The following is a 55978-nucleotide window of genomic DNA, read 5'->3' on the forward strand; positions in this document are numbered from 1 at the left end:
TTTCATGTAGAACCTCCTGCGTTCAAGATACGAGAAAATTCTACTTATGAGCACCTCAGTTTTTCGGGGGGATTACCAATCCAGTTGGTTCATTGATGATAATGTTGTTGTTGACTTGCTTGATCGGCACCGCTCTAACAGGGATCTTGACTAACTATGAAGATCTGTTTGGTGATGATGTGATGGAAGAGATTCATGGTGGTTTTGCCACGGCTTTACAAGCTGCAATCTTCATTCATGTGTTGGCTGTGATTGTGATGGATCATCTAACTAAGGGCGACCTGATTCGAGCAATGATTACGGGCAAGAAGCGTGTACCCTCAGATGTAGAAATTTCAGATCGTTAAAAAACTCAGTATCCTTTGTATATTCCAGGCACCAGTTTCTAACTGGTGTCTTCTTTACACTAAGACGGTGTACAAACACTATATTACCTCATCACATAGAGCTGTTAGCAAACGATATCGAGAGCAACAGCCAAGTGATAATCAGACCTCTTTTTGTCATGGGATTTTAATGAAAGAACCGAACTTCCTTCTTAAATCATCAATGGCTTTAATTGCTCTCCTTTCTTTTTCCTCCAGCTTTTTTATTTCATTCGTTTTTTCTTTTATCCACTGAGAGAGCATTACTTGAGCCAGTTCTCTTGATTTAAGATCAACTATGCTTGCCAAGTTTTTTGCTCTTTCTGTTAGAGCATTTTCTCGTTCTTGTAGTGATATGAGGCTATCATTTAAATTCTTCTGTATTAGATCTAAGGAAGCTGAACGCCTGCGTATTTCAACTTCACCAGCATCAAGTTGAGCCTCTTTGGCTTTAATAGTTCTATTTACATCATCAACTTGTGAATGAAATTCAGCTTTAAGTTCATCTAAATTAAGAAGGTCGTTTAGTAAGTCTTGCTTTTTATCAATTTCATCTTGCACATGATAAAGACGTTCTTTCAATTCCATTTCAAAACTTCTATATTTATCTTCTAGTAGGATTATTTCATCCTCTATCTTTGAAATGGATGACTCTTTATCAATCCTTATTCTATCCCACTGTTCAAGAATTGAATTTGCATTCCTTTCCGCATTCCGTGCCTGTTGAATCACTCTTTGCATATCACTTAGTTCTGATTCGCGAGTATTTTTTATCGCATCGAATTCTGCATTAAGTTTTTTAACCTCAGTATGGTGCTTCGAGCTCAACGATGAATACTGGTACTGTAAAGATAATAACTGCTGCCTATTATGGGAGTACATCATTTCGGAGAAGTTGCCAACAGGAGCCACAGACACCCATTTTTTAGGGCATTTTTTAAGATAATCTCTAATCTCTTCTTTTGAGATTATCTCTCCTTTCACACGAAATCCACTAAGGTCAAGTTCAACGCAGGTTGCATTCACCCTTTTTAATTCTTTAATTTTTCCTCGATCACAAAAGTGCGTAACTGCAACTTCGATGAGAACCTTCTCTCCATCAATGAACCCAATTACATCTGGGATAACTCGGCCCTCATAAACCTCACATACCATCTCATCAAAGACTATATTCTTATGTATTGGGTTGATAGTTCCAATAGGCAGCAACAACTGCCTGTCAGTTGCTAAAACCTCTTTAGCCAAGATATGTATTTCTGTTTCTGGCTTCCAGGTACAGGAATTCTGCTCGATTGAGTTAGGCTCATGAGCAAAATAATGGGCTTTAACTTGCCCTTTCATAGCCCAGACAGCGCCCTGACAACCGATGCATGTGCAATTGCATGCTTTTCCACTAACAACGTCTTTGACATCAACTATATGGCCGTTGTCATCAAGAGCACGAGTCATCAGGATTCTTGCCATCTCTATCCTACCCACAAGTGGATCTATGTATAAAAGCGCATCAGTTTATTTAGTTAAATTGGATGCTTTAACTACATCAGTAGTTACAACACCTCCATGAAAAATCATACACTTACATTTGATTGTTTTGAACTTCATCAAATTCCAATTGGATTTAGACGTATGACCACTCCCCAGGCGAGCTCATTGGGCTTTAGAGGATGGGCAGGGGCAGGCAAACAGGGAAGGATGATGCAAGGGAAACCCCACAGTATGTTGAAGACGGCTCTGAGATTGATACAAAAGGAAGGGCGCACGAAAGTAGCGTAAAAAGACACCGGTTTGAGGCCGGTGTCTGGCGATATAGAGGACTGTAGACTATATTTTCTTCGCTAACCATTTAAAGAATTTTGGGAACTTTGATTTGCTAATAATGGCTTCATCATTCTCCCAGTCATAAATAACGCCATCTTTTAATTCAAATTTTATATATTCAAGCTTTAAAATTAACTTATAAAGTTCATTGAATAAGTCCTCGTAGGTTTCCCCTCCTGAAACTTCTATCTTTTCTACTCTGGATTTTTGCATCGAATATTTTTCTGAATATTCAAGTGCTAAACGTTTTTCAAGTAGAGCATCAGCCTCATTAAGCTTCCTTGTTAGCTCTTTTATTATGAGTTCCTTCTCCTCAACTTGTTTTTGTAAGCTACGTTGGACAAGATTAAACTCAATTGCAAGGTCTTTTTTGTGGGCAACCGTTTCAGGGCTGACTTTCACAAGATATTTAATTAATAAATCGTCATATTTTTTATTTCTACGTATAGTTGAGCTAGCAACAGGTTGCCCTTCCTCTTCGCTAAGTTTTTTAGCAACATATTCACTTAGTTTTGTCCTGTTAGGGAACTTTACTTTAAGAGGGATTAGCTCCATTAATATTTTTGAGATTCTTTCTGCCCGAGCATCAGTGGTCTCGGAATAATATGCTTGTAGTGATTTAGCCTTGTCTTTATTCGATATTTTCATTTGAACTCACCAATTTTGATGCTTGAGGTAATCAAAGCTGGATTTGTTAGCTTTTTAGCCAGTTGAGCTTCATTTATTCTATTCGTATCACATATAATTTTAATTAACCGAAGGGCTACTTCTGCTTCGCTATTTGAGTTATCTTCCAGTATTTCAATAGCTTCAATGTTCTTATTCATAAGAGCAGTAAGTTGGCGATTAAGCTTGATCGCTTCTCGCTCAAGCTTGGGGGAGGTCATTGTACTGACACCATCTGACTCGATGAGTCTATCCATGATGTTTTGACCCGAAAAAGATCCTGATATATGTTTCACCAATTTATCATTTTTTGAGCCAGTATAGAAATTACGAGAATTAATATGGGTGGACAAAAACTGATGTCGCGCATACCACCCACTAACTGATTTTATAATTAATTGCCTGTCCCTTTTTAGGCTTTCTTTTTCTGCATCCAAGAGATTTGATCCATTTTTTATTTGCTTGGTTAAATCTACTGCAATATCTCCGAGCCTTTTCAATTCAACGCCAATAGCAACCGCATGGTCACAGCAGATGATAGCGTAAGGACAGATGGCACAACACTTTTCACCAGCTAGAGCTGCTATGACATCTTTAGGGCATTCATTATTAAATGGACATATGTGTGTTCTGTTGAATGATATTTCGTTTGCTGATGCTTGAGATAGTGTCTCAATAGGTGAGCGCATACCGCTAACTGCGATTGAAGACATACTGTGGCAACCGAAGTCGTTGATGGCTGTACCTTGTTCATGCCTTTTTAGGTATTCATTTTCATCAACTCGAATTTCATTGATAGACGCAATTCTGGCAGTTTCATTGCGATTCTGATTTAGAATTGATGGGGGGAATTGCTTTTTAAGACCACTTGCATCATGAATTGATCTGATTAAAGCTGATTCCTCATGTGTATTTATTGTGTAATAACCTACAACATTTTCTGACTGTCCGGTACAAATATCACCTACCGCTTTTGGACTAGCCAGCACGGAACAAACGCTGTCAAAAGTGACCCTGAGAGAATGTGGAGTCCATATTACGGCACGCTTAAGTGGAGTGAATGCATATCCTACTCCAGTGGACTTGTTTCTCAATGTTGCAGTGTAGTCTTGTTCCGCATGAACAAAGTTCTTCGTGTTTCTAAACGTTGCCTGGTTTGCATACAATGGAAGCCAATATAGTGAAGATTCAAAATCTATTGGTTCTCGATTTTCCAGCATCATTTTTTTGTTATGTGCTAGAAGGCACTTTTCAAACTCAAGCAGTAAATGCAATAAGAAACTGCTCTCGCGGCATCTTTGGCTGTTATGATAATGCGAGGTATTCAATGGAGTTCTTTGTAACAATGGGAGGATCGTAGGCCATTTTGAAGAGCTCTCTCCATTGTAATGGATTGGTTCGTTAAAACCCACTCTATTAACTTTCATTCTTAGCCGCGCGGCTCGATCTAGGAGACGCATAACATGACCTGGAATTTGACTTGTATATGGCTCTGTCTTCGCCTTGTCAGTGTTGACGTATAAGTCTACAAAATCGTCATCTGTATATTCATTTTTGCAGCATTGAGAATAGTTTCTGACATCCAGCCATAGAATATTTGAGTCTCTCAAACCGCTCCATGCCATTACAGTCATGTTTACCAGTCCATGATACTGAGTAAACTTAACCGGATCTTTCCAGTCTTCAATATTAAAATCTTTCAACCAAGATGCATTAAAACCTTCTATATAAACCTTGTGATCCAACCACTCGATAGTTTTATTTACCTTGAAGTTATTTTTGTTTTTACCTTTGTTGAAAATGACATTTTCTGCATTATCGAGAACTGCTTTTGTTACTTCACAGAGATATGTGCGAAGTAATACCCAATAATCTAAACTAATTTTTTCTTTTACTGTGTGCTTATATGAATACCCCTTGTGTGAATCTTTGTCGAAATCAGAGATTGGGTTTGATTCCAATTTACATGAAGGAATTCCTGAAAACTTAGCGATAACATAGTCAAAATATCTCTGAATGCAAGCTACAGTATCTCGTCCGGCATTGGTCTGTAAATACCCTTTTGATGCGCTCTTTTCTTCTGTGATAGCGTAGATGTAATCCAATAGTCCAACTGGATACATTGTTCCCTCTAGTTCACCAAAGTGCGCATGTTCCATTGTATGTGATTGTGATACAAAGACAAAACTTAGAAATTCTGAAGGAGAGGAAGGGTATTTAATAGGTATGTTTGGGTGACTTCTAAAAAAAGTAGGCAGATAGTCAAAGAGATATGAATTGAGATATGCCAGCCTAGATTCACGTACTTTTTTCGTTCCAGATTCGGTTGCTGATGCTACAAAATCTAGTTGAGTTTTCTTCCAGTAATCGTCATGAGATAGTTCAGATGGTCGAAAGCTCAACAAACTATCTCGAACTGAAAACGTATAGTCACCAAATGAAATAACGGAAATTTCTCGTAGGGTTGATTCAACTTCATATTCATGTGTATTAATATACTTGTTAGTCAGCTTCGTTACATCACCGGCGGTTGATATAACCTTGACAAGATTTTTTTTCTTGTTGTTATCCAAAGGTGATTCTACGACTAATGAGTTCCTAGCTATTGCTTTTTCATATCCTGTTCTCAATGTGGAACCGTTTGCTGAGTCCAACATCTCCAAAATAATTAAGTACGTGATAGTGCTTATTTTGTTTTGAAGATCATTTGTTGATATGTAGTAACTAGCAGCCTCTTCATTAGCATTATAATATTCGATTAGTATATCTACGGAAACGTTATCCAATGAACTGGTTTTAGAGTATGTTAACGCCTCTATCATATTCATTGCTGCACGCTGCCTAGTTGAGCGCTTATCATTGCTTAAATCATCTATGAAAGGTCTATATTTTTCAGGTAAATACTCTCTTAGCTCTGCATATCTAGGAGGCGTGGATGCCATGTAAACATGAGCCACACTGCTAACAATTAAACCTCGCAAATAGAACCATCTAAATACATTTGGTGTCGCAGGGAGGTGTATTTGATGCCCGAAGCGTAGAGAAATATGCCCTTCAAATGAAAGATGAATAAACAGAAAGCTAATGATCAGGTAGATCATCGAGTCTGCGTTTTGGCCATGAGTATGGTTTACGCGAATAAACCTGACCATATTTATCTTGTTTTCTGTTGAACTGTCATATTTATTGAAATAAAGTGATACGTCTTCAATATGTTTAAGCCAGTTATATATTTTAAGGCTTTCTAATATTAATTTGGTAAGATATGCACTACGGTCATGCTTCCAGTTACATTCAGCACTGTCATCAAACGCTTGCTGCAACCATTTTTCAGCACAAGCTGTTGCATCATTAATATTTGTTATAATTTTTGTATCAATTCTCATTACTTAGTTCCCGCAATCAGATCTGAAATGATTCTTTGTTTATGCTCCAAAAGCATATTTTTGTCACTGTTAATTGATTTGTTTTGCAAAACAAGATTAGCTAATCTCATTTTTTCTTGAGCTACTATTTTGTCTGTAACTGCATATTTTTTTGTTGATTCAATATTTGCATGCCCCATCATATTTTGGACTTCGAGAAGACTAAAAGAGTGTCCATCTGCTGTTCTATGGAAATTTAATAGCCAGTATCCGTAGAAGTGCCGGAGTGAATGTAATGTATATCTTTTATCTATATTATTTTTTAATGGACACTCTATAGTCTCTTGAATCTTTTTAAACGAACTCCCTCTATTAGATCTAGACGTTGCGAAAAGCGGTCTGCCACGGCTACGGTTTGAATTAGTAACAAATAGATAGTTATGTTCGAGACCTTTTGGTCTTTCAAGTCGAAGGTATTTTGTGATGGACTCAAAAAATATTTTATTGAATGGATAAATAAAGTAAGCTTCTTCAGTCTCTCTTCCCTTAAAGGATAATCTATTTATATCTTCATCCTTTATGCCTTCGAAGCACTCGATTCGATTGCGATAAGAGAAAACGTTGAGAGTTTCACTCACAATATCGACATCTGTAACAAGAAGCTGTGTCGCTTCACTAACCCGCAGACCAGTACCAAACATCAGTGCCCATAGAGCTCTATCTCGGTAGGTCGGGGCTGCATCAAGGAGCGGTTCTATATGTGATACAGGGAAGTATTTGTATTCAGCCGATTGTCCGCCTTCTGGCAAGGCTTTAATGCTAAATAAACGAGTTTTTGTGTACTTTGCTCCACCGCGCATTACCTGGCAAAGAACGGATTGCTGTTGTAATCGCTTTCGCTCTGAAAGGCTTAGTTTTCTTCGTGTAAGCAATTCTGCATGGATGTTTTCTGAGGGAACATCTATGTCAATGAGACCTAGCATTTTGGCCTCTTTGAGTTTTTGGTGAGCGTTAGCAGATGCGTCAATAAAGCCGTTCACAGAGCTCAGATTGCGATTGGCACTCTGTGGCTTGATTGGGGCATGGCCTGTAGCTGTAGCCGTGTCTCGTGCGATTGGTGCTGACGAATTGCTGCCGAGTGTCAGGTAATCGGGGTAGGACAGTATGATCTCTGCAAGTAGTGTGCTGCTGGTCTTCGCACTTTGCTCAAAGAACAACTCCTGAGCGTTGATTACGTATTCAAGGAAAACCTTAAGGTCAGCAGCAATTGCGTCAATTGTGTTCTGGGAACGCTTCTGATTGGCTACTTGCTCAGAAATTATTGTATGCAAATAGTCTGCATAGAAAGGTATGCTCTCTCCAGTCTCAGTGTCTAGAAGGTCATACCCCTTCATTCCAAGAGAGCCAATGCCAATTGCGACCTTTGCAAGTTTGCGCACCAAATCACCTTTGCACGTATCATTATGGAGTGCAATAGTAGTTTGCTTGCGCTCTTAGTGCAATAGATGAGTTGATAGATAAAAAAAAGGTGATACGCACTTAAGCGAATCACCTTTACTTTTTCCATACAACCTATTGTTTTATGGAGGAAAATTCCGAGACGGTGGGGCACGATCCCACAACCTTCCCCTTAGGAGGGGGATGCTCTATCCAATTGAGCTACGCCTCGATCACAACCTACTCTATCATGTTTTCTATCGCACTAAAACCTATAGTACATAAGAACCAGTGGCCTGTCCCTTAGGAGGGGACCGCTCTATCCTGCTGAGCTACGGGAACCTTGTGGCCGGCATTATACAAGAAGCGGCTCCCTTTTAAACCCTTGATTCTTATTCCAATACTGCCAGATCGCCGATCTGGATGTTAAACGGCGAATATTTGTTCTGGCTGCTGATGATGGCGCCATCCTCGAATACCTGTACTACTTCGAACAGGCCGTCGGCTGGGTTGCGCAGCATGCGTGCCTTGCCGTAGGGGTCGATGAAATCGGCATCGTGCTGGATGCGGAACTGATCCCCGAGCCGGACGCCGTTGCGGCGGCCCAGATTGATGTAGGGGCCACGCTCGTTCTGGCTGACCACCCGGGCGGTAACCGGGGCGCAGCTGAGCTGGGCCACCAGATCCTGCACCGCCTCCTGCAACTGGTAGTTGACCTCCTGGCCGTAGCTCGACTGCCAGAACTGGCCGCTGCTGCTGCCCACCTGATCCCGCTTGGCGAAGGTCCAGTTGGCCCGGCCCTGGTACTCCTTGCGACCGAGCAGGCTGCCGTTGATGCCGTCGAACAGATAGAGCTGCATGCGAAAGTTTCGGATGGGATCTTCATACCAGCTGGTCAGCTGGTTGCCCTGCGGCTCGATGGAGAGATCGTCGATGCTGCCGAGCACCAGGTACTGGCTATCGGTGCGCAGGCTGAGCGCCTTGATCTCCTCGAGGGCGCTGCGATCCCCCTGCTGCAGGTGGAGCGGGTCGATGCGCAGGTTTTCGTCCAGCCACTGGCGCACGGCCACCCCTTGCGGCGCGCTGGCCAGCGCCTCGAACATGCGTCGTGACAGGTTTGCGGGCATGTCGTCGAGGGCGCCGTAGCTCGCCTGCTCGGGGTAGCGCAGCCGCAGCCGCACCAGCGTCAAATCCTTGGCGTAGTGCTGGGTCTGGCAGATCTGGCGCTCGGCCTGGATGTCGGCCATCACTGTGATGTACATGCGGCCGTTGCGCACCTCTTCCCGCTTGAGCCGGTACTGGCGAATGTCGCCGCCGGAGCGGATCTGGATCTGCTCGGAGCGCAGGCTGCCGTTTTCCAGGCGCTGGATGCTGGAGACGGCGGCGCCGCTCGCCAGCAGGGCCTGCCGCAAGGCATCGCGGGTCGCCTGCTCGCGGGCGTAGACCTCGTCCCCGCCTAGGATGGCGGCACTGCCCTGCGCCTCGATGATCTCGGCCCGGGCCGACAGACTGGCCAGCAGCAGGGTTAACAGCAGCGGTAATTTCATGACAAACACCTTGAATATGCGGGTCGGCGCGATTCACCCCTGTCGAAGTGAGGTCGCCGGCCGATACAGATCACAGAGCCGTGCCGGTTGCACAGCACACCGCGAATATTTAGCAAGATCCATGCCTCATTCCCGGCTCAAGCTTTGGCCGGTCGAACCGATAACAAATCAGGTGCAGATACAGGAAAGGTATCCATGAACAAACTCATCACGGCGTTGGCGCTCGCTCTGGCATTGGCCGGTTGCGGCACCGACCCCATCAACCGGGATCTGGGTGATCCGCGCCAGGCGGCGCAGGGGATGGAACTCAACTGGCTGGTGGCTCGCATGACCGATCAGCTGATGGAGCGCAAGTCGCTCACTACCCTGACCGAGCCCATCGCGGTCGCCTCCTTCGTCGATCTCGATACCCTGCAGGACACCAACTGGATGGGCCAGCAGATTGAGGAGAGTTTCATCTACGAGCTCAACCGGCGCGGGGAAGTGGTGGTGGACTTCAAGCTGACCGGCAGCATCAAGGTGACGCCGCAGGGGGATTTCGTGCTGAGCCGCAACTACAAGGACCTCTCTCCCCGGTTGCCCATCTCCCGCATCCTGGTCGGCACCTTCAGCCGCAACAGCAAGGGGATCCTGGTCAACGCCCGCATCATCGACCTGCGTACCAAGATGGTGGAGACCACGGCACAAAGCATGATCCCGCAGAAATACCTGTTCGGTGCCAACAATTCGTTTGGCCGGGCCTCGATCAACCGCGGTTACCTGATGCGTGACAGCCAGGCGCGTCCCGGCGGCCATCTGGTCAACCTGACGCCCTGAAAGGAGTAGACGCAATGAGAATCCTGTTCGGATGCCTGCTGGCCCTGCTGCTGACGGCGTGCAGCGGCGGCAATCGGGTGGTCAACTACGGCGGCAACAACAAGCCGGATGACTTCCCGGTACTCAAGGCGGTCGGCTACGCGGTGATCGACATCCAACCCGGCCCCTCCCAGTCCGAGAAGATGCTGCAGGCCATCCGCGCCTCCAAGATGGACGCCTACCGCGAGCTGGCCGAGCAGCTCAACGGCCAGCAGGTGCGCGGCCAGAGCAGCTACAAGGACCTGACCCAGACCTCCAACTCGCTGGACGTGTCGGTGGCGGGCATGGTGCGCGGCGCCAGGGTGGTGGCCTCCTATCCCCGCGGCAACACCTATGCCACCGAGATGGAGCTCGATACTCGCGCCCTCTACAACATCAACCAGCTGATGGCAGGCCAGTTCTGACGGCGTGCCCACGGCGAATGGACGACAAAAAGGCGACCCCAGAGGGTCGCCTTTTTCATGGGCGGTGTCGGCCGGTTGATACCCGGGCCGGCCCAACCTTGGTGGATCAGCCGCCCATCAGCACCGGCGGTACAGTGGTCGGCTTGACGTCTTCGCTCGGGTAGCAGCCCAGCACCTTGATGTAGCGGGTGATCTTGGTCAGCTCCATCAGCGCGGCCTGCATGGACGGGGTGTTGAGGTTGGCGGAGACATCCAGGTAGAACATCTCCTCCCACGGGTTGCCCTGCACCGGCCGGGATTCCAGCTTGGTCATGTTGATCTCGTTGTTGCGCAGCACCAGCAGCGCTTCCACCAGGGAGCCCGGCTTCTGGGAGGTGGACATGATGAGGGTGGTCTTGGCCGGGATCTGCGGCGCCACGTCGATGGGCTTGCGCGCCACCACGATGAAGCGGCTGTAGTTCTCCTTCTGGTTGGCCAGCTGCTCGGCCAGCACGTCCAGCCCATACAGCTCGCCGCCGGCTGCGCTGCCGATGGCCGCCGCTTCTGGGCTCGCCAGCTCTTTGACCTTCATCATGGCGCTGGAGGAGGAGTCGCAGATCTCGTGGCGCGCCCCTTCCAGCTTGCTGAGGTAATGGGAACACTGCTGGAACACCTGCGGGTGGGCGTAGAAGGTCTTGATGCGGGACAGCTCGGTGGGCACGGCGGTGAGGATGCAGTGCTCGATGGGGTAGGTGAGCTCACCGACGATGGAGAGGCTGGTGTGCTGCATCACGTCGTACACCTCGTTGATGGAGCCCGAGCTGGTGTTCTCGATGGGCAGCACGCCAAAGGCGGCGCGGCCCGACTCCACCGCATCCAGCACCTCGCGGAAATTCTGGCAGTTTACCTCGATCACCTGATCCTTGTAGCGGGCCAGGTACTTGCGGGCGGCGAGGCTGGAATAGGAACCGCGCGGCCCCAGATAGGCGACGCTGGTCATCGGCTCCTGCTGCTCCGGGTTGAGCAGGCTCTGCAGATAGGCCTGTTGGGAGAGCACCGAGTCTTCGATGATGGTGTGATAGATGCGGGTGATGTACTGGGCATCCAGCCCCAGCCCGCGCCCTTTCTGGATCAGGGCGACCAGCAGATCCTGCTCGCGCTGGGGATCGCGGATCGGGCGCGGGTTGGCCTGCTTGGCGCGGGCGACCTCGATGCTGAGGGTCTTGCGTTTGGCCAGCAGGGCGAGCAGCTCCTGATCCAACTGGGTGATGTCTTGTCTGATCTCGTCGAGCGTTGCCATGATGGTTCCCTATCCAAGTAATCGATTGTGGTGGCTGCAAAAAAAAACCTCCGCTAGGGGAGGCTCGATTCGTCTTTGCTTTCTGTTTACGCGAGTGCTTCACGTGACGACTGGCCTTCCCTCATGAGGGCCGGATAAACGAGAAAGCAAAAAAGAATGGTGCGTGCATGAGTGTGTCCTTGAGGTAACGGCATAAGCATTAAGGGATTTGACCGTGCGATGCAAGTAAAACTTGCCCGTGGGTGGCGAACGGGGCAGGGTAGGGGCGTGAGCCGGCGGGGGCAGATGCGTGTCGGATGGACCCGCTTGCCGTCGCAATGATGCAGAGAGCTGGAGGTGAGAATGGCGATTATTTTCGATCTGGGACGAGTGGTGGTGAGCTGGGATCCGGTCGGTATCGTGCGCTCGGTACGGGGGCCGCACGGGGCGGAGCAGCTGGCGGAGCAACTGTTCAACCATGGCGACTGGCTGGAAGTGGACCGGGGGACCCTGTCGCTGCACACCATGGCCCGTCAGGCGCAGGCGCGAACCGGCCTGTCGACGGCGGAGAATCTGGCCATTTTGCAGGCGGTGCCGCCATCCCTTGTGCCGGATCCCGCTATGCTGAGCCTGATAGAGGCACTGCACGGGGAGGGGCACACCCTCTACGCACTCTCCAACATGGGCCATGCCAGCATCGACTGGCTGGAGCAACATCAGGATTTCTGGCGCTTCTTCAGCGGCAAGGTGGTGTCGGCAAGGGTACGGATGATGAAGCCGGAGCCGGATATCTACCGCTATCTGCTGGTGTCGTTCGATCTGCGGGCCGAGCAGTGCCTGTTCATCGATGACAGCCCGGCCAACGTGGCCGCTGCACAGACGCAGGGGATCGGCGGCCTGGTGTTTACCGATGCATACAGTTGTCGCCAGCAGCTGGTGGCACAGGGTTACCTGCCGGCCTGAGCGGGCGGGAACGCGGGGTAAGTTATGGAACACGGCAGGTTTCGCAATTGGCTCAGTCACTATCCGGATGCGGGGCTGCTGATCGCCTGTCTGGATGGCAGCGGTTATCAGCTCTGCGTCGAGGTGGATGGGGAGATGCAGTGCCTCACCGACAGCGAGGGGGGCAGGCTGACGTTCGCCTCCCTCGAGCAGGCCGAGGGTTTTCTGCGCATGCACCAGGTTCATCAGGCGAAACTGCGGATTTATGACACTAAACTGGATGAATATGATGATAATTGGTATGAAATAATCATTAAATTCTAGTTTATCCGTATTCTTTAAGGGTTTATTCAGGATTATTACTGCACAATGGCGCCCAATTCATCATCCGGTGCCGTTGTTATGGATGCCAATATCGTTGTGCTGAATCGAGGATACGATCAGACCTTTCAGACCAGGGAGCAGTCGCTTATCGAGACCCTGGCTGGCTACGGCGAACTGGCGGTCTCCTTCTCCGGTCGACTGGAGTCCTGCTACAGCATGGATCTGTGCCGCGCCAGCGGCATCCGGATCCGCGCCATCACCCTGGACAGCCCGACCCGCAGCCGCAAGGAAGTGGCCCGCGCCAAGCGTTACTGCCAGCGTTACGGCATCGAGCAGCGGGTCATCAAGACCGATGAGATGATCTTCTGCGATCACCTGCGCCACCTCAACGAGGTGATCGATCCGGTGCGTTACATCTGTCACCTCACCGCGCTGGAAACCGACTGGAGCCACCTGCCCATGCTGCTGCCCGCGCCGGTCGAGGAGCTGCGGGAGTATCTGCGTCGCTTCGGCAGCCTGCCGGACAACACCCTCTGGCTGTTCGCCAAACAGGGCATGACCCACAGGGACTTTCGCTACGGCTTCAACAAGCGTCAGCTGGGACGCTGGGGCAAGAGCGCCCATGGCTGCCTGAGCCACCGCTTCTCCGATCCCGAGCTGGTGGATCGCCGTCATCTGCGGATGGTGGACATGGCGGAGCAGATGCTGGCCGACATGGGGCTGGAGGAGGCACAGGTGTTTTTCCATACCCTGGGCGATCGGGCCACCACCCTGGCCCGGGTACGACTGCCGGCCCGGTTGCGAGCCCGGGCGTTCGATCTGCAGCCGGATATCCTCACCGCCCTCAAGAGCACGGCCTTCGATCTGGTGACCCTGGACATGATGCCGGCGGAGGAGCGGCAGGAGCTGGTGGTCTAGGCAACCGAGGGCAGGAACGTGAGTGCGGTCATAGGCAAGGTGCGGCGGACTCTTTATACTGACGCCCTTTTCCATCGACGCGAGTCATCACCCTATGAAACCCTTGTCCCGTCTGCTGGTTGCCCTCTGCTTGTCGCCCCTGCTGGCACAGGCTGCCCCGCTCACCCAGGTGACCCTGCCGGATGGTCGCCAGGTGCAGCTCAACGATGACTTCACCTGGGAATACCTGCTGCTCAAGCCCGCCGCCGACGGCAGCGCGGTGCAGGGCACGGTGGCCGTACCTGTGCTGACCGAGCAGGCGATGAACAACCCGGATCTGCTGGCCCAGGCCGTCAAGGACGGGATCGGCGTCAAGCTCGCCAAGCTGGAGGGCTCGGATCCCCTGCAACTGCAATTCATGGTGAGCAACACCGGCACCCGCAACGTGGTGCGGGTGCGCGGCAGCATCACCCTGTTCAGCGAGCAGGGGGCCCAGCTGGTCAAGCAGGAGGCCCGCTTCTGGGTTGGCGAGAACCGTCTGCCGGAGTCCTATCTGCGCAAGGGCCAGCAGCGCCCCTCCATGGTGCTGGAGGTGCCGCGCCCGGCCGGGCTGACCGGCAAACCCCTGGTGCGGGTCGAGATTGAGGAAGTGGAGTTCCGCTGATCCCTCATGCAACAGGCTCCTTCGTGGAGCCTGTCTTGATTGTTAACCCGGTAACCGCCAGCAACAGTTGCTTACATCTGACATGGTTTGGCAACAGCTTGCCGCTCGGCATTTCTCCCCGTCCTCTGCACAATGACCCCATTCCAGCTAGGTCTCAACTAGCTCAACGATGGAGTCATCAAAATGAAAAAAGTTGCACTTTCTGTTCTGGTTCTGGCCGGTTTCGCTTCTACTTCCGCTCTGGCTGAGGATGCCTTCAGCTATGCCAAAGGCGGTCTGACCTGGGCGCACACCAAGTCCGACTACATTGGCGGCAAAGATAGCAACAACCGCGACTTCGGCGGTCTGAACCTGGATCTCTCCAAGAGCTTCGGTTCCAACTTCTACGGTCGTCTGGGCAGCGAGTACACCTCCCGCAACGATGGCAACGACAGCATGGGCATCTCCAGCCTGGGTCTGGGTGTCTACACCCCGCTCAGCACAGGTCTGAACCTGTATGGGGAAGCGGGCCTGATGGGCTATACCATGGAGCGTCAGGTGGCTGCCAACGTCAAAGACAGCGGTTGGGACGTCATCACCCGCAAGAACAGCGGCAGCATGTACGGTGAGGCCGGCCTGCGCTACGACATCGGCGCCGTCGAGCTCTCCACCGCCTACCGCTACGCCAACATGACCGACGACATGCACGATTTCAAAGTGGGCGCTGCCTACAAGGTGAGCCAGAACCTGGCCCTCACCGCCGACTACACCTATCGTAAGTGGGATCTGCAACAGGGTTCCATCACCAGCCTGGGTGTGAAGTACAGCTTCTAATCATCCTTCCTGTAGTGTCTTCATTTTTACCCATGACTTCGGTCATGGGTTTTTTCATTTCCGGTTGATCCACCCTTCACCCTTGCGCCGTATCAGTCCGCAATAGTTATACAACTTCCGTTTTTTTGTATAACTGCTATAACTGATTCAGACTTATACAAGGAGTGATTACATGTACAAGATCAAGGTTGGTATCAGCGCCTGCCTGCTGGGGCAGGAGGTTCGGTTCGACGGGGGCCACAAGCGTTCCAGCTTCTGCGAGCGGGATCTCGGTGCCCACTTTGACTATCACCCCGTCTGTCCCGAGATGGCCATTGGCCTCGGGGCACCCCGCGCCGCCATCCGGCTGGTGAAGCGTAACGGCGAGATCCGTGCCGAGGCGAGTAACGGCAGCTTCGATGTCACTGACCAGCTCATCGCCTTCAGTGAGCAGAAGGCGCGCCAGCTCGACTTCATCTCCGGCTACATCCTCTGCGCCAAATCCCCCAGCTGCGGCATGGAGCGGGTGCGCATCTATGGCGCCAACAACGAGGGGAGTGCCAAGGAGGGGGTCGGCCTGTTTGCCAAGGCGCTGATGGAGGCCAATCCCCTGCTGCCGGTGGAGGAGGATGGCCGCCTGTGCGATCCCATCCTGCGGGAAAACTTCGTGCTGCGGGTCTTTGCCTACCACGACTGGCAGCAGCTCTGCGCGCGCGGCATCACCGCCTCTGCGCTGATCCGCTTCCACTCTCGCTACAAGTACCTGGTGCTCTCCCACGCCACCACCCACTACCGTGCGCTCGGCAAGCTGCTTGGCAACCTGGCCAGGGCCGACCTGCAGCAGGTGGCCGACAGCTACATCAAGGGGCTGATGGCGGCGCTGACCCTGCGGGCCAACCGGCGCAGTCATACCAATGTGCTGATGCACCTGCAGGGCTACTTCAAGCGGGTACTGACCCCGGCCCAGAAGCAGGAGCTGTGCGACACCATCGACAAGTACCGCACCGGTATCTTTCCGCTGCTGGTGCCGCTCACCCTGATCCGCCACTACCTGCGCGAGTACCCCAACCCCTATCTCGCCGAGCAGGTGTACCTCAATCCGCACCCCGACACGCTGAAACTGCGCTACGGGCTCTGAATATCCTGTGCAGGTCCCGGCGGATGGCCGGGGCCTCTCTCTCAACCTTTGCTGGATGCCGTTATGTCTGATTTACCACACGCCGCTTCTCCTTCTCCGGAGGAGGGGATCTACCCCATTCGCGAGGTCTCCCGCCTCACCGGTGTCAACGCCGTGACCCTGCGCGCCTGGCAGCGCCGCTACGGTCTGGTGCAACCGGCCCGCACCGAGAAGGGCCACCGCCTCTACAGCGAGCAGGACATTCGCCAGATCGGCGAGATCCTGAGCTGGCTGGAGCGGGGAGTGAGCATCGGGCAGGTGAAGGGGCTCTTGAGCGAACCCCAGGCCCAGCCGGTGAGCGACCACTGGCAGCAGACCCTGGAGCAGTTCAGTCAGGCGCTGCTCGCCTTCAACCAGCGCAAGGCGGAGGCCGAGCTGAATGACCTGCTGGCGAGCTACCCGTTCGAGCTGGTGCGCAGCCGGGTGCTGCAGCCGCTGGTGGAGCGCTTGCTGGGGCTGTGGCGCGAGCGGCCCGATGGCGAGCTGCTGCAACAGGTGTGGCTGGGTTGGCTGCATATCCGCTTTGCCCGCCACCTCATCGAGCAGGAGAAGGGCGTGCCGGTCACCCTGGCGAGCTGGGGACAGGTGGGCCCGCTCGATCTGGTCTGGGCCGCCTACGAGCTGATCGGTCAGGGTCATGAGGTGCAGCTGCTGGGGGCGGTGGAGCCGCGCCATGCCAGCCTGCTGGAGGGGCGTACCGTGACCCCCTGGCTGGTGCTGCTGGGGGCCGGCCTTGGCAAGCCGGATCTGGCCGCCGGCTGGCCCGCTGGTACCCGCTTCTTTGGCGAGCTGGGGCGCCTCTACGATGGCGAGTGGCTGCAAGCCCATGGCTGGCAGGCGGGCCTTGCCGAGGTGATGGCAGACATGCCAGCAGCGGTTGGTGCCGGCGGACGCGGGAGGAAAAAATCATGAAGCTGGTCTGGTTTCGCAATGATCTGCGCCTGGCCGACAACCCGGCCTTGCGTCACGGTTGCGCCAATGATGAACCGGTCGCCGCGCTCTTTATCCTCTCCCCTACCCAGTGGCGGCAGCACAAGCTGGCCCCCGTCCGTCAGCGCTTTGTGCTGGCTCAGGTCGATGCGCTGGGCCGCGAGCTGGCGGCGCTCGGCATCCCGCTGCATCTGCTGCGAGTGGAGACTTTTGCCGAGGTGCCGGCGGTGCTGGCAGATCTTTGCCGCGAGCTGGGGGTAACCCAGCTCTACGCCAATCAGGCCATCGAGATCGACGAGCTGCGCCGGGATCAGGCCGTCACTACCGCGCTGGCAGAACAGGGGATTGGTTGTCACTGGTTCAACGGCTGCTGCGTATTGCCGCCGGGGCGGGTGCTGACCGGCTCTGGCGAGATGTTCAAGGTTTTCACCCCCTTCAGCCGTGCCTGGCTCAAGGCCCTCGACGAGGATGGTTTCGTCATTCATCGCGCGCCCACTGCTCGTGGCGAGCCGCTGCCGTGGCAGCCGTTGGCCGAGCGGGACTTCGTCGATGCCGCTCTTGGCGAGCTGACGGCAGACCCCCGCTGGCCGGTGGGGGAGGCCGAGGCCAGCCGCCGTCTGAATGACTTTCTGGAGCAGGCGGTGCTCGACTATGGCGAGACCCGGGATTTCCCTGCCATCGCGGGTACCTCGGTGCTCTCCCCCTATCTGGCGGCCGGCATCATCAGCCCGCGCCAGTGCGTGGCGGCGCTGCAGCAGCGGCTTGGCTACCGGCCCCAGTCCAAGGCCCAGCCCGGCTTTGTCTGGCTCAATGAGCTCATCTGGCGCGAGTTCTATCGCCACCTGCTGGTGCTGATCCCGACCCTTTCCATGAATCGGCCCTTCAAACCGGAGACATCGGCCCTGCCGTGGAGCTGGGACCCGGACGCCTTTGCCGCCTGGTGCGAGGGACGTACCGGCTACCCCATCGTCGATGCGGCGATGCGCTGCCTCAACGCCACCGGCTGGATGCACAACCGGCTGCGGATGATAGTGGCGAGCTTTCTCACCAAGGATCTGCACATCCACTGGCGGCTCGGGGAGGATTACTTCATGAGTCGACTGATCGACGGCGACCTGGCGGCCAACAACGGCGGCTGGCAGTGGGCGGCGGGCACCGGCGCCGATGCGGCGCCATATTTCCGGGTCTTCAACCCCACCACCCAGGGGCAACGATTTGATCCGCAAGGGGAGTTCATTCGTACCTGGGTCTCTGAGCTGGCTGATCTGCCTGCCGCCTATCTGCACCAGCCCCACGACTGGTTGCGGCTCAAGGGGCGACACGATTATCCGGCCCCCATGGTGGATCACGCCGTTGCCCGGGTGAGAGCCATCGAGATGTTTCGCGCCCTGGAGAAATAGCATGGATGAGTCGCTGGCCCGCTTTGTGGCCCTCTATCAGCAGCTAAGCAGAGACGAGCTGCACCGTTTGCCCGAGGTCTACGCAAACGAGGTGGTCTTTACCGACCCTGCTCACCGCATCGAGGGGTTGGCGGCCCTTGGCGACTATTTTGCCGCCCTCTATCAGCGCCTGGCCTACTGCCGTTTTGTCATCACCAGCCAGCTACTGCAGGGGCGCCAGGCCTGGCTCGGCTGGACCATGACCTTCTCCCATCCCAGGCTGCGCGGCGGCGCCCCGGTGACGGTGGAGGGGGCCACTCGCCTCGAGTTCGACGAGACGGGCAAGGTGTGCCTGCATCGCGACTACTTTGACCTTGGCGCCATGCTCTACGAGCAGTTGCCGCTGCTTGGGTCCGTGGTGCGCACCATCAAGGGGAGGCTGGGCGCATGAGCGGCCGGGTGCTGATAACCGGCGCCACCTCCGGCATTGGCTATCAGCTGGCGCTCGATTATCGGCGCGCCGGTTGGCAGGTGTGGGGTTGCGGGCGCGATGGCGAGCGGCTGCTGGCACTGGGGCGCCACGGTATCACACCGCTGCAGTTTGACGGGCGCTCTGCAAACGCCGTGAGCGAGGCGGCCGCCGGCTTGCCATGGATCGACCTGCTGATCCTCAATGCCGGTAACTGCGAGTACATGACGGTGGACGAGGGGTTTGACGGCGCCCTGTTTGCCCGGGTCATCGAGACCAACCTCATTGCCACCGGCCACGCCCTGGCCGCTTTCTTGCCGCTGCTGGGTGCGGGCGGGCGCCTTGCCATCGTCAGCTCGTCGGTGAGCTGGCTGCCGCTGCCCAGGGCCGAAGCATATGGCGCCTCCAAGGCGGCCCTCGACTATCTGGCGGATACCTTGCGCCTGGATTTGGCCGGCAAAGGGATCGGTGTGACCTTGATCCGCCCCGGCTTTGTGCAGACCCCGCTCACCGCCAAAAATGATTTTCCCATGCCCTGCCTGGTGCCGGTGGAAGAGGCTTCCCGCGCCATCATGGCGGGGCTCGCCGCCGGTCGCCACCAGATCCACTTTCCCCGCCGCTTCATCTGGCTGCTGCGCCTGCTCGGTGCGCTGCCGACGGGGCTCTGGCTGCGCCTTGGTCGCGCACTCGTATCGAAAGGACGCCCTTCATGAAGAAAAAGATCGCCATCGTCGGCTCCGGCATTTCAGGCCTGACCGCCGGTTTCCTGCTCCACAAACTGCACGACATCACTCTGTTCGAGGCTGCGCCGACCCTGGGTGGCCACACCGCCACGGTCGATGTGGAGCAGGCGGGGCGCCGCTATGCCATCGATACCGGCTTCATCGTCTTCAACGACCGCACCTACCCCAACTTCCTGAGGCTGCTTGAACGGATCGGGATGGCGCGGCAGCCGGCCGAGATGAGCTTCTCGGTGAAAAGCCCGCAGGGGCTGGAGTACAACGGCCACAACCTGGATACCCTGTTCGCCCAGCGCAGCAACCTGCTGAGCCCACGCTTCTACGGCTTTGTCGCCGAGATCCTGCGCTTCAATCGGGAGGCGCGGGCCTGGTTGGCCGATGGGCAACATCAGGGGGCAGGTCTCGAGCTGACCCTGGGGGATTTTCTGCAGGTGGGTGAGTTCAGCGACTACTTCGCCCGCCACTACATCTTGCCGATGGGAGCCGCTATCTGGTCATCGACCCTGGCCGATATGCGCGCCTTCCCCTTGAGCTTCTTTCTGCGCTTTTTCGCCAACCACGGCCTGCTCGAGGTGGCCAATCGCCCCCAGTGGTATGTGATCCCGGGTGGCTCGCGGGAATATATCGGCCCCCTTACCGCAGGTTGGCAGTCGCAGATCCGGCTCGCCTGTCCGGTGCAGGGGATCCGGCGCCAGGCGGACGGGGTGCTGATCCAGAGCAGCCATGGCGAGGAGCAGTTTGACGAGGTGATCCTCGCCTGTCACAGCGATCAGGCGCTGGCGCTGCTGCCGGACCCGGGCGAGCGGGAGCAGGCCATTCTCGGCGCCATGCCCTATCAGGCCAACGATGTCTGGCTGCACACCGATGCGCGCTGCTTGCCTACCCGTCGCAAGGCATGGGCAAGCTGGAACTATCAGCTCGATGGCAACGACGAGGCGCGGCCGCTGGTGAGCTACAACATGAATATCCTGCAGGGGGTGAGCTCGCCAGAGCCCTTCTGCGTCAGCCTCAATCCGCAAGGCAAGGTGGACGAGTGCAAGGTGCTGCGCCGCTTCGTCTATCACCATCCGGTGTTCAATCAGGCCTCCATCGCCGCCCAGCAGCGGCGGGCCGAGATCTGCGGCCAGCAGCACACCCACTTCTGCGGCGCCTACTGGTACAACGGCTTTCACGAAGACGGGGTGCGCAGCGCGCTGGACGTAGCCAGACGGTTTGGGGCCGAGCTATGAAGGATGCAGGCCTGGCAGGCCAGGAGGCGAGTGTCGAGGCCATGAGCGGCACCCTCAGCGCCATCTGGCAGGGGTCGGTGCGCCATCGCCGCTTCGCGCCGCGCGTCCATGCCTTCTCCTACAGCCTCTTCATGCTGGGGCTGGATCTCGACGAGTTGTCACAACTCGATCGCGGGTGCTGGTTCGGGGTAGAGCGAGCAGGGCTGCTCTCGTTTCGCCGTTACGATTATCTGCGTGGCAGCGAGGGGCCGCTCAAGCAGGCGGTGTGGGAGAAGGTGAGCGAACTGGGTGGCGATGCCGAGCCCGAGGGGCGGGTGCTGCTGCTCGGTAACGTGCGCTGTCTGGGGTTCTACTTCAGCCCGGTCAACTTCTACTTCTGCTACCGGCAGGGAGAGGCTCGCTATCTGTTGGCGGAGGTGTCGAACACCCCCTGGAACGAGCGCCACTACTACCTGCTGGATCTGGCGGCGCTGGCCCCCCACGACAAGGATTTTCACGTCTCCCCCTTCATGGGGCTGGCGATGCGTTACCACTGGCGCATTCGTCCGCCCGCGCAGGAGACACTGATCCACATCGAGAGTCATCCCGTATCCGGCGAGGCAAAGCTGTTTGACGCCACCCTGGCGCTGCGCCGGGCGCCGCTGTCGCGCAAGGGGCTGGTGGCCCTGCTGGCCCGCTGGCCCTGGATGACCATGAAGGTGCTGCTCGGGATCTACTGGCAGGCCCTGCGTCTTTTTATCAAACGAACACCCATTTTTAGCCATCCGGAGAGCCTCTAATGGAACTTGTGCAATCAACCCTCTCTGCCTCTTTCATCGACAAGGGGGCCAGGCAACTGCTGCTCAATCTGCTGGGTCGCCTCGAACATGGCCAGCTGCTGCTGCGGGATGGCGGCGAGCGCCACAGCTTTGGCGTGGCGGGCACCGATCTGCACGCCGAGCTGGTGGTGCAGGATCCGGCCTTCTATCGCCGCCTGTTGCTGGGGGGCAGCATCGCTGCCGGGGAAACCTGGGTGGAGGGGCTATGGACCAGCCCGGATCCGGTGGCGCTGGTGCGGCTGCTGGCCCGCAACCTGCCGCTGCTCGACAGTCTGGAGCGGCGCCTCGGCTGGCTCAGCTTCCCGTTCAACAAGGTGCGTCACTGGTTTAACCGCAATACCCTGACCGGGTCGCGCTCCAACATCGCCGCCCACTACGATCTTGGCAACAGCCTCTATCAGGGCTTTCTCGATAGCCATATGCAGTACTCGAGCGCCATCTATCCCCATGCCGAGGCCAGCCTGGAAGAGGGACAGCAAGCCAAACTGCGCACCATCTGCGAGCGGCTGGAGCTGGGGCCAGACGATCATCTGCTGGAGATCGGTACCGGCTGGGGCGGCCTCGCCGTCTATGCGGCCCGCCACTACGGCTGCCGGGTGACCACTACCACCATCTCCCGGGCCCAGCACGACTATGCCAAGGAGTGGATCGCGCGGGAGGGGCTGGGGGATCGCATCACCCTGCTGCTGGAGGACTACCGCAAGCTGGAGGGTACTTACGACAAGCTGGTCTCCATCGAGATGATTGAAGCGGTGGGCCACGCCTTCCTGCCGGACTATTTCCGCCAGTTGTCGCGGCTGCTCAAGCCGGGCGGTCGCCTGCTCATCCAGGCCATCACCATTGCCGATCAACGCCATGCCCAGTACCTGCGCGGGGTTGATTTCATCCAGCGTTACATCTTCCCCGGCGGCTGCCTGCCAAGCGTCTCCCAGATGGCGAGGTTGCTGGCGCGCGAGACCGACATGCAGCTGGTGCGGCTGCACGATCACGGCCACCACTATGCCCGCACGCTGGCTGATTGGTGCGAGCGCTTCTTGGCGCTGGCCCCCGAGCTGCCAGCCCTGGGTTACAGCCAGGACTTCATCCGGCTGTGGCACTTCTATTTTGCCTACTGCGAAGGGGGATTCTGGGAGCGCGCCATCAGCCTGGTGCAGCTGGAAGCGGCCAAACCGGGCCCACTCGGCTGGAGTGGAGATCTGCCCGTCGGCGGTCGATGATAATGTGGCAGTGGGCCCATCTGCTGGGGTTCAACCTCTACTGGTTGCTGGCGGTGAAGTGGTGGCAGCCGGGCCCGCTGCTGGCAATGCTGCTGCTTCATTTTCTCTGCTCTCCGCGCCGCTGGCACGACTGGCGGCTCATCCTGGTTGCCCTGGCCGGCAGCCTGCTCGATGCCCTGCTCTGGCAGCTCGGGCTGTTTGATTTCAACGCCGGTTTTCCGCTCTGGCTGGTGCTGCTCTGGTGCGGCTTTGCCCTGACTCTCTCCCACGGCCTGCGCTGGCTGCGGCCCTTGCCGCGCTGGCAGCAGGGGCTGTTCGGCATGGTCGGCGGCAGCTCCTCCTATGTGGCAGGCGCCGCCATGGGGGCAGTACACTTACCTTGGGGCATCGGGATCAGTGCGGCACTGCTGGCGGTGATCTGGATGTGGTGGTTACCCGTACTCCTGTGGGTAACGGTCAAGCTGGAGGGTGAAGCGAGATGAACACCTTTTCGACCGACACCTTGTTGTTTTCCAAGTGGACCAAAGAGAGCCAGCACGAGCTGACCGAGCGTTTCTATCTGGTGGTGGCCTGTCAGCGCGATGCGCAGGGGCAGCTGCAGCAGGTGGTGATGCAGGACATCAACACGCTGCTGGAACAGGAGATGGACTGGCATGAACTCGAAGATCCTGCCCATTGGCACATGGGGTGGAATTAGCCTGCTGCTGGCAGGATTGAGCCTACCGCTGACCCCTTTCGCCCAGACCGGGCAAGCCCTGATCACCCCCTGGCAGCAGCTGCACCCGGTCGGGCGCGGCGAGATGAGCTGGCTCTGGTTCAAGCTCTATGACGCCACCCTCTACAGCGAGAACGGCCGCTATCGGCCGGGTCACTATCCTCAGGCGCTCAGCCTCACCTACGCCAGAACCATCGAACGGCAAGATCTCTTGCGCGCCACCGCCGCCGAGTGGCAGCGACTGGGGCTTGGCAGCGAGCAGCAGCGCCAGGAGTGGCTTGGCCGGCTCGCCGCACTCTGGCCCGATGTCCAGGCGGGTGACCGGCTTACTTTCTATGTCGACAAGGGCGGCGCGGGCCATTTCTGGTGGCGGGACAAGCCGCTCGGCACCCTCGCCGATCCGCAATTTTCGGCGGCCTTCCTCGCCATCTGGCTGGCAGAAGGGAGCCGTGATCCGGCGCTTACCCGCAGCCTGCGAGGAGAGTTCTGATGCAAAAGAGGTTCATGTCGTACACCCGCACCTGGCGCTACCTGCTGTTGTTGCCGTTCCTGCTGCTGGCCGGCTGTGGCAGCAGTCTGGAGGAGTATCGCGATCGGGGTCCCGAGTGGGATCTCGCCCGCTTCTTCGATGGCAAGCTGACGGCGCATGGTCTGGTGACCGATCGCAGCGGCGAGGTGACCAGCCGTTTTCGGGTAGAGATGCGCGGCCGCTGGCAGGGGGGCAAGGGGGAGCTGTTCGAGCAGTTCTACTTTGACGACGGGCGCCAGCAGACCCGCACCTGGTTTTTGAGCAAGGGGGCGGATGGTCACTGGCGCGGCACGGCCGCCGACGTGGTGGGGGAGGCAGTAGGCAAGACGGCCGGCTTTGCCCTCAACTGGCGCTATCAGCTCGATCTGGCGCTGCCCGACGGCAGCGTGGTTCGGGTGAGTTTCGATGACTGGATGTACCTGCTCGACCAGGATCGTTTGATCAACCGGGCCGCCATCAGCAAGTTCGGCATCCAGCTGGGGGAGGTGATCCTCTACATCGAGCGGCAGCCTGAATGAGTGCGCCCCGCCAGGTCGGCAACGCGGACGATAGTCGCTCGCTATCAATCAGTTAGGTCTTAACGATTACCTTTCGAGTCTGATGGGTTCTAAGATGACCAGGTCGTCAAATCTGGAGGTGAAACATGAAGAGTCCGATTGGTCTTGATACCGTTCAATCACAAGCGTTGGCCGCCGAACTGAACAAGTTGCTGGCCAGCTACCAGATCCTTTACATGAACGTTCGCGGCTTCCACTGGAACATCCGCGGCAACCAGTTCTTCGAGCTGCACCTGAAGTTTGAAGAGATTTACAACGACCTGTTGCTGAAGGTCGATGCTCTGGCCGAGCGCATCCTGACCCTGGATGGCGTACCGCTGCACAGCTTCAGCGATTACCTGAACGTTTCCGCCATTGCCGAGCAGAAGGGGCTGCACGACGGTCGTGCCTGCGTCGAATCCCTGCTGGAGAGTTTCCGCAAACTGCTGGTGGCCCAGCGCCGCATCCTGGGGCAGGCCGCCGATGCCGGTGATGAAGGGACCGCGTCCATTCTCTCCGACTATGTGCAGCAGCAGGAGAAACTGGTCTGGATGCTGCGTGCTTATTTAGCCTGATAGTTAACCAAGCCGGATGCATACGAAGTATGCCGGCTTGATGAAGTCAAGGGCAGGTGCTACCTGACCAGACGCCAGCCCGACCCGTTCCCTTACCGTGTTCTGTTGCAAACCTGAGTTGTCTCTCCTTTTATCCACCCGCTTGCCGCCCTGTTTGGGCGGCTTTTTTTGTTTTTGATCTGCATCAATGAAAACTGAATTGTCAAATTGAATGCCTATTAAGTTTTCCACGAGGGGAATAGAATCGCCACAAAACAAACAACTGAAATGTCCAATTAGGAGAGGCATGATGTTTTGTGTGCAATGTGAACAGACAATTCGTACCCCGGCAGGCAACGGCTGCGCCTATGCACAAGGTATGTGCGGCAAGACGGCTGAAACTTCTGATCTGCAGGATGTGCTGATCTATACCCTGCAGGGGCTGAGCGCCTGGGCGCTGGCCGCCCGCGAGCACGGCATCGTCGACAGCGAGATCGATGCCTTCGTACCCAAGGCCTTCTTCGCCACCCTCACCAACGTCAACTTCGACTCCGCCCGCATCGTGGCCTATGTCAATCAGGCGCTGAGCTATCGCCAGCAGCTGGCTGCCAAGCTGGCACCGCTGGCGGTGCAGGCCGACACACTTCCTGCTGCCGCCCGTTTCGAGCCGGGTGCCGATCTGCTGGCCCAGCTGGCCCAGGCACCGCAGACCGCGGTCAACCGCGGCAAGAACGAGGTCAACGAAGACATCATGGGGCTGCGCCTGCTCTGCCTCTACGGCCTCAAGGGCGCCGCCGCCTACATGGAGCACGCCCGGGTGCTGGATCAGCAAGACAGCGAGGTAGCCGCCGAATTCCACCGCATCATGAGCTGGCTCGGTACGGATCCGAGCGATCTGGATCCGCTGTTCAAGTGCGCCATGGACATTGGCCTGCTCAACTTCAAGATCATGGAGATGCTGGATCTCGGTGAAACCACCGCCTTCGGCCACCCTGAGCCGACTCAGGTACGCGTTACTCCGGTACCGGGCAAGTGCATCCTGGTCTCCGGTCACGACATGGTGGATCTCAAGCTCATCCTGGAGCAGACCAAGGGGACGGACATCAAGGTCTACACCCATGGCGAGATGCTGCCGGCGCTGGCCTACCCCTTCTTCAAGCAGTACCCGCACCTGGTGGGCAACTACGGCTCCGCCTGGCAGAACCAGCAGAAGGAGTTTGCCAACTTCCCGGGCGCCGTGGTGATGACCTCCAACTGCATTATCGACCCGAACGTGGGCAACTACTCGGATCGCATCTTCACTCGCTCCATCGTCGGCTGGCCGGGCGTGACCCATCTGGAAGGGGAAGATTTCTCCGCCGTCGTTGCCAAGGCGCAAGCGCTGGAAGGCTTCAAGCACGTTGAGCTGGAGCACTTCATCACCATCGGTTTTGCCCGTAACGCCTTGATGCAGGCTGCCCCTGCGGTGATCGACAAGGTCAAGGCCGGCGAAATCAGCCACTTCTTCCTGGTCGGTGGCTGTGACGGTGACCGTGCCGAGCGCGCCTACTACACCGAGTTTGCCAAGGCGATCCCGCAGGACAGCCTGCTGCTGACCCTGGGCTGCGGCAAGTACAAGTTCAACAAGCTCGATTTCGGCGACATCGGCGGTATTCCCCGTCTGCTGGACGTGGGTCAGTGCAATGATGCCTACTCTGCCATCCAGCTGGCGCTGGCGCTCTCCGAAGCGTTCGAGTGTGGCGTCAACGATCTGCCGCTGACCCTGGTGCTCTCCTGGTTCGAGCAAAAGGCCATCGTGATCCTGCTCACCCTGCTGGCGCTGGGCGTGAAGGACATCCGTACCGGCCCGACCGCCCCGGCCTTCCTCACCCCGGCCCTGCTCAAAGTGCTGGAGGAGCAATTTGGCCTCAAGGGCACCACCACTGCAGAAGCCGATCTGGCCGAGATCCTGGCGGCCTGAGCAAAGAGACAGCCTTACACGCTCAGCATGTTGTAAGCCTTTGGCGAGCCTGATGGCTCGCCTTTTTTTAGCGACCCCTTTCCAACATTTTCAACAAGAGGAGCCTTGCGATGACCTCCACCTCCCTCACCCTCAGGTGCATCGGCCGCCGGGCGGATACCCACGACGTGGCGAGCTGGCAGTTCGTGCCGCAGACGGGCAGTCTGCCCGCCGTGCTGGCCGGCCAGTGCGTGACGCTGCACACCGAGATTGACGGCAAGCCCCACTGCCGTGCCTATACCCTATCCTCCAGCCCGCAGGACCCTTTCTGGCAGGTCACCATCAAGGATGTCGGGCTGGTCTCCCACCATCTGCACCAGACCCTGCAGGTGGGGGACGAGATCCGGGTGGATGGCCCGTTCGGCGACTTCAATCTGACGGCCTTGCCCTGCGAGCGGCCGCTGCTCTTGAGCGCCGGCTCCGGCATCACCCCCATGTGGGCCATGCTGCGCGACGAGCTGGCCAAGCGGCCGGACGCCGACATCCGCTTCATTCACAGTGCCCGCTCGCCGGAGGATGTGATCTTCGCAGCCGAACTGGCTGCGCTGGCCGCGACCCATGCCGGTGTGCGCCACGCTTTAGTGCTGGAGAAAGTTGGGGAAGAGGCGCCGGCGGCTTATCCCTGGGTTGGCCGGCTCACACCGGAGATGTTGAAGGAATTGGCACCGGATCTATTGAGTCGCCACGTCTATCTGTGCGGCCCAGCCCCTTACATGGAGGCAGTGAGCGAAATGCTGGCCGGGCTCGGCCTGCCGGCAGCGCAGTTGCACCAGGAGTCGTTCGGCCTGCCTGCTGCAACATCGAGCACGGCGCCAGTTGCGGCCGGCAGCGACCACTTCTGGCTGACCCTCAAAAAGAGCGGCAAGAAGGTGAAGATACTGCCGGGGCAGACCCTGCTGGCGGCGCTGGAGGGGGCGGGGGAGACCATGATGGCCGCCTGCCGGGCCGGGGTATGCGGCGCCTGTCGCTGTACCACGGAAGGTGAGATCGAGCGCCAGAGCGTGATGACCTTGAGCCCGCAGGATCTGGAGAGTGGGGTGGCACTGGCCTGCTCCTGCACAGTCAGGGGGGATGTCAGCATCGACTATTGATGGCTTCATTGGTATCTCATGCTTTTCCTGCTGAGGTTGGGCGGGTAAACTCCACCCAGTTTCAACAGAACGCGGGATAAAAAATGACAATTCTGGTCACAGGAGGCGCCGGCTATATCGGCTCCCACACCCTGGTTGAGTTATTGAACGCCGGGCAACAGGTCGTGGTGCTGGACAACCTCTCCAACTCCTCCCCCGAGTCTCTCAAGCGGGTCGAGCAGATCACCGGCAAGCCGGTCATCTTCGTCGAAGGGGATGTGCTGGATCGGACTTGCCTGCAACAGCTGTTTGCCGATCACCAGATCGAGTCGGTGATCCATTTCGCCGGGCTCAAGGCGGTTGGCGAGTCGAGCCAGATCCCGCTCACCTATTACCAGAACAACATCACCGGCACCCTGGTGCTGTGTGAAGAGATGGCAAAAGCCGGCGTGTTCCGGCTGGTATTCAGCTCCTCGGCCACCGTCTACGGCGATCCGGCCTCGGTACCGCTGCGGGAAGATTTCCCCACCAGCGCCACCAACCCTTATGGCCGCTCCAAGCTGATGGTGGAGGAGATCCTGCAGGATCTCGCCAAATCCGATCCCCGCTGGGCCATCGTGCTGCTGCGCTACTTCAACCCGGTCGGTGCCCACGAGAGCGGCCTTATCGGGGAAGATCCCAACGGTATTCCCAACAACCTGCTGCCCTATATCAGTCAGGTGGGGGTGGGCAAGCTCAAGGAGCTGGGGGTGTTTGGCAACGACTACCCGACACCGGACGGTACCGGGGTGCGCGATTACATCCACGTGGTGGATCTCGCCATCGGTCACCTCAAAGCGCTGGCGCGCATCGCGTCGGATACCGGGGTCTTTACCTACAACCTGGGGACCGGTCAGGGCTATTCGGTGCTGGAGATGATCAAGGCATTTGAAGCGGCCAGCGGCTGTACCATTCCCTACCAGATCAAGCCCCGTCGCCCCGGCGACATCGCCGAGTGCTGGGCCGAGCCGCACAAGGCTCGTGCCGAGCTGGGCTGGCAGGCCGAGCGCGGTCTGGAGCGGATGATGATCGATACCTGGCGCTGGCAAAGCCAGAACCCGAACGGTTATGGCCCTGCTGCGAAGCCGTGATCAAGGGTCATGTGCTGCTCGGGAACCTCATTTATTCATATAAACCCGGGTCCCTGTGCTGCTCTTCGCCTTGCTGACAGCTTCTCGCGACGGCCCATCAGACCTGATGGTTTGCAGCCTGAATAGCAAAACGCCCCGGCATGCCGGGGCGTTTTTTATGTGCCTGAGCGGGATTACTGAATGCTCTTGCCGGCACGCACATCCTTGATGAAGCCTTTCAGGCTGGTCAGATCACGGGGGGCACCGCGCAGGATCTGATCGCCGATGATGAAGGCCGGGGTGCCAGAGATGCTCATGGCTTCGGCCAGCGCCCGGTTGGTGCCTAGATTCTGATCGATGCTGCCATCCTTGATCTTGGCTTCAACCTTGCTCCAGTTGACGCCAGCTGCTTCCGCCAGCTGCTTCACCTGTGCTTCGTCGGCCAGCGGGCCCTGATGGGCGTACAGCTTCTCGTGGAAGGCCTGGTACTTGTCGGGCTGACCCAGCTGTACCGCCAGGGCGGCGCGAGCGGCGAAGTAGGAGGTCTCGCTCAGGATCGGGAACTGCTTGTAGATGTAGCGAATGTCCTTGTCTTCCGCCAGCAGCTGCTTGATCAGCGGGTGGGCGCGTTTGCAGTAGCCGCAGTTGTAGTCGAAGAATTCGACCACGGTCAGGCTGCCCTTGGGATTGCCGGTTTCCGGGTCCTGGTTGCTATAGAGCTGCTTGGCATGTGCCTTGATCAAGGTCTTGTCGCTCTCGGCCTGCTGGCTCTCCTGCTTAGCGCGCAGGGCGTTGGACATCTCGACCAGGATCTCCGGGTTCTTGACCAGATAGTCGCGCACTATCTGTTCCACGTCGCTCTTGGTCAGTTCGCTCGCCTGAACCGGCGCCGCAAGCAGGGTGGCACCCGTCAGGGCACAAAGCAGGGCATGTTTGATTTTCATAAGTCCATCTTGCTGGGGATTTCGGGATGCTGACTATAGTGGGTGAGTCTGTTTTCAAGTCAAGTTATCTGGTTGAAAAAGCGCTGGTTATGCTCAAATTGACGGCTTTGTGCGTCATTTAGCCCAATAAATCGGCAAACGAGCGTCGAGGGGATTTACAAGGGCAATCGCCATGGGTAATATTCGCCGCACTGTCGCGGAGGGGTGGCAGAGCGGCTGAATGCACCGGTCTTGAAAACCGGCGATGGGCGACCATCCGTGGGTTCAAATCCCACCTCCTCCGCCATCTATATAGCCCAACTGATTGATTCGGTTGGGCTTTTTTGTATCTGAGATTTTTGGTATGCCAGTGAGTATGCCATTAGGTGTTGGCTGTCCTACCCCTTGATAGCACTCCTTTGGACAGTTCATTGCCACGCCTCCCTCAAGTTACCCAAAACAAGAGAGGGCCATTGGCCCTCTCTTGCTATCTATTGTGTTGGTCAGTGCAAACAGCACTGCTTGTACTTCTTGCCGCTGCCACAGGGGCACGGCTCGTTGCGGCCAATCTTGATGGGTGCCACCACTGGTTGAGAACGTGCCGGGCGTTCACTTCGTTGCGCCAGAAAGTGGGCATGCAGGATACGAGCGGCAAAGCGGGCTTTAGTGGCTTGTTCTTGCAGGTGTTCATTGCTGAGCGCTTCGAGCGATGTAGGCATCTTCTCCAGCGGTTCACTGATCATCGCCAGTGCAGCAGCTTCAGGTGCGGGCAGAGCGGGCCATGGTGCCAATTCAATCGCCCCTAGGTAACCCCCACACCAGTCATGGATCAGAGGGACCCACTCTCCGTGTCGTTCAAACTCCGGTGCCACCGGGAAATAGTCTTCTGCCGCATAGGTCAGCGTGGTCGCAATGTCGTTGCTGTGGCGCATCACCAGATCGATAAAGCGCTCCAGCTCAGCTTCGCTTTGCCACTCGGGTTGATCCTGCTCGCCACCCCAAATTGCAGGGAGCCAAGAGCTCGGCATGATGAGGTGAGGGCCAGAGACCACAGCTGTCAAAAAGCCATCGAGCATCGACATAGAGGCTATGCTGTTTTCACTGCCGTAGCGCTCCAGCAGCGCCTCCAGCTCATCGAACTCTTCATCACTCAATATTTCAAACGATTGCATTTTTACCAACTCCAGTAATCCATCCGTTTTGGCATGGAGTAGTATATTGACTAAATGTCACCACCCACGCCCTTGTACTTCTCTACAAACGCCGCGATCTTCTGGAAAACGCTCTGTTTTTTGGTCAGATATTGCGGGTTTAGCGGGCTCATCTTGGGCAACAGTGAATTGAGCTCGGTGCCGTTTTCGCTGGCGAATTCGCGCTTGAGCGAAGTACTGATATACCGCTTTGCCGCTTCCACATTCAGATTTTCAGAGCTGATCAGCTCATCTGCTTCTCGTCGTTGCTCAGCCTGAGCAAACGCGTAGAACGCTTCGATGACGCTTGCGGCATCACCAATCTGGTCCAAGTCGGTTTGATTGATAAAATCGACCAGCAGGCTCTCCTTAGCTCGATTGCCAAGGCTTGCACGGATCAGGCGGCGTACTTCGTCTACCAGCTCGGCTTTGCTTCTGGTTTTCTTGTTGTGCTCATAGATCAGCTCAAGTATGTAGTCGAGGTTGATCTCCTGGGATTTGAGCAGATCCACCTCAAATACGATGTCATCCCAATCGATGGTGGATTTGTCTTTCTCCTCTGCTGATTTTTGCCGACGCTGCCAATCTCGGATGTCATTGTAAGTAGAACGGTAGTCTTGGATTGTGCGTTCGGCAGGCAGGCGAATGGTCTGCAACTCGGCCAGCTTTGCATCATCCAGATAGTGTTCGGCTTTAAATGCCTCGACCGCTTCAGGATCGCTCATATCTACGCTTTGCAGGGCCTTCAGGCTGGCAAACTCGTCATAGTTTTGTAGCAAATTCTCTACGCGTAGATACTCGCCAAAGAGTTTCGCGAACGCTTTCTTGTCGGCCTCTTTCTCAATGGCCGCAGGATCAGGAAAGCGCTGCTCCAGCTCGTTAACCACATCCATAAAGCCGCGCCGTGCTTGACCAGTTACGATATCGGTAAAGCCTTCCATGTACTCTTTGTAGCTCTTTTCCAATACTACGTTCTTGGTGTTCTTGTCACCAAACAGGGTGATGGCATCGATAGTCGCCTGCTCTAGGTCCCGGAAAGTGACGATATTGCCGAAGGTTTTGGTAGCGTCAAAAATGCGGTTGGTGCGCGAGTAAGCCTGCATCAGCCCGTGGTAGCGCAAGTTCTTGTCCACAAACAGTGTGTTCAGCGTGGGGGCATCAAAGCCGGTCAGGAACATACCCACCACGATTAGCAGGTCGATCTCCTTAGCCTTAACCTGTTTGGCCAAGTCGCGGTAATAGTTCTGAAAACTATTGCTGTCCACGCTGAAATTGGTTTTAAAGAGCGCGTTATAGTCTTCGATAGCTGCGCTTAAAAACTCCTTGGCACTGCTATTCATGGCAGAGACATCAAAGCTCTCATCTTCGATGTCGCCCACTGCATCCTGCTCTTCATTGGCGGCAAACGAAAAGATGGTGGCAACTTTAAGTGGCTTATTACTCTTTTGCTGCAATGCCTTGAACGACTCGTAGTAGAGCTTGGCCGCCTCCACGCTGCTCACCGCAAACATGGCATTAAAGCCCTTGGCGTTCGCTTGAAGACGATGGGTCTTTTGCCGAAAGTTGTTCAGGATGTACTTGGTGATCTCACGAATACGATCCGGATGTAGTAAGGCCTGCTTGTTTTCCGCAGCGCTCAGTTTCTTCTCATCTTGCTCTGTTTCGATTGCTTTGAACTGCGGGCGCACATCGTTGTAGTCAACCTTGAACTTGAGCACTTTTTCATCGCGAATAGCATCGGTGATGACATAAGAGTGCAGCTCTCGGCCAAACACACTGGCGGTGGTGTCTGCGCCCAGCGCGTTCTGCGGGAAGATGGGCGTGCCGGTAAAGCCAAACTGGTAGAACTTCTTGAACTTTTTCTTGAGGTTTTTCTGTGCCTCGCCAAATTGGCTGCGATGGCATTCATCGAAAATAAAGACCACCTGCTTGCCGTAAATCGGCAAGTCAGCTTCGCTCTTTATCAAATTATTGAGCTTCTGGATGGTCGTGACGATGATCTTGTTGTCATCCTTCTCCAGATTACGCTTAAGGCCCGCAGTGCTGTCCGAACCATTGACGCTATCGGGTGAAAAGCGCTGGTACTCCTTCATGGTCTGGTAATCCAGATCTTTACGGTCCACCACGAAGAATACCTTGTCGATAAACTCCAGTTCGGTGGCCAGCCGCGCCGCTTTAAAGCTAGTCAAGGTTTTGCCTGAACCTGTGGTGTGCCAGATATAGCCGCCGCTTTCGGTATTACTCCAGTTCTTTGTCTGATATGCACTGTTGATCTTCCACAGAATGCGCTCGGTGGCGGCAATCTGGTAAGGGCGCATCACCAGCAAGGTGTTGCTGATGTCGAACACTGAGTAATGCAGCAGCACATTGAGCAATGTGTGTTTCTGAAAGAAGGTTGCAGTAAAGTCCTTCAGATCCTTGATAAGCGCGTTGTCCGACTTCGCCCAGTTCATTGTGAAGTCGAAGCTGTTTTTATTGCGTGTCGTGGTATTGGCAAAATAGCGACTATCGGTGCCGTTGGAGATGACAAACAGCTGTAAATATTTGAACAAAGAGTGCTTACTGTTAAAGCTTTCTTTGCTGTAGCGGTGGACCTGATTAAAGGCTTCGCGGATCGCCACACCACGTTTTTTAAGCTCGATCTGTACCAGTGGCAGACCGTTCACCAGGATCGTCACATCATAGCGATTGGCAAGGCTGCCGGTTTGTTCAAACTGCTTGATCACCTGTACCTTGTTGCGGACGGTGTTCTTCTTATCCAGCAGGTATATGTTTTTAATTCGGCCATCATCAAAAACGAAGTCATGGATATAGTCATCGTGGATCTTGCGGGTCTTATCGACGATGCTGTCGCTGGGCTTATCGAGGAAGGTCTCAACAAAACGCTGCCATTCGCCATCAAGAAACGCTACGTTATTGAGCGTTTGCAACTGTTCGCGCACATTGGCGAGCATGGCCGCAGGGTTATTCAGGGTGGGCAGGAACTCATAACCTTGATTGACCAGATCTTCAATTAGCTCGCGTTCAAGATCACTTTCGCTCTGATAGCTTTCAGCAACCGACCACTCCTTAGTGTATTTATCCAGCACGATAAATTTGTTGGATTCTGCGATGGTTTTATAATCAGCCATTTTGGTGCTCCTGCTGCCAGTAGCCATAATTGTTCTTCAAATGCTCGAGCAACAACTTGACAATCGCTTTCTCGGCTTGTGTTGGCTCTGCAACGGCTTCGTTCGATAGCGTGTTGTGGCTTGTGAAATTAATTATTCTGCTTAGATAAAGCTGCTTGTCATCCGGCAAGAGTTCTGACCATTTGGGGTAACCCAAAAAGCTGGCTGTTTTCTCGTAGAGGTTTCGCAACAAGGTGAAATGAAACCGTTCAACCCTGTTGTCCTCAATTGCCTGCTCAATGACCTGCTTCAAGTGCAGATGGTAGGAAAAGCTCTTGTTGGAGTCGCCCTGTTTTTCAGTGAGGGCAAAGCTGCCGTCTTCAAACCGCTCCAGCATGTAGCAGGCCTTGCCGTTCAATTCATTGAAAAGCACGTTATAGAACAGTGGGCTGTGCGTCGAGACGATGAACTTCAAATCGGGCTGGCTTAATTTGATCAGGCTGGCCAGATTGACTGCCAGCTCAATCAAATGGTTTTCATCGAGAGAGCTGACTGGGTCGTCAATGAACACATACTCCAGTTGATCAAAGGCGTTGGTCTCGCGCTCGCCAGGCTCGGCAACATTAAGAATCGTCACCGTCTGGTCCAGCAGGGTGTAGAAAACACTCCAGATGAAATTGCTCTCTTCGCCTTTGGAAAGCTTGATGTGCGGGGAAGACTCTTCGTTGCCGCGTTCCAGGGAAAAGGTGACTTCGTCAAAGTCGGGGCTAAAATGCGGTGTTAGCTTGTCGTTCGCATAACGCTGGAAATAATGAACGATATTTCCATCCTGACCTAGATCCTTGAGTAGCGTCAGCAGCCAACTGGTATAAGCATTGGGTTGGATCTTTAGCCTGTACTCGGCATCACCCGCCAAGTCGTTATCCCAATAGAACAAGTCTTCGGTGAAGGCGTTGTAATAGAGGATTTTGTTGCGTGATAACTCGGGCGCATCGGCTTCCCCATCACCTTCTTCGCCATTGGCTTTGGGCGCAATCAGTTTCTTGAACTCTCGCGACAGGCGCGTTTTGCCCGTACCGTTGAAGGCGTAGATCAGTTGCACTTTCTTGTTGCTATCTTTTAACTGCTGGGCGATTTCGGTCAGCGTTTTGCCCATGTTACACCTCTACCGCTTCCGGCTTGGGGAAGCTCAGCAACAGCTCGCGGTAATACGCGTATTGTTTCTGACGCAGCTCGATTTCGCGAGGCAGCCCCTCGGTGATGGAGTTGGTCAGTGCATCGAACTTGTCAAGGATGGTCACAATCCGTTTCTGTTCTTCGACCGAAGGAACGGGTATTTCCAATTGAACAAGGTCAGACTTATTGACTGCAGGCACCCCACCTTCCTTTTTCAAGCCCAACAGCATTTCGCTTCGTGATTGAAGAAAGTAAAAGAGGTATTTATTGATCAAAACTGTCAAATCTGTTGATCGTAGTTTGTAACACAATGGCCCCAACCAGAATGGCTTGTTTTGGTAGCCTACGTAGCCAATGCCACCCTGACCTCGCGACGGAGTTGTGACTGTATCACCAGAGCAATTACTTGCTGCGCTATAGCCCGATCGGGATGTTCCTGCATTGATGTAATCAAAGCTTGTCGCGCTTTCAAGAATTTCGGGTGGTTTTGACCCGGTGTTTATGTCAACTAGTGACCCCAATGTCTTCCACTCCACGTCCTTGTCTTCGAAACTTAACAATTGGTCGCGATAGTGGTTGTATTGCTTTTTACGGGCAGTAAGCTCGTTGGTAAGCTCGTTGGTAAGCTCGGTGAAGGTGTCCAATATACGGACAATTTCGGCCTGGATTTTCAGTGATTTTTCGGGGTTATCTGGGCAGGGGATGGGGATTTCAATGGGAGCGACATCACGAGGGTAAACATGAGGAACACCACCACCACTCTTTAACTCATGCAGTTGTTGTTGCATGTTAAGCAGAAAGTGGTAGCAATATCTTGCCAATAAAATTTGACTAGCTTTAACTGTAAAAGCATCTGAAACGAAAATAGGTTGTTCCCACCAACTTACAAAGCCCGCATAAGCTCCTGAACCAGCAATAACGATCGTTTGTCCATCACGATTACTAACATTGTGATAATAAGCAGGCGTGCGCCCCCCCGCGATAACTGGCACATCGCCATCAACAACATTTGCTTTTGTAATTGATGTGCCGCGTTTAATGTCAGCAACAACCCCCAAACGCTTCCACTCTACCGAAACCCCATCCAGCAGTTTGTCCAAAAAAAGTATGCAGCTCATGCTTCTAGCACCTCCTCTTCGCTGTCGTAACCCTCAATCTGGGCGACGATGGCATCAATCTCTTTACGTAGTTGGTCGATTTTAGACACAGTGGTTTTCAGCTCGGCATTGAGCTGAGTGATATCCACCACCTCACGGTTGTCTTTGGCTTCCACATAGCTGCTGACTGACAGGTTATAGTCGTTAGCGGCGACCTGCTCGAAAGGTACTGATTTGGCGAAGTGGTCGACATTGGCCTTGCTGTCAAACACCGCCATGATTTGCTCAATATGCTCGTCCAGCAAGATATTGTTATTGCTTTCTTTTTTAAACAGCCCACTGGCATCGATAAACTGGGTTCGTGTGTCCGTTTTGTGCTTGGAGAGCACCAGAATATTCACCGCGATGGTGGTGCCGTAGAACAGATTGGGGGCCAGCGAGATTACGGTTTCCACATAGTTGTTATCCACCAGATATTTGCGGATCTTTTGCTCGGCCCCGCCACGGTAGAAGATGCCGGGGAAGCAGATGATGGCGGCGCGACCTTTAGCGGAGAGGTAGCTGAGTGCGTGCAGCACAAAAGCAAAGTCCGCTTTGGATTTGGGGGCGAGCACGCCAGCGGGGGCAAAACGGTCATCGTTGATCAGGGTCGGGTCATCCGAACCTATCCACTTCACTGAATAGGGCGGGTTGGAGACGATGGCATCGAACGGCTTGTCGTCGCCAAAGTGGGGTTCGCGCAGCGTATCGCCCAACTGGATATTGAACTTGTCGTAGTTGATGTTGTGCAAGAACATGTTCATCCGCGCCAAGTTGTAGGTGGTGTGGTTGAGCTCTTGCCCGAAGAAGCCATCTTCGATGATGTGGGCGTCGAAATGCTTCTTCGCTTGCAAAAGCAGCGAGCCGGAGCCGCAAGCCGGGTCGTAAATTTTGTTGACGCTACTTTGGCCATGCATGGCAAGCTGGGCGATCAGCTTGGAGACATACTGCGGGGTGAAGAACTCGCCCCCAGATTTACCGGCGTTGGCGGCATAGTTAGAGATAAGGAACTCATAGGCATCGCCAAAGAGATCGATATGGCTATCTTCAAAATCGCCGAAATCCAGCTTGGCCACGCCATTAAGCACTGCTGCCAAACGGGTGTTTTTATCTTTTACCGTGTTACCCAGACGGTTGCTGGTCGTATCGAAATCGGCGAATAGACCTTTGATGTCTCGCTCTGACGGGTAACCACTAGCCGACGCTTCAATGTCAGCAAAAATGTGGGCAAGATCGGTATTGAGGCTGTCGTTGCTATTGGCATTTTTGGCCACATTCACGAAAAGATCGCTGGGGCGAATAAAGTAGCCCTTGGTCTTGATAGCATCCTCTTTGATTTCCGGGGTGATCACGCTATCGGGTATTTCTGCGTAGTCGACGCTGTCATCACCGCCTTCGATGTAACTGGCAAAGTTCTCGCTGATAAAGCGATAGAACAGGGCACCCAGTACATACTGCTTAAAATCCCATCCATCGACAGCACCGCGTACCTCGTTGGCAATAGCCCAGATCTGACGTTGCAGGGCGGCGCGTTGTTGAATGCTTGTCATGCTGTGATTCCTGTGTGTCGCCTCGCAAGTTAGGAGGCGGAACTTCTAATGAAAATGATGTGCATCATACCGGAAAAATGACCCACGTTCAGGTAACTGACGCCATCTGATTAACATCGAAAAATGTGGGAAGGCTGCTTGCACAGTTTTCCTCCTAAAGAGTGATGGCTCAAGCGCCACATAGACATAGCCGTGGCTATCCAGGGTATCGGCTTCGCAGGTAAAGCCGCCGTGCTGGATAGTGATGCCGTGCTGGCATTGGGCATCCAGTTCGCCGGTCAGCAGCTTGGCTTCCAGTGCCTTGATGATCTCCGGGAAAGCCAGGTCGAGATTGGCTATCTGCGCCTCACTCCACTCACCGATCAGACTGGCTCGATCGGATAGAAAATCGAGCCGGTAGCGGCTCTTTATCAGACGAGCGCCAAAGCGTGGCGTCACGGTATGGGGCTAGCCCCACTGTGCAAAAATCCGATTGGGGTGGTCTGGCGCTACGGGGTGTTGGTTGTTGGTGTGTGTGGTTTTCGTGGTCATGATTAGCGATACCTCAATTGGGTGTGGATGATGGTGCCGGGTACGTTGTGACGCTGGCGTAGTCTGGTCAGGTGCTCGGGGAGGTCTGTCAGGCTTGCCAGTCGCCCCCGGTAGAGCCGGGAGAGATTGACGTAGTCCGGATGGCTCACGGTGATGGTTATCTGATGCCCTGGCTGCCAGCGGCTAAACAGGCGGGCTTTGGCCTCTTTGATGGTGGTGATACCGGGGGCTGGTAACGTTTGCCGGTTGCGCAGATGCAACGTGTTAAGCTCGGGGGCATAGCGATGTACCTCGAGTCCAGTGATAAGACGGGTCATGTTCGGTGACTCCAATGATGCAAAGGGCCAGCCTGTGAGGGCTGGCCCTTTATGTTGTTTGTTGATGAGCGATGAGATGTTCGCGGTGGCTAGCCGTTGTAAAACAGGATGTAGTTCACACCAGCTTGCTGGGCGGCAGTGAGCAAGGGTTGCAGTGCTGGTGGAATGGCATCGAGCTCCATGGCCAGGTTCAGGGTGAACTCATAGGCGGAGTCATCTTTCACACCGACATGTTCATGGGAGGCCCTTTGCTTGACCCATTGCCATTCCGGCACCAGATCTGCGTCATCGTAATCGCCGATGATGGAACTCATGGCGACATCCAGCATCTGCATCACCGAATGGCCTGCCAGTGGGTTCGTTGTTGCAGGTAGGAGGTTAGTCATTGAGCGGTTCCTTGTTGTCTGGGCTGTGGGTTACATCTGATTGATAACCGGCTTGCAATTAAGGCGGTCAAGCAGGTGCAGCGAGCCGTATTGGGCTACCAGTCGGTCTATGGCCATTTGGGCGCAGTCTGTTCTGCTGGGCTTATTCTCGGGTATGGCGTAACGCGCAGTGAGCCAGCCACCGAGCAGCGCAATGCGATAGCCGCTCGGGATGTGGGTGAGTGAGGTGCCGATGCCCCTCCCGTGAATGAGGAAGGGCACGGCTTGGCCACCGATGTCGATATCCATGCGCTGGCCCTTGAGTTCGAAGGTGGTGAGCTCGCCGGTTTGCGGATGTTTGCCGGGCACCTTGATAGTGATGTGTTTGGCCATTTCACACCTCCGGTTTGGCTTCAAAATGGCGGGTCACCACACCCGCCTCCGGGTCGATGCTGATAAACGCCGGGGCTTGTGGGTGGTACTGGTAGAGCCGCGCCAGTTCGGCTCGAAACGCCTCGACATTCGGCGCAATCACATGACTGGTATCCCCTTCGGCATAGGTAAAGGTCTCGAGCTTCTCGGTGTGAATCCAGATACCGAAGTACCACGCATCTTCTTCGGTATCGTATTGCTGCCAACCTTGAGCCAGTAGTGTGCGGTCGTAGTAGTAACGGTCAGCCTGATGGCTGCCCCGGTCGATGCGGCAACCCGTCACGGTGAGCTCGAACGGGATACGCCCTGCCTTCAGAGCCTTCTTGACCCGGCGCAATGTGTGCCGTGCCTTGGCCTTCTCTTTGCGCGGGTCGTAGGGGTTCAGCTTGCTGCCCACGTAGTTGAGGATCCCCTCGGCATTGGCGGCAGCATTGTGCGTCAGCGTGTGTAGCAGGGCGGTGACTTCACGGCGGGCCAGTGTGCCTAGGTGATAGAACTTGTTCATGATACTTCTCCTTGAAACAAACACCCCGCTAGTTAGCGGGGTGGTAGATGTCGAGGTAGAGGTAGCCGTAGCTGCGCCTCGGACTGGCTTCACATACCCAGCCCTTGTGTTCAAGGCGAAACACCTCGTCCATGTCGGTGCATATCTGGTATGCCTTGGCCATCTTGGTTAACTCACGTAGGAAGTGCGGCAGCACCGTGTCGCACTCGGCCCGCCACGCCTCATCTGGCTCGCCGTACATACCGGCACGGTCGCCCAGGAAATCAACATAACCACGTTGCAGAATGGCTCGAGCCCCCAGCTTGGGCAGGTTCGGGGTGCCCAGTCCCCATGTCATGTGCTCGAAGATGCTCATGTGTGGCTGCTCCAGTTTGGGTTGTCGTTGGTGCCGTGGTTGAAGTAGGCACCCACAATGGTGCGTCGCCACTCCCCAACGGGATAGCCGAGGTCGTTGCACTCACGCTCCCACCACGCAAAGTTAATCTCGCGGGGCAGGTTCTCCACCATGTCCAGCGGACTCACGAACAGCGTGGTCTTGTGCATCGTTGGCAAGGGCTTGATCTTGTCGGGGCCAGTGCGCTTGCCGGTCTCGTCATAGTCGTGTGCCCACTTTGGGAAGGTGAGCTGATAGGCAATGAGCCTATGCAAATCGCTATGTACACTCATGGCCTGAGCGACTGCGACCTGAGTGAAGCTATCGTTGAATTCGATCATGGGTGTTTCTCTCTTTCTGCAGGTGAACGGTAAGCCGCTGCCAGCAGCGCAAACTGTTCAACCAGGTAACTGATGCTGATGCCCAGTTCATCACTGACCCCATCCCCCAGACGGTGATGCAGGTGTGCCATGTCATCGGCAATACGTTGAGCTATATGGGCCGTTGAGCTCGGCGGTGAGCTTGTCACTGTCAGAGTGATGGAAAGGTTCATCACATCTCTCCCCAAGGGGCTTGCTCCCACAGTGACAACCGGGTCAGCACATCTTGCGCCAGCGCTTGCTGCAACTGCTGGATTACTTTGACCAGCCGTGGGGCCTGCTCAGGGCTCCCGCTCCATTCACTCGATTGGTACAGGGCGCAGCAGGTGAATTTGTAGAGGGCTACCAGTTCTGCATCGGTGAGTGGTGCCTGGTGGTAACGGTGGACAGGTTTAAGCGGCCCCAGCTTGGTCGAGCGGTGCTGGCGTGGTTCCTTACGCTCCTGCTGACGCCCCAGCTGATAGCGATGCCAGACCGCCCGCCGATTGGCGAGCATCATCAACCGTACCAGCCGGTCTACCCGCCACGTCCAGGTACTGGTGACATCCATTGGCGAGTTCTACCAGAGGGTGCGCAGTAGCTCAAGGGTGTAGTGCGGTGGCATCGGAGCATTGCAAAAACGGTGTAACTGAACGGCAAAGGCCAGGTAATCCTTGCGGTCGATCATGAAAGCAGACATGGGAGTAGCTCCTTGAAATGCAAAAGGCCACCTGCAGTGAGGTGGCCTTGTGAGTGATGTCGGGATATCCGGATCATGGTGTTGGCGCTGATGATCCGGGTTTGGGGATGCTGGCGTTATTCGTGTGCCTGCATTGCGTCTGGGTGAGCAACATCAAACAGGATGGTGTAGAGCGCACAATCAATGCCGTTAACGGCATCGTGATGCGGGTAATAGGGCGGCGTGTCTCGGGATCGCTCAAAGTAGTCACCAAAGCAGCTGAGACACTCGCGGATCTCGATGGTGGATCCCTGCAGCAAGGTCTCTTCAAAATGCTTGGCATAGGCCTCGTCATCATGTGCCTTGGTGACGGCCTTCTCCAGCAATGTCAGCGCATCCTCGTTGCAGGCGGCTGCTAGCCTATGGCGTAGCTTCTCGAGGGTTTCCTCAAGGGAATAGGGATTGGGTAATCGCATGGTGTTTATCCCTTCTTGGCGCGGTTAAGGGCGTAGCTGATGGAGCAGTGCATCAATGGCCTCGACACAATCGCTCTGGGTGAGCTGATAGCCGTTAGGCAGGTGAGCCACGATGGCAGGCTCGGCCTGCATCTCGACGTTGTCTGCAAGCCAGCCGCGCAGCTCGAGGAGGATGTCGAGGGTGGTGAGGTGTGACTTACCTGGGGTTAGAGTCATAGCTGACCTCTTTCGGCCAGCGAGACCACGCCCTCGGCACCGACCACCAGATGGTCGAGCAATCGCACATCGACCAGCGCCAAGGCCTCCTTGAGGGCTTGGGTAAAGACCCGGTCAGATTGGCTGGGTTCAGGGTCACCGCTTGGGTGATTGTGCACTGCGATGATGGCCCCGCAGTTGAGTATCAGGGCCCGCTTGACCACTTCCCGTGGGTAGATGCTGGCGCTGTCCAAGGTGCCGCGAAACAGTTCCTCAAAAGCCAGTACGCGGTGTTGGGAGTCAAGGAACAGTGCACCAAACACTTCATGCTCCCGGTCCTGTAGCAGGGTTTGCAGCCGCTCGGCGGCCTCGGTGGTGCTGGTAATGGCGGTGCCTTTGGCCAAGCGCTTACGGGCAATCTGGTTGGCGATACGCAGCAGGTCTTGTTCGGTCACGGGTTCAGTGACGACATAAGTGCCGGGGCATTCCCCGGCTTTCAGCTTGTGGTAACGCATAGTGGAATTCTCCAAATAAACAAAACCCCGGCACGCATGAAGCATGTCGGGGTTAAAGGTAGAGCGGTTGTTGGTTCACTTTGAGGATAGTTCAGTTGGCCTTGGTGGTGGCTTTTGCTCTTGCTCCGGCTGTAGGGGCACGATTCACCGGCATCAGCGATTCGGGGACCTGTGCGTTGAGTGGGATAGCGAGCGCAACGCTCAGCCGTTCCGCTAGTTCATAGGCTGGACCAATGGTGTCGTAGTCAGCAACCCAAGTGGCCAGCCCTAACCCACTGGCCTCCATCGCCCGCAGATAGACGCTGTAGCCGTGCACGGTCAGGCCGCTGTCCCGCACTACTTGCGTATCCCCTTCCCGATTGATGGCCTCCAGCTCAACGGCTATCGGTTGTTTGGGCATCGCGTGCCTCCTCTTGGGGTAAGGGGTCACTCTCCACACGATAACCGTGATGAATGCAGGTTCGCTGCAGGTCGCTCAGAAAGCGACTCAGCACGCGGGGCTGCTCGCTGAGAGAAACCGGTCCTGCTTGGCTGCGCCAGAAACAGCGACGCTTAGGGTCCATACAGATTTCATCTATCGGCTGGCTCATGGTACGCCAGTCCTCGGCATTGGTGAGGGAGAGTAGCTGCCACTGCACGCCAGACCAGCGCAGATGCAGCGTCACGGTGCGGGCATGGGGGCTACCAGGAGTCAGGTGCAGCAACCAGCGCTCGCCCTGGTGAGTCGGCTGCAGTTTGGCTTTGGCCGCGACCAGCCCCAACCACTGACGTGAGGTATGGGAGAGCGGCAGTTCGTTAGTCATCACACACCTCCTACTCCCCACTGACCTCAACGGTGAAGTATGCCATCCGGCAGTAGGCAACAAAGTTGGTCTGCCACAGGGTGAATAACTCATGGGCCTCTGAGCGCCGGATAGGCCCCCATCCTTGCAAATAGTGTTCGTCATCCAGGAGGTTGAAATCGAGTTCTTTGCAAAGCTCTGCATCCTGGCCCAGTCCCTGATAGCTGAAGTCGGTGATGTAATCGAACAGCCAGCCATCAAGACCGCGTATCAGACGTATCTCGACGGGGTGAGCCCCTCCTTGCTCGGGGCTGTAGGTGGGACTGCGAAAGTTGAAGGTGAGCTGGGTCAGGCGCTCGAGGTTGAGGCCGAGATGGGCAACCTCCTGACTGAGTAACGTGAGCAGCGCTTGGGCAACGGGCAGGGCAAAGCCGTCCCGGAAAAAGGGAATAGTCATGGTGTACTCCTTGAACGGGTTAAACGTCGCCGAACAGCTCGCGCATTTTTCTGGCTGCACGGGCACGGATTTGGGCGTCAATAAAGGCGGTAATGCTGGCGAGTGCTGCACTTAGTACCGCGATGTCATCGGCGAGCCCCATCGGCAACACATCCGGAATGGCATCGATGGGCGAGATAAAGTAGGCCAGCGCACTGTAAATCAGGAGCTTGGCCCAAAGCGGCAGATCATCCTTCTGGCTGGTGTAGTAGAGCAACAGACAGGTCTCGATAAAGGGCCTACCGGCACGTTTGGCAAAGGCCCAAAGTTTTCGCCAAAAGCCTGGGTGATCGAATGGCTCGCATTCGGGGGGAATGCAGGGGGGCATAGTGTGTCTCCTTCACGGGTGAATGACTGAAATGAAAAGAGGAGGCAAAGGCCTCCTCTGGGATGGAATGGGTGTGAACTATTGGTCCCACATCAAGCAGTCAAACTCGGGGGTATTGGTGGCGGGCAGCACAGAGGCCACCTCTTTGATCGGCAGTGCGAGCTGCTTACCGTCAGCCGTCAAAATGCGGATCGACTTGGCCTTGCGCAGCTTGCCCCACATGTCGAAGAAATTGTTCTCACCGACACGGGACTCGGTCTCGTAGGGCGCATCGTATTGGCTGCCATCGACGATGATGGAGAAGGCTTGTCCTGCATAAGAGCCATACTCCTTGCCCTGAACGGTAGCCGCCATGCTGACCTTGCGGGTGTCACTACAGGCGATATAGAGATGGTTCTGCTCATTGACCACCGCCGTGTATTCGCTGGTGCCCTGACCCCAGCCACTGCTCCAGCGACCGGCCTCGCCATAGGCCTGGGCGTTATTGCACAGCAGGATGGCCGTCAACGTGATCCAAGATTTTTTCATGGTTAATGCTCCTCATCCAACGTAGTAACCCAACACATTTTGTAAAAATCCCCCAGCTGCGATGTAGCCCACGATGCCCCCAATGAGCTGGGGACCCATTTTCCAAAACAGCTTCTTCTTGAACATCTCCTGTGCACCGTCAGCCAGCAACAAGTCAGGCTGAGTGAAGCGGCGAAAGAGTTCGCCAGCCATCATCCCCAACGACGAGAACAGTGAACCGAACACAAAGAACCAGATATGGCCCCATACCCCAAGTTGGGGTGAGCCTCCAGTCCAGAGGGAATGAATGGTGGCAGCCAGTAAAAAGAGGGTGGCAATGATGGGGTAACGGATCATGATTTTCTCCTTGGTTAATGTAGTGAGTGTGAAAAGGGCATGAGTAGTGGGGTATTAAACGAGGCATGAACCTCCGGCCATGGGCAACCTGTGTTGCCTGGATGACACACACGGGTTGCCTTGGCGGTCATCGCATCACACAGGCAAAAGACCTTTTGGGGTGATATTCACCTCTTTAGGTCCTTATCGTCAATGGGCTCATGATTGACCATGTGGGTCGATTGGAGGAGCTATGACGGACATCGACTTGAAACAACTGGCCAAAAATGTGGGTAAAGCGATTGGACGTCAGCGCAGCCAAGCTGGGTTGACCCAAGAGCAGGTGGCTGAACACCTCAATATCGGTATGGAAGCGGTCTCTAGGATGGAGCGTGGAATTGTGGTGCCGACCGTAGTGCGGTTGGCTGAACTCGCTCAACTGTTTGGTTGTGAGCTGGCGGACTTTTTGCGCGAGACCAGTAACCGTCCTACCGAGCAGGGCATTGTGTTGAGCCAGCAATTGGCACAACTTGATGATGCCGACCGGACCTTGCTGCTGGAAACCATTAATCGTCTTGTAACGCGATTTACCCAATCAAAGTAAATGAATGAGACAACGTCGATGGCATAAATCTCCGTACCCGGACTGGCATCAGCCAATCCGGGTAAGGATTGTTATGCCGGTTTATAAAGAGAAGCGAAATTATTGTAGTAACGTGAGTGCCTGTTCCTAGCCTTGGTATTTGAACTGAGCACCTTGGCCGAACCAGGCTGAATCAAGTCGCTTATCCTGACCGCGTGCACGACGATGATGAGCGACATATTCCGTGACAGCATTAACTAAGCCCCAAACAGTATTTTGGCACTGGCAAGCTCTGACCCCATTTCTGCACATGGGTAGAGTTCTTGTAATTTCTTGGTAGGACGACTCAGAACAATGTTGCCGTCATCATCTGTCGGGTCATTAATCAAATCACTGAAGAATAGAATAGCTTCAGCAGGAGAGACTGAGCGATGACTCAGCTCATGTATATTCCGTTGAAACAGGTCCCGGTTTGCCAAACCAAGCCCGAGCACATCTTTGACATGCTTCGGGTTGAATTTAGTTGAGTGGGGCACTTTAATTGCGTCGGCTTTATCATTGAGTGCCATCTGTAATGTATTATTACAAACCACCCGCAGAGAGGTAAGTTGAGCTGTGGTAGAGAGGGTGCCATCACAACTGGTCGCCAGCAATAAATAAGATTTCACTATGTCACCGCCGTTTAGTTTCATGCCCTGGCCCGTTTTGGCCAATGCCCACAACTTTCTCCCTCCTTTTAATACGCCTGCTGTTTCTAATTCAAACCTACCTGCTTGCACCAGATCCTGATAGAAATTCAATACCTCGTGAGGCGGTACCACATTATAACGTTTGGAGACCACCGAGAGTGGAGCCTGCGTATCGGAGCGGTAAAAGACTTTACTCATCGTAAAGGGGCGGATATGCAGTGCATCTGAGGTGACATTGTAGAGCACATCGCTTTGTTCGATGCTCCAGTCCATCCCAGCTGCTTGTTGCCAGATATCGAGAGATGGTTGGGGGACAATAAATGACACAGGCCATGCCTAGGTTTTGCCCTACGTAGGCCATCGCATCGATAAGGTGCGAATGTGCCCTCTAGGTGAAGACCTGTGCCAACTCATCAGGGTGATATAGGGCTGAAATTTTCTGGAAATGCCAGTGAGCCCCTGGTGAATGCAGCTATGGCCGGTATGTCAATTTGGACAGGATGGACATACATGTGAAACGACCTCGAATTGGTCAGATTGAGCGGCATCACCAAGTTAGATCCTTATCGGCGCATCCCTCGGGCGGCTCACATGTCTCTCCATAGGCAGTGAGAGGGGCATTTTCCTTCTCTCGTCACAGAGAGTACGCAACCTCATGTTTCACATGGAAATTCAACTAACTATTTAAACTTCTTCAACTAACTTCTCATCAGTACATGGTCATGAATGCCGCATGTAGCCGTGTGAGTTGTGAGACTACCGGCGAAGGAGGTCAGGTTCACCAGTGCTGATTTTTAGATGGTACAGGAGATGTGTAAATAGAACCAATACGGCAGAAAATGGCATCGTTTGAGGGGGGCATTTTTGGAGAAAATGTAGTTGTTAAACAGGGCATTAAGAAGGAGGTAAAGCAATGTTATCTAACGTACTACGTCCCAAATATGCGATCAAGATGCTCGGGATCAGCAGCGCCAAATTTTTTGACATGCAGAATCCGAACTCACCACGTTTCGAGCCGACGTTCCCTAAGCGGATCCGCCTCGGCGCTAACTCGGTTGGGTATCTGGAACACGAGATCATGGAATGGCTGAAATCGCGCCAAGAGGCGTGAGCAAGTCATCTTGCTGATGGCAACATGGGACACAACAGAGTGCTCCATGGGCCGTAAGATCGACGTCTTAGCAAGGTCGATTACGTGTTAGAGAAGAAGGAGAAAAATAGACACTAAGTATACAGAAATCCGTCCGACACACTGCATCGGCATTCTCGGGAAAATAAGGAGGGTGATGGAATTATTCTCCCTGAGAATGCTGTTCTCAACTGAAGTTCGAATATTGGTTTTTATTGTTATTAATAGTCCCTCTAAATAACCATGAGAGGACACCATTACCATTAACTGGTTATCCAATCATTCATGATGGATCATCATACAGGCGTAATCAACAAGATGAAGCCTGTAACCAGGGATAGGAATAGGACATGACCACATGTCCTTACTCACGACTAATACCAAGAATTAAATTAAGGGGTAAGTATGTCTAAGTACGGTCGTAACAGCATCGATATTGATGCAATCAAAATACTTCAAGAGTCTAATCTTGAGGTCGGCACTAAAACCGACGGGAGTCCCACAGTTAGCTTGTCCGAGATACACGACGAGGTCGCTTATTATCGTGTGATGTTGAATTACATTGCTAAGCTTGAGCGAATGAACTACCCGCCCATCATTTTTGGCTTGATACAAAAATATGGGACCTGTGGCCTGACCGAGGATGGCACAAAACTCCTAGATATTGTCAACAAAGCTACATTGGTCTTTAAGCACCAGAAGTATTATCGCTTGCACCCTAAGCTAGCGTGCTTGTGTAACTTTATCGTGAAGCATGAACTTCACGAAATGCTTGAACTTGGCCGTGTTGATGGCAAGGTGAGAGAGAAACTGACCGAAAAGCTTAAAGTATTATTGCGTGAGTTGAAATCATACCAACTGATGTGCCAAACATATGCCTTTATGAAAGGCGCGCGCAAGAATACCGTATCACTGAGAAAATATGTGGACGGCTTGTTTCAGCGTTACTCCCGGCTGTTGGTATTGCGGGTCGATTTGTCCTACAAGCGTGAATTTCGAGATTCACTTTCGATTGATGAAATCCTCAAGCACAAGGATGCATTGCTTAAAAATCGCCGTAAAGGGGCTTTGGCTGCCACCTGGGTGGGGTATGCTTGCCGTTTGGAGTACGCCCCGGAGACGGGCTTTCATTTTCACCTACTCGTATTCAAGAATGGCGCTGATTTTCGCAGTGATGTGTTTCATGCAGGGTTGATCCTCGACGAGTGGCAGCGTATCACTGGCGATCGTGGACGGGGCTTTAACTGCAATATGAAGGCGAAGGATGGTGGATACCGATTCTGCGGGATTGGCGTCGTCAATCATGACGACAAGGAGAAACGGCAATATTTGCACAAGGCGGTTGCTTACTTGACCAAGTCAGATCTCGTAGCCAAGCTGACGCTTGAAAAGCGCCGTACCTTCTTCAAGGGAACCTTGCCCAAGAAAGTCACGGCCAGAGGGAGACCGCGTGTGAAGACCAGCACGCAGTCTCGGCAGCCAGTACAACAGCTCCGCTTGGTCGGTGTTTGACTCGGCCTGGCTATCTTGTCAGACTCTTTTGAGGGGCCTTCGGGCCCTATTCATTGAGTATTGATAAGCATGGGGGCAATGTTGGCGGCATCGAAAGGAGATTGGTTGCGACTGAAGTTGTTGGAGCTCGCACGGCAAGTGTCATTTGATATCGGGATCTCTTTGGACGAACTCTGTCCACTTGAGATGGCTGGAAATAATGAAAATCAGCCTTGGCGATTGCGTCATGGTCATGGCGACGAGCATCACCGGAATTTGTACTATGCCTTGGCGTTGATTGAGAAGTTAAAGGAACAGCTTGGCTGCACGCCTGAAAACGAATGGCAAATATTTGAACAGGTGAGTATTGAGAAGTCTATCGAACGATTTCACTCGTTAGCAGTATTTCAAACGGCCAGTATTTTTCCAATAACGAATATAGGGTCGCTTTTTTTAGCCATCTTGTCTCTCCTCAATGTTGCGCATCGGCATTTCAGGCATTACACGTTGCATCCCTACGCTAATTATTTCTCAACCCAAGATTGTATCGACATCATCAGCTGTTATTATGACCATCTCGTTTTTCACGAGGAGGTCATGGCGTCTATCCCGATGGAACCTGATATGTCGGAGCCGATTCTTATTGGTATGGTTGAGCAGGCAACGAGCATTGCAAGTAAAGTCAATGAAAGAGCCCGTGTTATCCTTAAGGAACTATGCCGAAAAGACTTGAATGTGAAAGTCAGTGAGTTTGAAAAAAATGCAGCTAAGCATATCTCCGGTTTTTCCAGCTTGTTGCATCAAGTGAATTGTGATAAGCAACATTTAAATGTTGTGATTAAGGCTAGATTTGACTTTGAACCTTACTGTGGAAATAAAAATGATCCTGCGGGCATTCAAGCGCATGCCGAGAGATTTAGTAAGGCGATATCAAGATTGAATGATAATCTAAGAAGAACGACCACCTTGAAAGGCTTTTCCAATATGGAGAGTGTGCTCCATGCTCCAGAGGTAATGCCATGGTATCAAGAAATATTTATTGTCCTTCGCTTTCCTAAAAAGGCATACCCCTTTGATTATCATAAAGGATCATTAGCGCTATTGTGTCAGCATGATGAGTGTGTATCTAAAGGTCTCCGTGGTTATGCTAAGATTCCACGTAGCAAGAAGTACTCTGACCTTTTGGCAAAAACACTCAATAATGATACCCAACAGGGTAGCAATCTGGGCGATCTGGTTGATATTTTGAAGGCCAAAAAGAAAGACGATGCACAGCCTGCTACGACGGCAGATATCATTGATGATTTACATAGAAAAATGGCGATTTTTGATAGTGTCATTTTCTTGCGAGAGGCACAGGAGCGTTGGCATGAGTACGTGGAGAAATACGCTAGTGATGCCACTTCCACTGCACAACAGAAAGACTATCCGGTGACACTTTTCTCGATGCTGCTTATCGATAACAAAGTTGTCACACCTCTTGTGGCTACTCCGAGAATACTATTCGAACAGTCAGGCCCTTTGGATATAGCCAAGTATACTCACCGACAACATCAGAGTGTTATCGCAAACGCTCTTCAAATGCTGCCCTTTCCAACGTTGAATACGATGCCAGAGGGACTTCAGAATAAAGTTGCCATAGGTATCCCCCATAATGAGCTCATGTTGCTTGATATCATCAAAAGTAGCATGGTAAAGCTGTTTTTCATGAAGCTAAACTTGAAAAGCTTGAATAGAGAGCTTGATGAGGTTCGCAGTACATCTAGCTCAGGGGGAAGTAAAAGTGGTTTAATGTCAGAATGTAAGAGTACCTCTCTCACAGAGCTAAAAAAGATCATGAAATTATGCTCAATGTAATATTTCGACTCAATGTCTTCATGGAGCATAGTCGAGTTATGAATATAACGCCGCGCTGTGATTTTTTTTGTTTTAGATGACTCTATGTTGCGTTATCATCATTTTCATGCTGAGTGTTAACGTTGCATCATGTTGATGCTTTATTTACGGGGATTGAATAGGTGAATGAATTTCTGAAGGTGTTACTTAATGTGCGTAGCCTGCGGGCTGCACTGCGTGAGCTGTCCCTGGAGCAACTCAAAGAAGCCCATGAGAAGTTTGAAATGATTTATCTGGAACGGTTGGAGGTAGCTGAGAAAGAACAAGCCGCCCAAGCTGAGCATCAGCAAAAGCTGGCTGAATTCCAAGCAATGTTGGCACAGGCTGGTATCGACCCGACTGAGTTGGTAGGCAGTGGCCCAGCAGCAGCGACTGCGGCTAAAGCTAAACGAGCACCTCGCCCACCGAAATACCGTTATGTTGAAAATGGCGTAGAGAAAACTTGGACCGGTCAGGGCCGTACACCCAAGTTCTTGGCTGAGCAACTCGAGCAAGGTCGTCAGCTGGATGACTTCCTCATCTAAATAGACAAGGCCATGCCCTCACGGTGTGGCCTTTCTTTTTACGTGCTTCGTGGCTAATTAGTGCCAGCTCTCGTTGTGACGAACCAGGAATACTAGGTAATGATCTGTCGCATGACAGAGGCCAGCTCTAATGACATTATTCAAAACATCCTTTAGCATGCGCATGATGCTGGCTTAGCTCAGTAGGTCACCAGTTCAATTCCTCTCGTCAGCACTACGATAACCACCGAGTTCCTCATAGCCAATCCTGATGCCAGCCATAAAAGACTTAGACGCAGAGCGTACCGATTTGGATGCGCGATTACGCGAAGCCATTGATAGTTGGGATCCACGTTGCCCCAGGCGCTGGCTAGCTAAATATGGCGGTTGGCGAGTTGAAAAACGATCACTCCTCACACAGCGATATTGTGCGATACGCGACGAAGCCCAAGCCTTGCTGACAAGTAGTTAGCCAGGAAGTTTATTGTGATTACCTGAACAAATTGCTCCATGGGTAGTCCAATGTGCCTACCCATCACCCAGCGTAATGACGGAATTACATGTCTATCAATCCGAATCCACCTTTGCCGCGTTACTTGCAAGTAAGCACATTGGCTGCACGAACAGCCGCGAGCAATCAGCGCCCGTGAAGCCGCAGACGTGTTTGGCGTCTCGCCTTGGTCCATAGAGCGAGATTTTGCCAGGGTTCGAGCGTTGTCCGGGATCGTTGTGTTCGATGAGCAACGAGTACCCAGCAAGGGTGGGCAGCAGTATCTACTGCGGGTGCTGCAGGTAGACCGGAAACAGCAGATCTATTGGTTAGGGAAGGCTGCTGACGGTGGCGTACCCAAGGCGTTGTTCGAGCTGGTGGATTTACAGCATAAATAAGGTGAACTGGCGCAGGCCAGAGCCAGTTATGCCAAGGCCGCCCAACAAGGACACATTCTCGCCCAGTACACCTACGGTGAAATGCTGCGTCTGGGACAAGGGGGAAAAGAGGATTACGCGCTTGCTCTCAAGCAGTATCGCCTAGCGGCCCAGCAGGGCGACCGCCAAGCCCAATACCGAATGGGGACATTGCGTGAGGAAGGCTTGGGGGCACCTCGTAACCGGGTGCATGCTTATGCTTGGCTGTCACTGGCGGCGACAGAAGGGATGGCTGAGGCTGTGCGAGCCCGTGATGAACTCGAGGCCACGATGACCAAGCCAGAAGCCACACAAGCCCAGAAGCTGTCGGATCACTGGTTTGGAAAAATGGCATCAACCGTCAGGAAAAGCTAAAAAAAGAACATAGAAGGAAGGAAGCGGCCATCTAACCGCTTCCTCCTTTTTTGCTAAAAGATTCTTAATGTGGCTCATGCAGGAGATAGGGAGAACTACCCCTCTCTTTTTGTTGCATTGTCTGTTATCCCATCGTTGGCATGGTAAAGCTGCCAGTGTGCTGTTCAAGCCGTACGCTAGTGGGCCAGCGGCTCGTGATGGTCTTCATGCGGGTGTAAAAACGTACACCATCGTTACCATGTACATTCAATGGTCCAAAGATGGAGCGTTTCCAGCCACCGAAGCTATGGAATGCCATTGGCACAGGGATGGGCACATTGATTCCGACCATGCCTGCTTGGACTTCTTCGCTAAACTGGCGAGCAGTATCGCCATCGCGGGTGAAGATGGCCGTACCATTACCATATTGGTGGCGATTGATTAATGTGACAGCCGTGCGGTAGTCGGGCGCGCGGACTATGCACAAAACAGGGCCGAAAATCTCTTCCTGATAGATGCTCATCTCAGGGGTGACCCTGTCAAACAGGGTTGGGCCAACGAAGAAGCCCTGTTTGTGAGTGGGGACGGTAAAGCTTCGGCCATCAATGCAAAGCGTGGCGCCCTGTTTAACCCCTTGGTCAATATACTCAATGATCTTGGCTCTATGCTGGGCAGAAATCACTGGACCCATATCATTCTCCCGGCCTTCGGTGATCCCTGGCCCGACTCGCATCTGGGCAATGCGATTTTTGAGTCCGGAAACTAGGTTATCAGCCACGTCATCGCCCACTGCGACGGCAACAGACAGCGCCATGCAGCGTTCACCGGCAGCACCGTAGGCCGCGCCCATGATGGCTGAAAGTGTCTGTTCCATATCTGCATCAGGCATCACTATGCAGTGATTTTTGGCTCCTCCCAGCGCCTGGCAGCGTTTGCCATGTGCGGATGCAACTGAATATATGTATTCGGCAATGGGAGTGGAGCCCACAAAGCTCACCGCTTGGACTCGTTCGTCGGTCAGCAGTACATCCACGGCCTCTTTGTCACCATTGACAACGTTAAATACTCCATCCGGCAGCCCTGCCTCCTGAAGCAACTGAGCTAATCGTAACGCCAATGAGGGATTCTTCTCCGAAGGCTTGAGTACGAAGGTGTTACCGGTAGCCAAGGCGATTGGGAACATCCACATGGGTACCATGGCCGGAAAGTTGAATGGGGTAATCCCGGTGCATACACCGAGGGGTTGCATCAGAGAGTGGCTGTCGACACCGGTGCCGACGTTGGCGGAGTGTTCACCTTTTTGCAGATGAGGAATGCCACAGGCAAACTCCACCACTTCTAGACCACGGGTCAGTTCACCCTGAGCATCAGAGAATACCTTGCCATGCTCTTCGCTGATAAGGCGGGCTAACTCATCTCGTTTGGTTTCCAGCAATGCTTTGAACTGAAACAGGATTCTGGCTCGACGCAGTGGAGTTGTTTGCGACCAGGCAGGGAAGGCAGCGTGGGCAACGGCAATGGCCTGGCGAACTTCATCGGCCGAGCTCAGAAATACCTGGCGTATCGGTTCGCCCAGCGCTGGATTGAAAATGGGGGCAATACGCTTGCTGAGGCTGGCTGTGATGGCGCCACCGATGTAATTCTGTACGATGTCCATTCGATCTCTCTCTTGGTTGATGGTCACGGGAATTAAATGAAACATAAATTTCATATTTATGTTACTTGAAATAAATGGTCCTTTTTGTGATCCATCCAACATTGTTGAGACCCATCTCTGCAGATTAGAGGTTGGTTCCACTTTACCCCCCTGTCTCCCCTCAACAGTTACGAAATGGTTTACAGTTTTTCACGATATGAAAGAATGGTTGTTCCATTACTGCTGACAGGGAGTGCGATGGTGTGGCAGATAATGAAGCCGGGCTTTTTGAGTGTGTTTTCTGATTAATCCATTTCAATTTATTTGATATCGATGTGGACATTTTGACAGGTCGGTTGGCGGCTCGGTACATATGGTTGCAACAGGTTGGAGAGCATAATGACAGTGGCGAAGAATCTAGCTGAATTACAAGATCAGATCCGGTCCCGTTATGGTGAGCTAAGCAAACGCTTACAGCAGGTAGCCAAGTATCTGATAGATAATAAAAATATAGTGGCCATGCAAACCGTAGCGGTGATCGCCAAGGAGGCTGGTGTTCCCCCTTCAACCTTGATCCGGTTTGCCAGTAACTTTGGATTCAACGGTTTCAATGAAATGAAACAAATCTTTCGTCTTGATCTGGTCAAAGAGGCAGCGAGCTATACGGAGCGTGCCCGTCTGTTTCGTGAGATGGACGGGGGGGCT

Annotated in this window: 61 protein-coding genes, 2 tRNA genes, 2 pseudogenes and 1 other annotated feature (1 of these 66 cut by a window edge); of the genes and pseudogenes, 32 read left to right on the forward strand and 33 right to left on the reverse strand. The window is 54.1% G+C overall.

The annotated features are described in order from the left end of the window. Positions 1-71 precede the first annotated feature (71 nt). On the forward strand, positions 72-347 hold the full coding sequence (locus tag PG897_RS05690; protein WP_270828826.1) for a cytochrome b/b6 domain-containing protein: 276 nt from the start codon (positions 72-74) through the stop codon (positions 345-347). Between the two features lie 156 nt (positions 348-503). On the opposite strand, the gene PG897_RS05695 is transcribed toward PG897_RS05690, so the two are convergent. From PG897_RS05695 to PG897_RS05720, 6 genes are all read right to left on the reverse strand, one after another. Then, positions 504-1829: a hypothetical protein gene (locus tag PG897_RS05695; protein WP_270828782.1), complete on the reverse strand. Its 1326-nt coding sequence runs from the start codon at positions 1827-1829 to the stop codon at positions 504-506. Positions 1830-2186: 357 nt separating this feature from the next. Further along, on the reverse strand, positions 2187-2831 hold the full coding sequence (locus PG897_RS05700; protein ID WP_270828783.1) for a hypothetical protein: 645 nt from the start codon (positions 2829-2831) through the stop codon (positions 2187-2189). Beyond that, a complete protein-coding gene (locus PG897_RS05705; protein ID WP_270828784.1) occupies positions 2828-6235 on the reverse strand; it encodes a hypothetical protein in 3408 nt (1135 codons plus the stop codon). Before PG897_RS05705 ends, PG897_RS05700 begins: the two co-directional genes overlap by 4 nt. Continuing rightward, positions 6235-7653, reverse strand: coding sequence for a tyrosine-type recombinase/integrase (locus PG897_RS05710; protein WP_270828785.1), 1419 nt, complete (start codon positions 7651-7653; stop codon positions 6235-6237). Before PG897_RS05710 ends, PG897_RS05705 begins: the two co-directional genes overlap by 1 nt. 156 nt (positions 7654-7809) lie before the next feature. Then, positions 7810-7883: transfer RNA gene (locus tag PG897_RS05715), tRNA-Arg, on the reverse strand. Between the two features lie 160 nt (positions 7884-8043). Further along, entirely contained in the window at positions 8044-9198 is a 1155-nt protein-coding gene (locus PG897_RS05720) for a flagellar assembly protein FlgT (RefSeq protein WP_010634842.1), read from the reverse strand. 195 nt (positions 9199-9393) lie between these two features. Between PG897_RS05720 and PG897_RS05725 the strand changes: the two genes are divergently transcribed. Next, positions 9394-10014 (forward strand): FlgO family outer membrane protein, encoded by a 621-nt coding sequence (locus PG897_RS05725; RefSeq protein WP_005303721.1) that lies wholly within the window; start codon positions 9394-9396, stop codon positions 10012-10014. 14 nt (positions 10015-10028) lie between these two features. Next, positions 10029-10457, forward strand: coding sequence for an LPP20 family lipoprotein (locus tag PG897_RS05730; protein WP_005303718.1), 429 nt, complete (start codon positions 10029-10031; stop codon positions 10455-10457). A 106-nt stretch (positions 10458-10563) separates the two neighbouring features. Here PG897_RS05730 and pheA read toward each other — a convergent pair whose 3' ends face one another. Then, positions 10564-11736, reverse strand: coding sequence for a prephenate dehydratase (gene pheA / locus PG897_RS05735; RefSeq protein WP_017763932.1), 1173 nt, complete (start codon positions 11734-11736; stop codon positions 10564-10566). A 38-nt stretch (positions 11737-11774) separates the two neighbouring features. Continuing rightward, positions 11775-11909 (reverse strand) — a sequence feature (Phe leader region). 169 nt (positions 11910-12078) lie between these two features. On the opposite strand from pheA, the gene PG897_RS05740 reads away from it, so the two are divergent. From PG897_RS05740 to galE, 21 genes are all read left to right on the forward strand, one after another. After that, on the forward strand, positions 12079-12678 hold the full coding sequence (locus PG897_RS05740) for an HAD family hydrolase (RefSeq protein ID WP_005303711.1): 600 nt from the start codon (positions 12079-12081) through the stop codon (positions 12676-12678). Between the two features lie 24 nt (positions 12679-12702). Continuing rightward, positions 12703-12981, forward strand: coding sequence for a DUF6482 family protein (locus tag PG897_RS05745; RefSeq protein ID WP_201885099.1), 279 nt, complete (start codon positions 12703-12705; stop codon positions 12979-12981). 45 nt (positions 12982-13026) lie between these two features. Beyond that, a complete protein-coding gene (locus PG897_RS05750; RefSeq protein WP_017784403.1) occupies positions 13027-13899 on the forward strand; it encodes a hypothetical protein in 873 nt (290 codons plus the stop codon). Between the two features lie 94 nt (positions 13900-13993). After that, positions 13994-14542 carry a DUF3157 family protein gene (locus tag PG897_RS05755; protein ID WP_010634841.1) on the forward strand — a complete coding sequence of 183 codons (549 nt, stop codon included), beginning with the start codon at positions 13994-13996 and terminating at the stop codon, positions 14540-14542. Between the two features lie 183 nt (positions 14543-14725). Then, entirely contained in the window at positions 14726-15355 is a 630-nt protein-coding gene (locus PG897_RS05760) for an outer membrane beta-barrel protein (RefSeq protein WP_005303698.1), read from the forward strand. Between the two features lie 172 nt (positions 15356-15527). Next, a complete protein-coding gene (locus PG897_RS05765) occupies positions 15528-16472 on the forward strand; it encodes a YbgA family protein (protein WP_201885098.1) in 945 nt (314 codons plus the stop codon). Between the two features lie 63 nt (positions 16473-16535). Beyond that, complete coding sequence (locus PG897_RS05770; protein ID WP_201885097.1) at positions 16536-17423, forward strand: MerR family transcriptional regulator; 888 nt, start codon at positions 16536-16538, stop codon at positions 17421-17423. Next, on the forward strand, positions 17420-18841 hold the full coding sequence (gene phrB, locus PG897_RS05775) for a deoxyribodipyrimidine photo-lyase (protein WP_065017505.1): 1422 nt from the start codon (positions 17420-17422) through the stop codon (positions 18839-18841). The genes PG897_RS05770 and phrB overlap by 4 nt, the downstream gene beginning before the upstream one ends. A 1-nt stretch (position 18842) precedes the next feature. Continuing rightward, positions 18843-19271, forward strand: a complete 429-nt coding sequence (locus PG897_RS05780; RefSeq protein ID WP_126882451.1) for a nuclear transport factor 2 family protein — start codon at positions 18843-18845, stop codon at positions 19269-19271. Continuing rightward, positions 19268-20002: an SDR family NAD(P)-dependent oxidoreductase gene (locus PG897_RS05785; RefSeq protein WP_201885096.1), complete on the forward strand. Its 735-nt coding sequence runs from the start codon at positions 19268-19270 to the stop codon at positions 20000-20002. Before PG897_RS05780 ends, PG897_RS05785 begins: the two co-directional genes overlap by 4 nt. Next, a complete protein-coding gene (locus PG897_RS05790; RefSeq protein ID WP_201885095.1) occupies positions 19999-21258 on the forward strand; it encodes an NAD(P)/FAD-dependent oxidoreductase in 1260 nt (419 codons plus the stop codon). Before PG897_RS05785 ends, PG897_RS05790 begins: the two co-directional genes overlap by 4 nt. Further along, the gene (locus PG897_RS05795) at positions 21255-22037 is read left to right on the forward strand and encodes a DUF1365 domain-containing protein (protein WP_201885094.1); all 783 of its coding nucleotides are present in this window, start codon (positions 21255-21257) and stop codon (positions 22035-22037) included. The genes PG897_RS05790 and PG897_RS05795 overlap by 4 nt, the downstream gene beginning before the upstream one ends. Continuing rightward, the gene (locus PG897_RS05800; RefSeq protein WP_201885093.1) at positions 22037-23293 is read left to right on the forward strand and encodes an SAM-dependent methyltransferase; all 1257 of its coding nucleotides are present in this window, start codon (positions 22037-22039) and stop codon (positions 23291-23293) included. The genes PG897_RS05795 and PG897_RS05800 overlap by 1 nt, the downstream gene beginning before the upstream one ends. 2 nt (positions 23294-23295) lie before the next feature. Further along, positions 23296-23775, forward strand: coding sequence for a DUF2878 domain-containing protein (locus tag PG897_RS05805; protein ID WP_043171078.1), 480 nt, complete (start codon positions 23296-23298; stop codon positions 23773-23775). Further along, entirely contained in the window at positions 23772-23990 is a 219-nt protein-coding gene (locus tag PG897_RS05810) for a TIGR02450 family Trp-rich protein (RefSeq protein WP_005303669.1), read from the forward strand. The genes PG897_RS05805 and PG897_RS05810 overlap by 4 nt, the downstream gene beginning before the upstream one ends. 16 nt (positions 23991-24006) lie before the next feature. Next, positions 24007-24498 carry a chalcone isomerase family protein gene (locus PG897_RS05815; RefSeq protein ID WP_043171079.1) on the forward strand — a complete coding sequence of 164 codons (492 nt, stop codon included), beginning with the start codon at positions 24007-24009 and terminating at the stop codon, positions 24496-24498. Next, the gene (locus PG897_RS05820; RefSeq protein WP_043171080.1) at positions 24498-25055 is read left to right on the forward strand and encodes a DUF3833 domain-containing protein; all 558 of its coding nucleotides are present in this window, start codon (positions 24498-24500) and stop codon (positions 25053-25055) included. The genes PG897_RS05815 and PG897_RS05820 overlap by 1 nt, the downstream gene beginning before the upstream one ends. A 125-nt stretch (positions 25056-25180) precedes the next feature. Continuing rightward, positions 25181-25648 carry a Dps family protein gene (locus PG897_RS05825; RefSeq protein ID WP_043171081.1) on the forward strand — a complete coding sequence of 156 codons (468 nt, stop codon included), beginning with the start codon at positions 25181-25183 and terminating at the stop codon, positions 25646-25648. Positions 25649-25937: 289 nt separating this feature from the next. Next, on the forward strand, positions 25938-27587 hold the full coding sequence (gene hcp, locus PG897_RS05830) for a hydroxylamine reductase (RefSeq protein WP_201880276.1): 1650 nt from the start codon (positions 25938-25940) through the stop codon (positions 27585-27587). 110 nt (positions 27588-27697) lie between these two features. Further along, on the forward strand, positions 27698-28717 hold the full coding sequence (locus PG897_RS05835) for a hybrid-cluster NAD(P)-dependent oxidoreductase (protein WP_201885091.1): 1020 nt from the start codon (positions 27698-27700) through the stop codon (positions 28715-28717). A gap of 83 nt (positions 28718-28800) precedes the next feature. Beyond that, positions 28801-29826 (forward strand): UDP-glucose 4-epimerase GalE, encoded by a 1026-nt coding sequence (galE, locus tag PG897_RS05840; RefSeq protein ID WP_201885090.1) that lies wholly within the window; start codon positions 28801-28803, stop codon positions 29824-29826. 173 nt (positions 29827-29999) lie between these two features. On the opposite strand, the gene PG897_RS05845 is transcribed toward galE, so the two are convergent. Next, positions 30000-30749, reverse strand: coding sequence for a DsbA family protein (locus PG897_RS05845; protein ID WP_043171086.1), 750 nt, complete (start codon positions 30747-30749; stop codon positions 30000-30002). Positions 30750-30947: 198 nt separating this feature from the next. On the opposite strand from PG897_RS05845, the gene PG897_RS05850 reads away from it, so the two are divergent. Beyond that, a tRNA-Ser gene (locus PG897_RS05850) sits at positions 30948-31035 on the forward strand. Between the two features lie 196 nt (positions 31036-31231). On the opposite strand, the gene PG897_RS05855 is transcribed toward PG897_RS05850, so the two are convergent. From PG897_RS05855 to PG897_RS05965, 23 genes are all read right to left on the reverse strand, one after another. Then, entirely contained in the window at positions 31232-31900 is a 669-nt protein-coding gene (locus PG897_RS05855; RefSeq protein ID WP_043852158.1) for a UPF0149 family protein, read from the reverse strand. A gap of 50 nt (positions 31901-31950) precedes the next feature. Continuing rightward, a complete protein-coding gene (locus tag PG897_RS05860) occupies positions 31951-35049 on the reverse strand; it encodes a type I restriction endonuclease subunit R (RefSeq protein ID WP_198505427.1) in 3099 nt (1032 codons plus the stop codon). Beyond that, complete coding sequence (locus PG897_RS05865; RefSeq protein ID WP_198505428.1) at positions 35042-36184, reverse strand: AAA family ATPase; 1143 nt, start codon at positions 36182-36184, stop codon at positions 35042-35044. The genes PG897_RS05860 and PG897_RS05865 overlap by 8 nt, the downstream gene beginning before the upstream one ends. Position 36185: 1 nt before the next feature. Further along, the gene (locus tag PG897_RS05870; RefSeq protein WP_270828786.1) at positions 36186-37322 is read right to left on the reverse strand and encodes a restriction endonuclease subunit S; all 1137 of its coding nucleotides are present in this window, start codon (positions 37320-37322) and stop codon (positions 36186-36188) included. Further along, positions 37319-38890, reverse strand: a complete 1572-nt coding sequence (locus tag PG897_RS05875) for a type I restriction-modification system subunit M (RefSeq protein ID WP_270828787.1) — start codon at positions 38888-38890, stop codon at positions 37319-37321. Before PG897_RS05875 ends, PG897_RS05870 begins: the two co-directional genes overlap by 4 nt. Before the next feature lie 45 nt (positions 38891-38935). Beyond that, positions 38936-39328, reverse strand: a complete 393-nt coding sequence (locus PG897_RS05880; RefSeq protein ID WP_198505430.1) for a type IV toxin-antitoxin system YeeU family antitoxin — start codon at positions 39326-39328, stop codon at positions 38936-38938. Between the two features lie 95 nt (positions 39329-39423). After that, positions 39424-39738 carry a hypothetical protein gene (locus PG897_RS05885; protein ID WP_124240607.1) on the reverse strand — a complete coding sequence of 105 codons (315 nt, stop codon included), beginning with the start codon at positions 39736-39738 and terminating at the stop codon, positions 39424-39426. Between the two features lie 89 nt (positions 39739-39827). Beyond that, a complete protein-coding gene (locus PG897_RS05890) occupies positions 39828-40124 on the reverse strand; it encodes a hypothetical protein (protein WP_124240608.1) in 297 nt (98 codons plus the stop codon). A 30-nt stretch (positions 40125-40154) separates the two neighbouring features. Continuing rightward, entirely contained in the window at positions 40155-40496 is a 342-nt protein-coding gene (locus tag PG897_RS05895) for a hypothetical protein (RefSeq protein WP_124240609.1), read from the reverse strand. A gap of 1 nt (position 40497) precedes the next feature. Then, positions 40498-41040, reverse strand: a complete 543-nt coding sequence (locus tag PG897_RS05900) for a hypothetical protein (RefSeq protein WP_124240610.1) — start codon at positions 41038-41040, stop codon at positions 40498-40500. 28 nt (positions 41041-41068) lie between these two features. Further along, positions 41069-41395 (reverse strand): type IV toxin-antitoxin system YeeU family antitoxin, encoded by a 327-nt coding sequence (locus PG897_RS05905; protein WP_021229634.1) that lies wholly within the window; start codon positions 41393-41395, stop codon positions 41069-41071. Further along, positions 41392-41754 carry a hypothetical protein gene (locus tag PG897_RS05910; RefSeq protein WP_124240611.1) on the reverse strand — a complete coding sequence of 121 codons (363 nt, stop codon included), beginning with the start codon at positions 41752-41754 and terminating at the stop codon, positions 41392-41394. Before PG897_RS05910 ends, PG897_RS05905 begins: the two co-directional genes overlap by 4 nt. Further along, the gene (locus PG897_RS05915; protein ID WP_080722203.1) at positions 41751-41966 is read right to left on the reverse strand and encodes a hypothetical protein; all 216 of its coding nucleotides are present in this window, start codon (positions 41964-41966) and stop codon (positions 41751-41753) included. The genes PG897_RS05910 and PG897_RS05915 overlap by 4 nt, the downstream gene beginning before the upstream one ends. Continuing rightward, positions 41966-42343, reverse strand: coding sequence for a hypothetical protein (locus PG897_RS05920; protein WP_270828788.1), 378 nt, complete (start codon positions 42341-42343; stop codon positions 41966-41968). Before PG897_RS05920 ends, PG897_RS05915 begins: the two co-directional genes overlap by 1 nt. 245 nt (positions 42344-42588) lie before the next feature. Continuing rightward, positions 42589-42927: a hypothetical protein gene (locus PG897_RS05925; RefSeq protein ID WP_185378295.1), complete on the reverse strand. Its 339-nt coding sequence runs from the start codon at positions 42925-42927 to the stop codon at positions 42589-42591. A 24-nt stretch (positions 42928-42951) separates the two neighbouring features. Beyond that, a complete protein-coding gene (locus PG897_RS05930) occupies positions 42952-43143 on the reverse strand; it encodes a hypothetical protein (protein WP_124240613.1) in 192 nt (63 codons plus the stop codon). Next, a complete protein-coding gene (gene radC, locus PG897_RS05935; protein ID WP_024945022.1) occupies positions 43140-43637 on the reverse strand; it encodes a RadC family protein in 498 nt (165 codons plus the stop codon). The genes PG897_RS05930 and radC overlap by 4 nt, the downstream gene beginning before the upstream one ends. A 91-nt stretch (positions 43638-43728) precedes the next feature. After that, complete coding sequence (locus tag PG897_RS05940; protein WP_124240614.1) at positions 43729-44037, reverse strand: hypothetical protein; 309 nt, start codon at positions 44035-44037, stop codon at positions 43729-43731. After that, positions 44012-44440, reverse strand: a complete 429-nt coding sequence (locus PG897_RS05945) for a hypothetical protein (RefSeq protein WP_124240615.1) — start codon at positions 44438-44440, stop codon at positions 44012-44014. Before PG897_RS05945 ends, PG897_RS05940 begins: the two co-directional genes overlap by 26 nt. Before the next feature lie 10 nt (positions 44441-44450). Continuing rightward, positions 44451-44876: a DUF2787 domain-containing protein gene (locus PG897_RS05950; RefSeq protein WP_124240616.1), complete on the reverse strand. Its 426-nt coding sequence runs from the start codon at positions 44874-44876 to the stop codon at positions 44451-44453. A gap of 19 nt (positions 44877-44895) precedes the next feature. Then, the gene (locus PG897_RS05955; RefSeq protein WP_124240617.1) at positions 44896-45243 is read right to left on the reverse strand and encodes a YkvA family protein; all 348 of its coding nucleotides are present in this window, start codon (positions 45241-45243) and stop codon (positions 44896-44898) included. Positions 45244-45321: 78 nt separating this feature from the next. Beyond that, positions 45322-45771, reverse strand: coding sequence for a hypothetical protein (locus tag PG897_RS05960; protein ID WP_124240618.1), 450 nt, complete (start codon positions 45769-45771; stop codon positions 45322-45324). 12 nt (positions 45772-45783) lie between these two features. Further along, positions 45784-46107 carry a hypothetical protein gene (locus tag PG897_RS05965; protein WP_124240619.1) on the reverse strand — a complete coding sequence of 108 codons (324 nt, stop codon included), beginning with the start codon at positions 46105-46107 and terminating at the stop codon, positions 45784-45786. 232 nt (positions 46108-46339) lie between these two features. On the opposite strand from PG897_RS05965, the gene PG897_RS05970 reads away from it, so the two are divergent. Further along, a complete protein-coding gene (locus PG897_RS05970; protein ID WP_098983717.1) occupies positions 46340-46690 on the forward strand; it encodes a helix-turn-helix domain-containing protein in 351 nt (116 codons plus the stop codon). 126 nt (positions 46691-46816) lie between these two features. Here the strand turns inward: PG897_RS05970 and PG897_RS05975 are convergent. Further along, positions 46817-47631 (reverse strand): annotated as a pseudogene (locus PG897_RS05975) (DUF932 domain-containing protein). Between the two features lie 640 nt (positions 47632-48271). On the opposite strand from PG897_RS05975, the gene PG897_RS05980 reads away from it, so the two are divergent. The 5 genes and pseudogenes from PG897_RS05980 to PG897_RS06000 all read left to right on the forward strand — a co-directional run. After that, positions 48272-48469: a helix-turn-helix transcriptional regulator gene (locus PG897_RS05980; protein WP_124240620.1), complete on the forward strand. Its 198-nt coding sequence runs from the start codon at positions 48272-48274 to the stop codon at positions 48467-48469. Positions 48470-48892: 423 nt separating this feature from the next. Further along, positions 48893-49999 carry a YagK/YfjJ domain-containing protein gene (locus tag PG897_RS05985; protein ID WP_124240621.1) on the forward strand — a complete coding sequence of 369 codons (1107 nt, stop codon included), beginning with the start codon at positions 48893-48895 and terminating at the stop codon, positions 49997-49999. Positions 50000-50104: 105 nt separating this feature from the next. Further along, positions 50105-51835, forward strand: a complete 1731-nt coding sequence (locus tag PG897_RS05990; protein ID WP_124240622.1) for a hypothetical protein — start codon at positions 50105-50107, stop codon at positions 51833-51835. A gap of 161 nt (positions 51836-51996) precedes the next feature. Next, a complete protein-coding gene (locus tag PG897_RS05995) occupies positions 51997-52398 on the forward strand; it encodes an H-NS family histone-like protein (RefSeq protein ID WP_124240623.1) in 402 nt (133 codons plus the stop codon). Positions 52399-53154: 756 nt separating this feature from the next. After that, a pseudogene (locus tag PG897_RS06000) lies at positions 53155-53658 on the forward strand (tetratricopeptide repeat protein); the annotation flags it as partial. 124 nt (positions 53659-53782) lie between these two features. On the opposite strand, the gene PG897_RS06005 reads toward PG897_RS06000, so the two are convergent. After that, positions 53783-55294 (reverse strand): CoA-acylating methylmalonate-semialdehyde dehydrogenase, encoded by a 1512-nt coding sequence (locus PG897_RS06005; RefSeq protein WP_043170909.1) that lies wholly within the window; start codon positions 55292-55294, stop codon positions 53783-53785. 378 nt (positions 55295-55672) lie between these two features. Between PG897_RS06005 and PG897_RS06010 the strand changes: the two genes are divergently transcribed. After that, positions 55673-55978: the beginning of a MurR/RpiR family transcriptional regulator gene (locus PG897_RS06010; RefSeq protein WP_043170910.1), read on the forward strand. It continues 549 nt past the right edge of the window; the window shows 306 of its 855 coding nt (coding positions 1-306); its start codon is at positions 55673-55675; its stop codon lies beyond the right edge, outside the window.

Source organism: Aeromonas sp. QDB20, from assembly GCF_027707805.1.
Lineage (GTDB): Bacteria > Pseudomonadota > Gammaproteobacteria > Enterobacterales > Aeromonadaceae > Aeromonas > Aeromonas dhakensis.

Coding starts and splice junctions, on each gene's coding strand:
- PG897_RS05720 (WP_010634842.1), bottom strand. CDS start 9,198: ATGAAATTACCGCTGCTGTTAACCCTGCTGCTGGCCAGTCTGTCGGCC.
- PG897_RS05890 (WP_124240608.1), bottom strand. CDS start 40,124: ATGACTAACCTCCTACCTGCAACAACGAACCCACTGGCAGGCCATTCG.
- PG897_RS05795 (WP_201885094.1), top strand. CDS start 21,255: ATGAAGGATGCAGGCCTGGCAGGCCAGGAGGCGAGTGTCGAGGCCATG.
- PG897_RS05955 (WP_124240617.1), bottom strand. CDS start 45,243: ATGCCCCCCTGCATTCCCCCCGAATGCGAGCCATTCGATCACCCAGGC.
- PG897_RS05770 (WP_201885097.1), top strand. CDS start 16,536: ATGTCTGATTTACCACACGCCGCTTCTCCTTCTCCGGAGGAGGGGATC.
- pheA (WP_017763932.1), bottom strand. CDS start 11,736: ATGGCAACGCTCGACGAGATCAGACAAGACATCACCCAGTTGGATCAG.
- PG897_RS05820 (WP_043171080.1), top strand. CDS start 24,498: ATGCAAAAGAGGTTCATGTCGTACACCCGCACCTGGCGCTACCTGCTG.
- PG897_RS05750 (WP_017784403.1), top strand. CDS start 13,027: ATGGCGCCCAATTCATCATCCGGTGCCGTTGTTATGGATGCCAATATC.
- PG897_RS05920 (WP_270828788.1), bottom strand. CDS start 42,343: ATGGATGTCACCAGTACCTGGACGTGGCGGGTAGACCGGCTGGTACGG.
- PG897_RS05785 (WP_201885096.1), top strand. CDS start 19,268: ATGAGCGGCCGGGTGCTGATAACCGGCGCCACCTCCGGCATTGGCTAT.
- PG897_RS05930 (WP_124240613.1), bottom strand. CDS start 43,143: ATGACTCTAACCCCAGGTAAGTCACACCTCACCACCCTCGACATCCTC.
- PG897_RS05960 (WP_124240618.1), bottom strand. CDS start 45,771: ATGAAAAAATCTTGGATCACGTTGACGGCCATCCTGCTGTGCAATAAC.
- phrB (WP_065017505.1), top strand. CDS start 17,420: ATGAAGCTGGTCTGGTTTCGCAATGATCTGCGCCTGGCCGACAACCCG.
- PG897_RS05730 (WP_005303718.1), top strand. CDS start 10,029: ATGAGAATCCTGTTCGGATGCCTGCTGGCCCTGCTGCTGACGGCGTGC.
- PG897_RS05790 (WP_201885095.1), top strand. CDS start 19,999: ATGAAGAAAAAGATCGCCATCGTCGGCTCCGGCATTTCAGGCCTGACC.
- PG897_RS05705 (WP_270828784.1), bottom strand. CDS start 6,235: ATGAGAATTGATACAAAAATTATAACAAATATTAATGATGCAACAGCT.
- PG897_RS05965 (WP_124240619.1), bottom strand. CDS start 46,107: ATGATCCGTTACCCCATCATTGCCACCCTCTTTTTACTGGCTGCCACC.
- PG897_RS05745 (WP_201885099.1), top strand. CDS start 12,703: ATGGAACACGGCAGGTTTCGCAATTGGCTCAGTCACTATCCGGATGCG.
- PG897_RS05765 (WP_201885098.1), top strand. CDS start 15,528: ATGTACAAGATCAAGGTTGGTATCAGCGCCTGCCTGCTGGGGCAGGAG.
- PG897_RS05780 (WP_126882451.1), top strand. CDS start 18,843: ATGGATGAGTCGCTGGCCCGCTTTGTGGCCCTCTATCAGCAGCTAAGC.
- galE (WP_201885090.1), top strand. CDS start 28,801: ATGACAATTCTGGTCACAGGAGGCGCCGGCTATATCGGCTCCCACACC.
- PG897_RS05915 (WP_080722203.1), bottom strand. CDS start 41,966: ATGAACCTTTCCATCACTCTGACAGTGACAAGCTCACCGCCGAGCTCA.
- PG897_RS05940 (WP_124240614.1), bottom strand. CDS start 44,037: ATGCCCAAACAACCGATAGCCGTTGAGCTGGAGGCCATCAATCGGGAA.
- PG897_RS05725 (WP_005303721.1), top strand. CDS start 9,394: ATGAACAAACTCATCACGGCGTTGGCGCTCGCTCTGGCATTGGCCGGT.
- PG897_RS05885 (WP_124240607.1), bottom strand. CDS start 39,738: ATGACCCGTCTTATCACTGGACTCGAGGTACATCGCTATGCCCCCGAG.
- PG897_RS05860 (WP_198505427.1), bottom strand. CDS start 35,049: ATGGCTGATTATAAAACCATCGCAGAATCCAACAAATTTATCGTGCTG.
- radC (WP_024945022.1), bottom strand. CDS start 43,637: ATGCGTTACCACAAGCTGAAAGCCGGGGAATGCCCCGGCACTTATGTC.
- PG897_RS05845 (WP_043171086.1), bottom strand. CDS start 30,749: ATGAAAATCAAACATGCCCTGCTTTGTGCCCTGACGGGTGCCACCCTG.
- PG897_RS05695 (WP_270828782.1), bottom strand. CDS start 1,829: ATGGCAAGAATCCTGATGACTCGTGCTCTTGATGACAACGGCCATATA.
- PG897_RS05870 (WP_270828786.1), bottom strand. CDS start 37,322: ATGAGCTGCATACTTTTTTTGGACAAACTGCTGGATGGGGTTTCGGTA.
- PG897_RS05970 (WP_098983717.1), top strand. CDS start 46,340: ATGACGGACATCGACTTGAAACAACTGGCCAAAAATGTGGGTAAAGCG.
- PG897_RS05760 (WP_005303698.1), top strand. CDS start 14,726: ATGAAAAAAGTTGCACTTTCTGTTCTGGTTCTGGCCGGTTTCGCTTCT.
- PG897_RS05910 (WP_124240611.1), bottom strand. CDS start 41,754: ATGATCGAATTCAACGATAGCTTCACTCAGGTCGCAGTCGCTCAGGCC.
- PG897_RS05985 (WP_124240621.1), top strand. CDS start 48,893: ATGTCTAAGTACGGTCGTAACAGCATCGATATTGATGCAATCAAAATA.
- PG897_RS05980 (WP_124240620.1), top strand. CDS start 48,272: ATGTTATCTAACGTACTACGTCCCAAATATGCGATCAAGATGCTCGGG.
- PG897_RS05810 (WP_005303669.1), top strand. CDS start 23,772: ATGAACACCTTTTCGACCGACACCTTGTTGTTTTCCAAGTGGACCAAA.
- PG897_RS05925 (WP_185378295.1), bottom strand. CDS start 42,927: ATGCGATTACCCAATCCCTATTCCCTTGAGGAAACCCTCGAGAAGCTA.
- PG897_RS05800 (WP_201885093.1), top strand. CDS start 22,037: ATGGAACTTGTGCAATCAACCCTCTCTGCCTCTTTCATCGACAAGGGG.
- PG897_RS05895 (WP_124240609.1), bottom strand. CDS start 40,496: ATGGCCAAACACATCACTATCAAGGTGCCCGGCAAACATCCGCAAACC.
- PG897_RS06005 (WP_043170909.1), bottom strand. CDS start 55,294: ATGGACATCGTACAGAATTACATCGGTGGCGCCATCACAGCCAGCCTC.
- PG897_RS05905 (WP_021229634.1), bottom strand. CDS start 41,395: ATGAGCATCTTCGAGCACATGACATGGGGACTGGGCACCCCGAACCTG.
- PG897_RS05855 (WP_043852158.1), bottom strand. CDS start 31,900: ATGCAATCGTTTGAAATATTGAGTGATGAAGAGTTCGATGAGCTGGAG.
- PG897_RS05875 (WP_270828787.1), bottom strand. CDS start 38,890: ATGACAAGCATTCAACAACGCGCCGCCCTGCAACGTCAGATCTGGGCT.
- PG897_RS05950 (WP_124240616.1), bottom strand. CDS start 44,876: ATGACTATTCCCTTTTTCCGGGACGGCTTTGCCCTGCCCGTTGCCCAA.
- PG897_RS05835 (WP_201885091.1), top strand. CDS start 27,698: ATGACCTCCACCTCCCTCACCCTCAGGTGCATCGGCCGCCGGGCGGAT.
- PG897_RS05700 (WP_270828783.1), bottom strand. CDS start 2,831: ATGAAAATATCGAATAAAGACAAGGCTAAATCACTACAAGCATATTAT.
- PG897_RS05865 (WP_198505428.1), bottom strand. CDS start 36,184: ATGGGCAAAACGCTGACCGAAATCGCCCAGCAGTTAAAAGATAGCAAC.
- PG897_RS05805 (WP_043171078.1), top strand. CDS start 23,296: ATGTGGCAGTGGGCCCATCTGCTGGGGTTCAACCTCTACTGGTTGCTG.
- PG897_RS05900 (WP_124240610.1), bottom strand. CDS start 41,040: ATGAACAAGTTCTATCACCTAGGCACACTGGCCCGCCGTGAAGTCACC.
- PG897_RS05945 (WP_124240615.1), bottom strand. CDS start 44,440: ATGACTAACGAACTGCCGCTCTCCCATACCTCACGTCAGTGGTTGGGG.
- hcp (WP_201880276.1), top strand. CDS start 25,938: ATGTTTTGTGTGCAATGTGAACAGACAATTCGTACCCCGGCAGGCAAC.
- PG897_RS05740 (WP_005303711.1), top strand. CDS start 12,079: ATGGCGATTATTTTCGATCTGGGACGAGTGGTGGTGAGCTGGGATCCG.
- PG897_RS05755 (WP_010634841.1), top strand. CDS start 13,994: ATGAAACCCTTGTCCCGTCTGCTGGTTGCCCTCTGCTTGTCGCCCCTG.
- PG897_RS05825 (WP_043171081.1), top strand. CDS start 25,181: ATGAAGAGTCCGATTGGTCTTGATACCGTTCAATCACAAGCGTTGGCC.